Annotated in this window: 57 protein-coding genes and 2 tRNA genes; 37 read left to right on the forward strand and 22 right to left on the reverse strand. The window is 57.8% G+C overall.

The window, feature by feature from the left end:
- The 3 genes from L9059_RS22290 to L9059_RS22300 form a co-directional block, all read right to left on the reverse strand.
- Positions 1-238, reverse strand: a 238-nt coding sequence (locus L9059_RS22290) for an SOS response-associated peptidase family protein (protein ID WP_247293072.1), incomplete at its 3' end; no start/stop codon positions are given.
- A gap of 35 nt (positions 239-273) precedes the next feature.
- Positions 274-534: a putative signal transducing protein gene (locus L9059_RS22295; RefSeq protein ID WP_247293073.1), complete on the reverse strand. Its 261-nt coding sequence runs from the start codon at positions 532-534 to the stop codon at positions 274-276.
- Positions 535-546: 12 nt separating this feature from the next.
- Positions 547-729, reverse strand: a complete 183-nt coding sequence (locus L9059_RS22300) for a CPXCG motif-containing cysteine-rich protein (protein ID WP_247293074.1) — start codon at positions 727-729, stop codon at positions 547-549.
- A 138-nt stretch (positions 730-867) separates the two neighbouring features.
- Between L9059_RS22300 and L9059_RS22305 the strand changes: the two genes are divergently transcribed.
- On the forward strand, positions 868-2,034 hold the full coding sequence (locus L9059_RS22305; protein ID WP_247293075.1) for a 1-acyl-sn-glycerol-3-phosphate acyltransferase: 1,167 nt from the start codon (positions 868-870) through the stop codon (positions 2,032-2,034).
- 34 nt (positions 2,035-2,068) lie between these two features.
- Here L9059_RS22305 and L9059_RS22310 read toward each other — a convergent pair whose 3' ends face one another.
- Positions 2,069-2,347, reverse strand: coding sequence for a hypothetical protein (locus tag L9059_RS22310; protein WP_247293076.1), 279 nt, complete (start codon positions 2,345-2,347; stop codon positions 2,069-2,071).
- Between the two features lie 193 nt (positions 2,348-2,540).
- Between L9059_RS22310 and L9059_RS22315 the strand changes: the two genes are divergently transcribed.
- Positions 2,541-2,747 carry a hypothetical protein gene (locus L9059_RS22315; RefSeq protein WP_247293077.1) on the forward strand — a complete coding sequence of 69 codons (207 nt, stop codon included), beginning with the start codon at positions 2,541-2,543 and terminating at the stop codon, positions 2,745-2,747.
- Between the two features lie 125 nt (positions 2,748-2,872).
- On the opposite strand, the gene L9059_RS22320 is transcribed toward L9059_RS22315, so the two are convergent.
- Positions 2,873-3,457, reverse strand: coding sequence for a YajG family lipoprotein (locus L9059_RS22320; RefSeq protein ID WP_247293078.1), 585 nt, complete (start codon positions 3,455-3,457; stop codon positions 2,873-2,875).
- Between the two features lie 197 nt (positions 3,458-3,654).
- On the opposite strand from L9059_RS22320, the gene L9059_RS22325 reads away from it, so the two are divergent.
- The gene (locus L9059_RS22325; RefSeq protein ID WP_247293079.1) at positions 3,655-3,888 is read left to right on the forward strand and encodes a hypothetical protein; all 234 of its coding nucleotides are present in this window, start codon (positions 3,655-3,657) and stop codon (positions 3,886-3,888) included.
- Positions 3,889-4,625: 737 nt separating this feature from the next.
- Complete coding sequence (gene mqo, locus L9059_RS22330; RefSeq protein ID WP_247293080.1) at positions 4,626-6,134, forward strand: malate dehydrogenase (quinone); 1,509 nt, start codon at positions 4,626-4,628, stop codon at positions 6,132-6,134.
- A gap of 76 nt (positions 6,135-6,210) precedes the next feature.
- On the opposite strand, the gene L9059_RS22335 is transcribed toward mqo, so the two are convergent.
- The 4 genes from L9059_RS22335 to L9059_RS22350 all read right to left on the reverse strand — a co-directional run bounded on the left by L9059_RS22335 (position 6,211) and on the right by L9059_RS22350 (position 8,234).
- Positions 6,211-6,498 carry a PA4642 family protein gene (locus L9059_RS22335; RefSeq protein ID WP_247293081.1) on the reverse strand — a complete coding sequence of 96 codons (288 nt, stop codon included), beginning with the start codon at positions 6,496-6,498 and terminating at the stop codon, positions 6,211-6,213.
- Positions 6,499-6,561: 63 nt separating this feature from the next.
- Positions 6,562-7,047: a hypothetical protein gene (locus L9059_RS22340; RefSeq protein ID WP_247293082.1), complete on the reverse strand. Its 486-nt coding sequence runs from the start codon at positions 7,045-7,047 to the stop codon at positions 6,562-6,564.
- A gap of 152 nt (positions 7,048-7,199) precedes the next feature.
- Positions 7,200-7,673 (reverse strand): WbuC family cupin fold metalloprotein, encoded by a 474-nt coding sequence (locus L9059_RS22345; RefSeq protein ID WP_247293083.1) that lies wholly within the window; start codon positions 7,671-7,673, stop codon positions 7,200-7,202.
- A 3-nt stretch (positions 7,674-7,676) separates the two neighbouring features.
- On the reverse strand, positions 7,677-8,234 hold the full coding sequence (locus L9059_RS22350) for a hypoxanthine-guanine phosphoribosyltransferase (protein WP_017340733.1): 558 nt from the start codon (positions 8,232-8,234) through the stop codon (positions 7,677-7,679).
- 166 nt (positions 8,235-8,400) lie between these two features.
- Between L9059_RS22350 and upp the strand changes: the two genes are divergently transcribed.
- Positions 8,401-9,039 (forward strand): uracil phosphoribosyltransferase, encoded by a 639-nt coding sequence (gene upp / locus L9059_RS22355; protein ID WP_162437175.1) that lies wholly within the window; start codon positions 8,401-8,403, stop codon positions 9,037-9,039.
- A gap of 2 nt (positions 9,040-9,041) precedes the next feature.
- On the forward strand, positions 9,042-10,316 hold the full coding sequence (locus L9059_RS22360; protein ID WP_247293084.1) for a uracil-xanthine permease family protein: 1,275 nt from the start codon (positions 9,042-9,044) through the stop codon (positions 10,314-10,316).
- Between the two features lie 145 nt (positions 10,317-10,461).
- On the opposite strand, the gene hemH is transcribed toward L9059_RS22360, so the two are convergent.
- The gene (hemH, locus tag L9059_RS22365) at positions 10,462-11,487 is read right to left on the reverse strand and encodes a ferrochelatase (protein ID WP_247293085.1); all 1,026 of its coding nucleotides are present in this window, start codon (positions 11,485-11,487) and stop codon (positions 10,462-10,464) included.
- 13 nt (positions 11,488-11,500) lie between these two features.
- Positions 11,501-12,403: a TIGR01777 family oxidoreductase gene (locus tag L9059_RS22370; RefSeq protein ID WP_247293086.1), complete on the reverse strand. Its 903-nt coding sequence runs from the start codon at positions 12,401-12,403 to the stop codon at positions 11,501-11,503.
- A gap of 195 nt (positions 12,404-12,598) precedes the next feature.
- Here L9059_RS22370 and L9059_RS22375 point away from each other — a divergent pair, with 195 nt between their 5' ends.
- The 11 genes from L9059_RS22375 (at position 12,599) to L9059_RS22425 (ending at position 22,457) form a co-directional block, all read left to right on the forward strand.
- A complete protein-coding gene (locus tag L9059_RS22375) occupies positions 12,599-13,585 on the forward strand; it encodes an NAD(P)/FAD-dependent oxidoreductase (protein WP_247293087.1) in 987 nt (328 codons plus the stop codon).
- On the forward strand, positions 13,582-13,797 hold the full coding sequence (locus L9059_RS22380) for a TIGR02450 family Trp-rich protein (protein ID WP_247293088.1): 216 nt from the start codon (positions 13,582-13,584) through the stop codon (positions 13,795-13,797). The genes L9059_RS22375 and L9059_RS22380 overlap by 4 nt, the downstream gene beginning before the upstream one ends.
- Before the next feature lie 271 nt (positions 13,798-14,068).
- On the forward strand, positions 14,069-15,028 hold the full coding sequence (locus tag L9059_RS22385) for a YbgA family protein (protein WP_247293089.1): 960 nt from the start codon (positions 14,069-14,071) through the stop codon (positions 15,026-15,028).
- Positions 15,029-15,970, forward strand: coding sequence for a MerR family transcriptional regulator (locus L9059_RS22390; protein WP_247293090.1), 942 nt, complete (start codon positions 15,029-15,031; stop codon positions 15,968-15,970).
- A gap of 20 nt (positions 15,971-15,990) precedes the next feature.
- On the forward strand, positions 15,991-17,436 hold the full coding sequence (gene phrB / locus L9059_RS22395) for a deoxyribodipyrimidine photo-lyase (protein WP_247293134.1): 1,446 nt from the start codon (positions 15,991-15,993) through the stop codon (positions 17,434-17,436).
- A 69-nt stretch (positions 17,437-17,505) separates the two neighbouring features.
- Entirely contained in the window at positions 17,506-18,288 is a 783-nt protein-coding gene (locus tag L9059_RS22400) for an SDR family NAD(P)-dependent oxidoreductase (protein WP_247293091.1), read from the forward strand.
- A complete protein-coding gene (locus L9059_RS22405; protein ID WP_247293092.1) occupies positions 18,285-19,532 on the forward strand; it encodes an NAD(P)/FAD-dependent oxidoreductase in 1,248 nt (415 codons plus the stop codon). The genes L9059_RS22400 and L9059_RS22405 overlap by 4 nt, the downstream gene beginning before the upstream one ends.
- Entirely contained in the window at positions 19,529-20,344 is an 816-nt protein-coding gene (locus tag L9059_RS22410) for a DUF1365 domain-containing protein (RefSeq protein WP_247293093.1), read from the forward strand. The genes L9059_RS22405 and L9059_RS22410 overlap by 4 nt, the downstream gene beginning before the upstream one ends.
- Positions 20,331-21,602, forward strand: a complete 1,272-nt coding sequence (locus L9059_RS22415) for an SAM-dependent methyltransferase (protein WP_247293094.1) — start codon at positions 20,331-20,333, stop codon at positions 21,600-21,602. Before L9059_RS22410 ends, L9059_RS22415 begins: the two co-directional genes overlap by 14 nt.
- Positions 21,595-22,098, forward strand: a complete 504-nt coding sequence (locus L9059_RS22420; RefSeq protein ID WP_247293095.1) for a DUF2878 domain-containing protein — start codon at positions 21,595-21,597, stop codon at positions 22,096-22,098. The genes L9059_RS22415 and L9059_RS22420 overlap by 8 nt, the downstream gene beginning before the upstream one ends.
- 53 nt (positions 22,099-22,151) lie before the next feature.
- The gene (locus tag L9059_RS22425) at positions 22,152-22,457 is read left to right on the forward strand and encodes a YkgJ family cysteine cluster protein (protein WP_247293096.1); all 306 of its coding nucleotides are present in this window, start codon (positions 22,152-22,154) and stop codon (positions 22,455-22,457) included.
- Positions 22,458-22,535: 78 nt separating this feature from the next.
- Here L9059_RS22425 and L9059_RS22430 read toward each other — a convergent pair whose 3' ends face one another.
- From L9059_RS22430 to hemA, 6 genes are all read right to left on the reverse strand, one after another.
- Complete coding sequence (locus tag L9059_RS22430; RefSeq protein WP_247293097.1) at positions 22,536-23,054, reverse strand: acyloxyacyl hydrolase; 519 nt, start codon at positions 23,052-23,054, stop codon at positions 22,536-22,538.
- A gap of 119 nt (positions 23,055-23,173) precedes the next feature.
- On the reverse strand, positions 23,174-23,965 hold the full coding sequence (murI, locus tag L9059_RS22435) for a glutamate racemase (RefSeq protein ID WP_247293098.1): 792 nt from the start codon (positions 23,963-23,965) through the stop codon (positions 23,174-23,176).
- Positions 23,958-24,713 carry a molybdopterin-synthase adenylyltransferase MoeB gene (locus tag L9059_RS22440; RefSeq protein ID WP_247293099.1) on the reverse strand — a complete coding sequence of 252 codons (756 nt, stop codon included), beginning with the start codon at positions 24,711-24,713 and terminating at the stop codon, positions 23,958-23,960. The genes murI and L9059_RS22440 overlap by 8 nt, the downstream gene beginning before the upstream one ends.
- Positions 24,707-25,537 (reverse strand): peptide chain release factor N(5)-glutamine methyltransferase, encoded by an 831-nt coding sequence (gene prmC, locus L9059_RS22445; protein WP_247293100.1) that lies wholly within the window; start codon positions 25,535-25,537, stop codon positions 24,707-24,709. The genes L9059_RS22440 and prmC overlap by 7 nt, the downstream gene beginning before the upstream one ends.
- The gene (prfA, locus tag L9059_RS22450) at positions 25,538-26,620 is read right to left on the reverse strand and encodes a peptide chain release factor 1 (RefSeq protein WP_247293101.1); all 1,083 of its coding nucleotides are present in this window, start codon (positions 26,618-26,620) and stop codon (positions 25,538-25,540) included.
- On the reverse strand, positions 26,617-27,906 hold the full coding sequence (gene hemA / locus L9059_RS22455; protein ID WP_247293102.1) for a glutamyl-tRNA reductase: 1,290 nt from the start codon (positions 27,904-27,906) through the stop codon (positions 26,617-26,619). Before hemA ends, prfA begins: the two co-directional genes overlap by 4 nt.
- 326 nt (positions 27,907-28,232) lie before the next feature.
- Here hemA and L9059_RS22460 point away from each other — a divergent pair, with 326 nt between their 5' ends.
- The 8 genes from L9059_RS22460 to ychF all read left to right on the forward strand — a co-directional run bounded on the left by L9059_RS22460 (position 28,233) and on the right by ychF (position 35,143).
- Positions 28,233-29,957: a tetratricopeptide repeat protein gene (locus tag L9059_RS22460; protein WP_247293103.1), complete on the forward strand. Its 1,725-nt coding sequence runs from the start codon at positions 28,233-28,235 to the stop codon at positions 29,955-29,957.
- A gap of 4 nt (positions 29,958-29,961) precedes the next feature.
- Positions 29,962-30,579: a lipoprotein insertase outer membrane protein LolB gene (lolB, locus tag L9059_RS22465; RefSeq protein WP_247293104.1), complete on the forward strand. Its 618-nt coding sequence runs from the start codon at positions 29,962-29,964 to the stop codon at positions 30,577-30,579.
- 2 nt (positions 30,580-30,581) lie between these two features.
- Entirely contained in the window at positions 30,582-31,433 is an 852-nt protein-coding gene (ispE, locus tag L9059_RS22470) for a 4-(cytidine 5'-diphospho)-2-C-methyl-D-erythritol kinase (RefSeq protein WP_247293135.1), read from the forward strand.
- Between the two features lie 36 nt (positions 31,434-31,469).
- A tRNA-Gln gene (locus L9059_RS22475) sits at positions 31,470-31,544 on the forward strand.
- A gap of 45 nt (positions 31,545-31,589) precedes the next feature.
- Entirely contained in the window at positions 31,590-32,531 is a 942-nt protein-coding gene (locus L9059_RS22480) for a ribose-phosphate pyrophosphokinase (protein ID WP_003208392.1), read from the forward strand.
- Positions 32,532-32,672: 141 nt separating this feature from the next.
- On the forward strand, positions 32,673-33,275 hold the full coding sequence (locus L9059_RS22485) for a 50S ribosomal protein L25/general stress protein Ctc (RefSeq protein ID WP_247293105.1): 603 nt from the start codon (positions 32,673-32,675) through the stop codon (positions 33,273-33,275).
- A 160-nt stretch (positions 33,276-33,435) separates the two neighbouring features.
- On the forward strand, positions 33,436-34,020 hold the full coding sequence (gene pth, locus L9059_RS22490; protein WP_247293106.1) for an aminoacyl-tRNA hydrolase: 585 nt from the start codon (positions 33,436-33,438) through the stop codon (positions 34,018-34,020).
- Between the two features lie 22 nt (positions 34,021-34,042).
- Positions 34,043-35,143 (forward strand): redox-regulated ATPase YchF, encoded by a 1,101-nt coding sequence (gene ychF, locus L9059_RS22495; protein ID WP_092278051.1) that lies wholly within the window; start codon positions 34,043-34,045, stop codon positions 35,141-35,143.
- 65 nt (positions 35,144-35,208) lie between these two features.
- Here the strand turns inward: ychF and L9059_RS22500 are convergent, their stop codons facing one another.
- Positions 35,209-36,426, reverse strand: a complete 1,218-nt coding sequence (locus tag L9059_RS22500) for an MFS transporter (protein WP_247293107.1) — start codon at positions 36,424-36,426, stop codon at positions 35,209-35,211.
- 333 nt (positions 36,427-36,759) lie between these two features.
- Here L9059_RS22500 and L9059_RS22505 point away from each other — a divergent pair, with 333 nt between their 5' ends.
- The 11 genes from L9059_RS22505 to L9059_RS22555 all read left to right on the forward strand — a co-directional run bounded on the left by L9059_RS22505 (position 36,760) and on the right by L9059_RS22555 (position 46,764).
- On the forward strand, positions 36,760-38,817 hold the full coding sequence (locus tag L9059_RS22505) for a methyl-accepting chemotaxis protein (RefSeq protein WP_247293108.1): 2,058 nt from the start codon (positions 36,760-36,762) through the stop codon (positions 38,815-38,817).
- A gap of 116 nt (positions 38,818-38,933) precedes the next feature.
- Positions 38,934-39,010, forward strand: a tRNA-Met gene (locus L9059_RS22510).
- 166 nt (positions 39,011-39,176) lie between these two features.
- A complete protein-coding gene (locus tag L9059_RS22515) occupies positions 39,177-40,418 on the forward strand; it encodes a tyrosine-type recombinase/integrase (RefSeq protein ID WP_247293109.1) in 1,242 nt (413 codons plus the stop codon).
- Positions 40,419-40,974: 556 nt separating this feature from the next.
- Positions 40,975-41,292: a helix-turn-helix transcriptional regulator gene (locus L9059_RS22520; protein WP_247293110.1), complete on the forward strand. Its 318-nt coding sequence runs from the start codon at positions 40,975-40,977 to the stop codon at positions 41,290-41,292.
- Positions 41,289-41,594: a hypothetical protein gene (locus L9059_RS22525; RefSeq protein WP_247293111.1), complete on the forward strand. Its 306-nt coding sequence runs from the start codon at positions 41,289-41,291 to the stop codon at positions 41,592-41,594. Before L9059_RS22520 ends, L9059_RS22525 begins: the two co-directional genes overlap by 4 nt.
- Positions 41,595-41,970: 376 nt before the next feature.
- Complete coding sequence (locus L9059_RS22530) at positions 41,971-42,132, forward strand: hypothetical protein (RefSeq protein ID WP_010457911.1); 162 nt, start codon at positions 41,971-41,973, stop codon at positions 42,130-42,132.
- A complete protein-coding gene (locus L9059_RS22535) occupies positions 42,129-42,419 on the forward strand; it encodes a hypothetical protein (RefSeq protein ID WP_247293112.1) in 291 nt (96 codons plus the stop codon). Before L9059_RS22530 ends, L9059_RS22535 begins: the two co-directional genes overlap by 4 nt.
- Positions 42,416-42,685, forward strand: a complete 270-nt coding sequence (locus L9059_RS22540; protein WP_042956433.1) for a DUF3077 domain-containing protein — start codon at positions 42,416-42,418, stop codon at positions 42,683-42,685. Before L9059_RS22535 ends, L9059_RS22540 begins: the two co-directional genes overlap by 4 nt.
- Positions 42,682-45,576 carry a DUF927 domain-containing protein gene (locus tag L9059_RS22545; RefSeq protein WP_247293113.1) on the forward strand — a complete coding sequence of 965 codons (2,895 nt, stop codon included), beginning with the start codon at positions 42,682-42,684 and terminating at the stop codon, positions 45,574-45,576. The genes L9059_RS22540 and L9059_RS22545 overlap by 4 nt, the downstream gene beginning before the upstream one ends.
- A 90-nt stretch (positions 45,577-45,666) precedes the next feature.
- Positions 45,667-46,509 carry a coiled-coil domain-containing protein gene (locus L9059_RS22550; RefSeq protein WP_247293114.1) on the forward strand — a complete coding sequence of 281 codons (843 nt, stop codon included), beginning with the start codon at positions 45,667-45,669 and terminating at the stop codon, positions 46,507-46,509.
- 66 nt (positions 46,510-46,575) lie between these two features.
- Entirely contained in the window at positions 46,576-46,764 is a 189-nt protein-coding gene (locus tag L9059_RS22555) for a hypothetical protein (RefSeq protein WP_247293115.1), read from the forward strand.
- Between the two features lie 201 nt (positions 46,765-46,965).
- On the opposite strand, the gene L9059_RS22560 is transcribed toward L9059_RS22555, so the two are convergent.
- The 4 genes from L9059_RS22560 to L9059_RS22575 form a co-directional block, all read right to left on the reverse strand.
- Positions 46,966-47,913, reverse strand: coding sequence for a diguanylate cyclase domain-containing protein (locus L9059_RS22560; protein ID WP_247293116.1), 948 nt, complete (start codon positions 47,911-47,913; stop codon positions 46,966-46,968).
- Between the two features lie 9 nt (positions 47,914-47,922).
- Positions 47,923-52,434 (reverse strand): PAS domain-containing hybrid sensor histidine kinase/response regulator, encoded by a 4,512-nt coding sequence (locus L9059_RS22565; RefSeq protein WP_247293117.1) that lies wholly within the window; start codon positions 52,432-52,434, stop codon positions 47,923-47,925.
- Positions 52,435-52,571: 137 nt separating this feature from the next.
- Positions 52,572-54,284: a two-component system response regulator gene (locus tag L9059_RS22570; protein WP_345894380.1), complete on the reverse strand. Its 1,713-nt coding sequence runs from the start codon at positions 54,282-54,284 to the stop codon at positions 52,572-52,574.
- An 81-nt stretch (positions 54,285-54,365) separates the two neighbouring features.
- Positions 54,366-55,490 (reverse strand): response regulator, encoded by a 1,125-nt coding sequence (locus L9059_RS22575; protein WP_247293118.1) that lies wholly within the window; start codon positions 55,488-55,490, stop codon positions 54,366-54,368.
- 1,163 nt (positions 55,491-56,653) lie between these two features.
- Between L9059_RS22575 and L9059_RS22580 the strand changes: the two genes are divergently transcribed.
- Entirely contained in the window at positions 56,654-56,875 is a 222-nt protein-coding gene (locus L9059_RS22580) for a hypothetical protein (protein ID WP_042956428.1), read from the forward strand.
- Positions 56,876-57,002: the final 127 nt, after the last annotated feature.

The following is a 57,002-nucleotide window of genomic DNA, read 5'->3' on the forward strand; positions in this document are numbered from 1 at the left end:
GTTGTTCGGCCACGGTTTCGGCCCGGGCATGCGCTGGCGTGCGGGATAAATCGGTCAACCACGGCGGGGTCAGCCCCCAGCGCGCGCGCGCCAACTCGCGCTGGCCATCAGCGCCAACGCGCAGCATCAGCACCGAATCGGAGGGTGAAATGTTCCACTGGGCCTGCTGATCAGCGGGAAAACCAGGCAGGGCCGCGAAGGCAGGGTTCCAGCGAAACAGGGCATAACGTCCACACATGGGGCAGCACAACTCTTGATCAAACGAACGCCAGCCTAACAGACCAGCGTGCCGGGGAAACTCTCCGGCTCATCCCCGGGCAGCGGCAGCGCGGCATTGTAAGCGCTGATCAGCTCACGAGCGTATGCCGCCTGGTCGTTGTCAACCGACAGCCCGAGCAACCCGTAGATCGGCAGCTCCCCCGTACCACCGATCAGATCCCGCCCGACCAGATGGGCCTTAATGCCCTCACTGGCCAGCATGCCTTGCAGCAACTCTCCTTCCATCAGGTTTTCCGGTTCATAGATTCGCTGCATATCACGCACCTTTCACTCGTTTTCGCTATGGACTTCCAGCAACCATTCCTGACCGTCAGTCTGCAGTACAAAGGTTATCGGACGACAACACACCGGACAGTCCTCGATATAGGTCTGATCGCCACCAGACAAATCCAAGACGGCCTCGGCTTGCTCACCACAATAAGGACATTTGTAGGGCTCGGTTTCCAGCATCACGGTCTCCCAGGTGACTTGTGCGTATAATCGCCGGTCTATTTGCAGGGCTATTTTTGTCTGTCTATTTTTCAGACCGTGCCCCGTTGGTTTTCGATCAAAACCTTTACTTACCCTAGCCGTTTCCAACAAGAGAGCATGATGGGCGAATTCGATACCATCCGACCTTACAACGACAGCGAAGTCCCGGCGGTGCTGGCACGGCTGCTCAGCGACAAGGCGTTTCTAGATATCCTCACCCACTTTCGCTTCCCGCGTTTTGCCGGAGCCCTTGGCTGGGCCCTCAAACCTCTTATAGCGCATCGGCTACGGCGTGAGTTCGCCGGCGTAAATTCAGTGGCAAGCCTGCAGGATAAAGTTGAGGTCTATGTAGACCACACCATCGAACGTGCCACCGACGGCGTAACCTACAGCGGCGTCGAGCAATTCAAATCCGGCAGCGCCTACCTTTTCATCGCTAATCATCGCGACATCGTGATGGACCCGGCCTTCGTCAACTATGCCGTATACCATGCGGGCCTGCCGACTCCACGCATCGCGATTGGCGACAATCTGTTGCAGAAACCCTTTGTCAGCGACCTGATGCGCCTGAACAAGAGCTTCATCGTGCACCGCTCGATTTCCGGACGCCGGGAAAAGATGGCGGCGTACCAACTACTCTCGGCCTACATCAATCACTCGATCCGTAACGACTGCGCTTCGATCTGGATCGCACAGGCGGAAGGTCGGGCCAAGGATGGCGATGACCGGACCGAATCAGCGATCCTCAAGATGTTCCACATGAGCCGCAAGGACGAGCCGTTCGGCGAGGTCATTCGGTCATTGAACCTGACCCCGGTATCGATCAGTTACGAATACGACCCCTGCGACCAGGCCAAGGCCCGCGAACTGTTCATCCGCGCCACCACCGGCACCTACAGCAAAGTGCCGGGCGAGGACGATGTAAGCATTGCCAAGGGGATTACCGGCTACAAGGGTCGAGTACATGTGAACTTCGCGGCGCCGATCACCCAGATATTCGACGACACCAAGCAATTGGCGATCGAGATGGACAAGCAGATCCTGGGGGGGTATCGGCTGTTTCCGGTGCACTACCTGGCCTACGCCCAGTGGCAAGACGCCGATCCGCAACTGCAGGTGCCAGGCGCTGCCAAGGTGTTCACGGCAGATGAGTTGGCCAAGGCCCAGGAGGAATGGCAACGGCGCCTGGATGAATGCCCTGCGGAGCATCGGCCGTTCCTGGTGCAGCAATATGCGACGCCGGTGCGTAATCAGTATCGGGTGAAGGCCGGGCTGCCGCTTTAAGTCCGCTTACCCCGCTCCCACAGGAGCACGGTGTTCAAAACTGCGTGCTGATCCAAGACACAACCAGCGCCACCCCAAGGCACGCAAAGCCGAATCGATAGAAAAACCGGTTCATGCGCAAGGTCGCCCAATCCAGTGTCGGCTCGACGCTTGGCCGGCTCTGGCGCTGAGCCTCGATACTGGCCAGCGCGCGCTGCTCGCGGCGACGGGTGGCATGAAGCAGCCAGCTACCCGGAAAGGCAAGCAGCAGGGCCAGCAGGTTGATCAACTTGGCGGGATGGGCGGTAAACAGCGTCATCAAATGCAGCGACATCACGAACCTCTGGCGAATCTGGTATGGCAAGTCGCCAGATCGACGACTGCGGCGCGGATTCTACCGAAAGGCCGTCCACCTGCCCTACCTTTCCGACAAATAACGAAAAACTGACCAAATGCTGTTCTGTGTCACGGCGACGTCATCTGACTGGGTCAGTCTGGCGCCCCTCGAAATCGACACGGAATACGTCATGCTGCACGCCGAAAACCAGGATCGCCTTTACCTGATCGCACCGAGCGACGAACAACAGAACCTTGTGGGGAGTCTGTCCTTCAATGTCCAGGACCGCCGCTGGCTGGTGTATTGCGCATTGGGCGGGCATCAGCATGAGGACTTGCCGGAGATGGATCTGCTGACGGGGATCAGCGTGCTGGATTTCTACTCGCAAGCTGCCTAAGCGCAGATATCCCTGCAGGGGCTGCCGAAGGCCGCAATCGTTTGATTTTGCTTTTGCAGGATTCAGAGCTGCCGAAGAACAAGATCAAAAGATCGCGGCCTTCGGCAGCTCCTGCGGGGCTCGCGTTATTCGCTGAGAATCTGACCCACTGTCGGGTCCTTGAACAGGCGCGTCAAAGCATCGCTCAGCACGTCACTGACCAGCTTGGTATTGGTTTCCTGGTTGGGGGCCATGCCGAAACGCTGATCCAGGGAGGCGCCATAACGACCGCTATAGCGACGATTGGCATTCTGCACATCGGAACGGAAAGTGGCGCCGATGGTGGCTTCGGTGACGTACATGCCTTCCTTGGGCGACTGATACTTCAGATCGGCCAGGGTCACGGTCAATTGCGGCGCGTTCATGCCGCTGGCAACTGGAGTAAAGCCCAGCAAACGCACGGCTGCTTCAGCCTGGGCCTGCAACTTCGGCAGGATCTGAGCACCTTGCACGGTGATTGCGCTGGTCTCTGGGTACATGCCACCGCGAGTACCCAGGGTTGGCGAAGGACGACCATCCACTACCCGCACCACCACCTGCTGGCCATGGCCAACCGGCGCCAGCTGAGTAGTCAGCTTCGGCTCCGGGCTCAGTTGTTGCGGGCTGTGGGCGCAGCCGACGAGGGTCAAACTGGTCACAGTAATCAAACCGAACAACAAGCGTTGCAACATGCTCTTCTCTCCAGAATCAGGCACAGACAAGGTCGCAGTATAGCGGTGCGTAACAGCGGGGAACCAGCGCAACAATCAGGGAAAGGTCCCACAAGCATTTCAGACCGCTACGCCTGTCACACAGGTGTCATCGCCCATACACTTTCGCGTCACGGCCTGATGCCAACCTTCAGGCAGTCTCCAGGAGGAACCCTGCCATGCGCTTTCTCGTTTCGCTGTTCACCCCCCGCCCGTTGCATCGCTGCTTCGCCCTGCTCGACCGCCAGGGTCGCTGCCAGGCTTTCAAGCAGTGCAGCCTCCAGCCAATGGGGGACGGCTGGGTCGAAATCGACGAGATTCGCCTCAACTGGCTGCATCATCCACTGCCCCAAAGTGCCCGGGTGAACCAGCGCCAGCCACGTGCGCGGGCGCAGCGTATGTTGACCACCTGACCAGACGCCGAACAAAAGTCGTAAAACACGACCATTTCCCTGCGTTTCTTCGCTACAATCTCCCCCCGATTATAAGGACGTCTCCTGATCGGGCCCCGCAACATTGTCAATGCGCCTGTATTGACCCTCGACATCGCCCACAGAGAGCCGCCCACACAGATCGAGTGAAGCTGGCGTGCTTGCTGTTTCCTGAGCAGCCCCCCTACTTTTCTCGAATCTGCAGAGCTGTCATTACGCTCGGTCACTGAGCTATTTGCCCGTTTTGCCTGTCATGTATTACATGAAGGCAATCCATCCGGGCACAGTGCCAGGCTGAGACAGCCCTTTTTGAGGTTCACGTCTTCAAAAGAGCGTGAAAAAAACGGGTTTTCACAACTTCACAAGAGTGTGGCGAGCAAATGAATAGTTTTGCGTCTGAACATGCACCATTAGCGTCTGAAACAGCCCAACGACACAGGACCGAGTACTCCTTGAACACCGGAGCCTGAAGCCTGTCCGCTACGGATTTGGTTGCACAAACGGATGTATCGACCATAAGTCGAATTGCCTCCCGCGCGCTGAAATGAGTTCATGTAGCTCATAAGCCCGGCCGGTAGCGTCCGTCGAAGTTGCGATAAATTGCGAAGATTCGGACATGGCGATCCTGACCATGGGTACTTGGGGCATCACTGACACGCCCCGGAACGCCTGGCAGCCATGCCGACAATTTGGTGCTGCAGATTTTGGAGACGCGTTAAATGGCGCATAAAGAAGCAGTCGACGTAGTACTGGTTGGGGCCGGCATCATGAGTGCCACCCTTGCCGTACTGCTCAAAGAGCTCGACCCCGCGATCAAGCTGGAAGTCGTCGAGCTGATGGATTCCGGTGCCGCGGAGAGTTCCAACCCGTGGAACAACGCCGGTACCGGTCACGCCGGGCTGTGTGAGCTGAATTACACGCCGCAGGCCGCCGACGGCACCGTCGACATCAAGAAAGCCGTGCACATCAACACCCAGTTCGAAGTGTCGAAGCAGTTCTGGTCCTACCTGACCCGCAAAGGCACATTCGGCTCGTGCAAATCGTTCATCAGCCCGGTGCCTCACCTGAGCTTCGTGCAGGGTGACAGCGGCGTGTCTTTTCTCAAGGAGCGTTTCAGCGTCCTGAGCAAGCACCACGCGTTCTCGGACATGGAATACACCGAAGACAAGGCCACCATGGCCGAGTGGATGCCGCTGATGATGCCCGGCCGTCCAGCCGGCGAAGTGCTTGCCGCCACTCGCGTGATGAATGGTACCGACGTCAACTTCGGCGCCCTGACCAATCAATTGCTCAAGCACCTGACCAGCGCACCCGATGCCCAGGTCAAGTACTGCAAGCGCGTCACCGGTCTCAAGCGCAATAACAGCGGCTGGACCGTCAGCATCAAGGACGTCAACAGCGGCAGTACCCGTGAAGTCGACGCCAAATTCGTCTTCCTCGGCGCAGGCGGCGCAGCCCTGCCGTTGCTGCAGGCATCCGGCATCGAGGAAAGCAAAGGCTTCGGCGGTTTCCCGATCAGCGGCCAGTGGCTGCGTTGCGACAACCCGGAAGTGGTCAAGCACCACCAGGCCAAAGTCTATAGCCAAGCTGCCGTGGGTTCGCCGCCGATGTCCGTGCCGCACCTGGACACTCGCGTGGTCGACGGCAAGAAGTCGCTGCTGTTCGGACCTTACGCCGGTTTCACCACCAAGTTCCTCAAGCACGGTTCCTTCATGGACCTGCCGCTGTCGGTTCGCGCCGGCAACATCGGTCCGATGCTGGCAGTGGCGAAAAACAACATGGACCTGACCAAGTACTTGGTCAGCGAAGTGATGCAATCGATGGAACAGCGCCTGGAATCCCTGCGCCGCTTCTACCCTGAAGCGAAAGCCGAAGACTGGCGCCTGGAAGTGGCCGGCCAACGGGTGCAGATCATCAAGAAGGATCCGAAAAAAGGCGGCGTCCTACAGTTCGGTACCGAACTGGTCGCAGCCAAAGACGGTTCCCTGGCAGCACTGCTTGGTGCTTCGCCGGGTGCATCGGTGACTGTTTCGATCATGCTTGAGCTGATCGAGAAATGTTTCCCGAACAAGGCGTCCGGTGAATGGGCGGCCAAATTGGCGGAAATTTTCCCGGCTCGGGAAAAGGTCCTGGAAACCGACGCTGCGCTCTATCGCAAGATCAATGCACACAACAACGTTGCGCTGGAACTGGTTGAAGCCAGTAGCGAGACCGAAAGCTACGCTTGATTTGGTCGCATAAAAAACGCCCCGTTCTCATTGAGAGCGGGGCGTTTTTTTGTGCCGCTGAAAAGATTTAAGATCTTTAACCGCGAGCCTTTTCGATCAGCTCGATGTATTCCGCCGCACTGCGCTGATCCTTGATCACCGCAACAAAATCATTGCCCTGCTCATCCTTGCCATCCAGGTCATACCCGGCCTCGGCGAAAAACGTCAGGAAGCGCGCGAAATCATCGACCCGCAAACCGCGGTAGGCCTTGATCAGTTTGTGCAGCGACGGGGAAGTGGCGTCGACCGGCTCGAAATCGAGAAACAACTTGATCTGCTCATCGCCAATCTCGTCACCAATCACTTGCTTTTTATCTTTACGCATTGCCGACTCCAGCTCGCAGACATTTCACGGGGCGGGCAGTTTACCCCTCCCTTGGCGCCGTACTCAACGCGGACGAATGCTGCCTGTGTGCAGATCGGCCCAGACGTGGCCGTTGGCGTAGCTGAGAAACTGGCAATACACCGTGCCGTTACGCAGCAAGTCGATCAACACCCGATACTGAGCCATCGGGTAGAAGAGCGTCAGGGTCTTGCTCGAGCTGTCGTATGCCGGCTTCTTCAGGCTCTTGCTCTCGCCGTCGAAGTTGACCAGCACCTGACTGATGGTCGCGCCCTTGTTCAGGGACTTGCCCTTGAGGCGAATCATCAGTGGTGAGGTGACGGGAATAGGCTGCTGGTTCGACTGACGCTGACTGCCCACCACCACCGAGTAGTCGGTAACCTGGAGCAATTGTTGTTGCTCGGGCTCTTCGCCGCGCAGGGTCAGGTCATCGGGGGGCAGGAACTGCGCGTGCATTGGCGCAGGTGCTGCGGCAAGGGGCAGGCTTGCGGTCAGTAACAGGACGGCGCAGCTGCGGATCAAAAGGCTCATGACGGGCTCCGAAGAAGAGGCCAGCACTTTAGCATGAGCAGACATAATTCATGGTGGGAGCGAGCCTGCTCGCGATAGCGTCAGGCCAGGCGACATCGACGCGGCTGAAACACCGCTGTCGCGAGCAGGCTCGCTCCCACAGGGATTGAAGATCAATCGAACTGGGCGCGCATCCAGGCCTGATACTCGGCCACACCCGGTTCGCCTTCACGGGGTGCCCAGTCTGCCAACTCGCCCTCGCCTACCGGGCGATACGGCCCGGCCTTGCACTCGAACATCAGGCTGTCGGCTTCCAGCACCACCAGGCCATGAAACACACCCGTGGGCAGATCAACGCCAATGCTGTCGCCACCCGCCTGGAGGATGCGCTTGCTCACCACCGCTCCGGACTCATCAAAGATCAACAACCCAAGACGGCCCTTGAGCACCAGCAGGGTTTCCGCCTTGTTATCACCCAAATGCCGATGAGGCGCAATATAGGTATTGGGCTGCAAACCCACCGCCATGCGGTGGCAGGCATCTTCCATTTGATGAAAGTTGTGATGCTGACGCCCGCGCGGGTTGGCCGCCGCTTTCTCGGCCAGTTCAGCGAACAGCGTTTGATCAAGAAAGCTCGGCGTGGTCATTGCTTACATCCCTTTGACGGCAAAAATCCCGTTGGCGTTGCGCCAGTAACCCTTGTAGTCCATCCCGTAACCGAAGATGTAGCGGTCGATGCAGGGCAGGCCGACGAAATCGGCTTTAAGGTCCGGGCGAGCCTTGCGGTCGTGGTCCTTGTCGATCAGCACGGCGGTATGCACCTTGCGCGCGCCGGCGTGTTTGCAGAAGTCGATGATCGCGCCCAGGGTATGACCTTCGTCGAGGATGTCGTCGATGATCAGCACGTCACGATCGATGAACGACACTTCCGGCTTGGCTTTCCAAAACAGGTCACCACCGCTGGTTTCGTTGCGATAACGGGTGGCGTGCAGGTAGGACGCTTCCAGGGGGAATTGAAGGTGGGTGAGCAGCTTGCCGGCGAAAATCAGGCCGCCGTTCATCACGCAAAACACCACCGGATTGGTTTCAGCCAGTTGTTCGTTGATATGCGCACCGACGCGGGCGATGGCGGCCTCGACTTCAGCTTCGGTGTACAGGCAGTCAGCCTCTCGCATGATTTGACGGATATGCTCGAGATCAGCGGACATGGTGCTCTCCAGGGGGGTGACGGATTCGGGAAAAGCGGGCAAAGGTACGCATCAAGCGAGGTCAGATCAAGCGTTTGTGGACTAACGTACTCTATGTCTATAGGACAACACCCTCGGATAGATTAATCTAGGCCGCTTTTTTTTGCCCGCCGCCGGAGCTTTTCCCATGCCCATCCTCGAGATCCGCCATCCGCTGATCCGTCATAAACTTGGCCTAATGCGCCGTGCAGATATCAGCACCAAGAACTTTCGCGAGCTCGCTCAGGAAGTCGGTGCACTGCTGACTTATGAAGCCACCAAAGACCTGCCCCTGGAAGCCTACGATATTGAAGGTTGGTGCGGCACCGTGTCGGTCGAGAAAATCGCCGGCAAGAAAATCACCGTAGTGCCGATCCTGCGCGCCGGCATCGGCATGCTCGAAGGCGTGCTCAGTCTGATCCCGGGCGCCAAGGTCAGCGCCGTGGGCGTGGCCCGCAATGAAGAAACATTGCAGGCTCACACCTACCTGGAAAAACTGGTTCCGGAGATCAACGAGCGCCTGGCGATGATCATCGACCCGATGCTGGCCACCGGCAGCTCCATGGTTGCCACCATCGACCTGCTGAAGAAAGCCGGCTGCCGCGACATCCGCGCCATGGTGCTGGTTGCCGCGCCCGAAGGCATTGCCGCGGTGGAGAAGGCTCACCCGGATGTGACCATCTACACCGCGTCGATCGACGAAAGACTGAATGAACACGGTTACATCATTCCAGGCCTGGGCGATGCCGGTGACAAGATCTTCGGCACCAAGCAGAAGGACGCTTGAGCATGCAGGATGAGTTCAACGATCCGCTCTGGCGCACGGTCCTGTCCGGCGCGCAGATGCTGTTCGTGGCCTTCGGCGCCCTGGTACTAATGCCTTTGATTACCGGTCTGGACCCGAACGTGGCCCTGTTCACCGCAGGCCTGGGAACGATCCTGTTCCAGATCGTCACCGGCCGTCAGGTCCCGGTATTCCTGGCGTCGAGCTTCGCCTTCATCACTCCGATCATTCTCGCCAAGGGCCAGTTCGGCCTCGCGGCGACCATGGGCGGCGTGATGGCGGCAGGCTTCGTCTACACCTTCCTCGGCCTCGCCGTGAAGATCAAAGGCACCGGGTTCATTGACCGCCTGCTGCCCCCAGTGGTGATTGGCCCGGTGATCATCTCCATCGGCCTGGCCATGGCGCCGATTGCCGCCAACATGGCGATGGGCAAGGCCGACGACGGTACTGAGCTGATTCATTACCAGACGGCGATGCTGATCTCGATGCCCGCCCTGCTCACCACCCTGATTGTGGCGGTATTCGGCAAGGGCATTTTCCGCCTGGTACCGATCATCTCCGGGGTACTGGTGGGGTTCGCCATGGCGTTCTATTTCGGCGTGGTCGACACCGCGAAGATTGCAGCCGCCCCCTGGTTTGCCATTCCGCTCTTCACCGCACCGGAGTTCAACTGGCAGGCGATCCTGTTCATCGTGCCGGTGGCCCTGGCGCCTGCGATCGAACACATCGGTGGTGTGATTGCCGTCGGCAGCGTCACCGGGCGCGACTACCTGAAGAAGCCCGGCCTGCATCGCACCCTGCTGGGTGACGGCATTGCGACCACGGCAGCCGGGCTGCTCGGCGGCCCACCCAACACCACCTACGCCGAAGTGACGGGCGCGGTGATGCTGACCAAGAACTACAACCCGAAAATCATGACCTGGGCGGCGATCTTCGCGATCAGCCTGGCGTTCGTCGGCAAGTTCGGCGCCCTGCTGCAAAGCATCCCGGTGCCGGTTATGGGCGGGATTCTCTGCCTGCTGTTCGGCTCGATCGCGGCAGTGGGGATGAACACGTTGATTCGCCACAAGATCGATCTCGGCGAAGCGCGCAACCTGGTGATTGTATCGGTGACACTGGTGTTCGGGATTGGCGGGGTGCTGGTTGGCACTGGCACTGGACCGGACGATTTCGGCCTGAAGGGCATTGCGCTGTGCGCGGTGGTGGCCATTGCCCTGAACCTGCTGCTGCCAGGGAATGACAGCTGGAAGCACAAGAAAGCGGATGAGCCGCTGATTTAACCAGGCTCAAGGTTTTCGCAGGCTGACAGGAAGCCTTCGTCGGAATGCCGCCCAGACCAAGCCCGCTCCTACATTGGACTTTCAGTGTGCACAATGTTTTGTTCAGCACTTATCCAAAATGGGAGCGGGCTTGCTCGCGAAGCTTTTAGAGCGCCAAAGGCGCTCTCTCGCACAAGGTGCTCAACGCCTTCGCCCACTGCGGGTCATCATTCAGACAAGGCACCAGCACCAACTCCTCTCCCCCCGCTTCGCGGAACAGCTCCAACCCACGGTCGCCAATCTCTTCCAGGGTCTCGATGCAATCGGCAACAAACGCCGGACACATCACCAGCACTTTCTTCACCCCCATTCCGGCCAGCTCATCAAGGCGGGCTTCGGTGTAGGGTTCGATCCACTTCGCCCGCCCCAGGCGTGACTGGAATGACACCGACCATTTGCCATTCGCCAGCCCCATCCGTTTGGCAAACTCCGATGCGGTGCGCAGGCATTGGGCGCGATAGCAGGTGGCCAACACTTCTGGCGAAGCGTTCCTGCAGCACTCTTCATTCTTGAAACAATGCTGCCCCGTGGGGTCCAGCTTGGTCAGGTGCCGCTCGGGCAAGCCGTGAAAACTCAGCAACAGGTGATCGTAATCCTGCTCCAGGTACGGCTTCGCACTGGCAACCAGCGCGTCGAGGTACTCCGGCTGATCGTAAAACGGCTGCAGCACCGAGAACTGCACATCAAGCTTGCGCTCGCGCACGACCCGCCGCGCCTCTTCAATCACCGTAGTCACGGTGCTGTCGGCAAATTGCGGATAAAGCGGTGCGAGGGTAATTCGCTTATGGCCCTGGGCGACCAGTTCCAATAGCTTGGACTCGATCGACGGCTCGCCGTAACGCATGGCCAGCTCAACGGGCCCCTGGGTCCACTGCGAGATCATTGCCTGCTGCAGGCGACGGCTGAGCACCACCAGCGGCGAGCCCTCCTCCCACCAGATCGAGGCGTAGGCGTGAGCTGACTGTTCCGGGCGCTTGATCAGGATCAGCGACACCAGCAGGCGTCGCACCGGCCATGGCAAGTCGATCACATACGGGTCCATGAGAAATTGATTGAGGTAACTGCGCACATCCGCCACCGAAGTGGAGGCCGGGGAGCCCAGGTTGACCAGAAGCAATGCGTGATCGGTCATGCAATGTCCTATTTCAAAGGCGGCTGGACAAGTCGTCCAAAGCCGCACGCAAATCGGTGAACTGGAAGGTAAAACCCGCTTCCAGCAAGCGGACCGGCATGGCCTTCTGGCCACCCAGCAACAGCAGCGACATTTCCCCCAGACACACTTTCAACACCAGGGTCGGCATTGGCATGAACGCTGGACGATGCAAAACGGCACCCAGGGTTTTGGCGAATTCACTATTGCGCACCGGTTTCGGCGCACAGGCATTATAAGGACCGCTGGCAGTGTTCTGGTGCAGAAGAAAATCAATCAAGGCGATCTGATCCTTGATATGGATCCACGGCATCCATTGCCGACCATTGCCCAGAGGCCCGCCCATCGCGAGTTTGAAGGGCAGCAACAGGCGCGACAAAAAGCCGCCGTCGGCCGACAACACCAGCCCGGTGCGGATCAGGATGACACGGATGCCCAAGGCCTCCGCGCGCAGGGCGGTCTCTTCCCAGGCAATGCACAGCTGACTGGCAAAATCGTCAATCACTGGCGCCGACTCCTCGGTCAGCTCACGCTCGCCGCCGTCGCCGTACCAGCCGACCGCAGAACCGGAGATCAACACCGCTGGTTTCCGTTCGCGGGTGTCCAGCCAGGCCAGCAAGGTTTCGGTCAGCGCGATGCGGCTGCTCCACAACAGCGCCTTGCGTTTGGATGTCCAGGGTCGATCGGCAATCGGAGCGCCTGCAAGATTGACGATGGCATCGACAGGCGTCTGCCCCAGGTCTTCCAGCCGGGCAATTCCACGGACCTCGGTGCCGCAGATTTTCGCAACCTTTTCAGGTTGGCGGCTCCAGACGGTCAGCGTGTGTCCCTGGCTCAGCCAGTGTCGGCAAAGTTGGCGCCCTATCAAACCAGTACCGCCGGTCAGCAATATGTGCATGACTTCTTCCTCGCGTGGCCTTTTATCCTGCTCACTAGTCTATTTTTATAAGCAGGGATCTTTGGTGTCGGGCAGTGTCTGTTTAAACAATAGGCCAACCTGTCAGAACTAGAACGCTAAAAGTTATACCAAAAAACAATATTGTACAGGTTTAAACCACGGCGTAGTCTGTACAGAAAGGTAAACGAGGCCCCTATGACTGTACCTATCGCAATCATCGGCACCGGCATCGCCGGGCTCTCCGCCGCCCAAGCCCTCACGGAGCTCGGGCATGTTGTCCAACTTTTCGATAAAAGCCGCGGCAGTGGCGGTCGCATGTCGAGCAAGCGCAGCGATGCGGGGGCCCTGGACATGGGCGCGCAGTATTTCACTGCACGTGACCGTCGCTTCGTCAACGAAGTGCAGCGCTGGCAGGCCCAGGGCTGGGTCGCCGAATGGACGCCGCAGCTGTATACCTTCCAAGGTGGCCAGCTCAACCTGTCACCGGATGAACAGACCCGCTGGGTTGGCACGCCACGCATGAGCGCCATCACCCGCGGCCTGCTAGGCGACCTGCAGGCGCAATTCGGTTGCCGGATTACCGAGGTGTATCGCGGTGAGCAGCACTGGCACCTGCAAGATGCCGAAGGCTTTACCCATGGGCCATTCAGCCACGTGGTCATTGCCACACCCGCCCCACAGGCGACCGCCTTGCTCGCTTCAGCGCCGAAGCTCGCCGGTGCCGCCGCCGGGGTGAAAATGGACCCGACCTGGGCCATCGCATTGGCGTTCGACCAGCCGCTGGATACACCCATGGAAGGTTGCTTCGTACAAGACAGCCCGCTCGACTGGCTGGCCCGCAACCGCAGCAAACCGGGACGTGACACCACCCTGGACACTTGGGTGCTGCACGCGACCAGCGCCTGGAGCCGGCAACACATTGACCTGCCCAAGGAAGCTGTGATCGAACAATTGCACGGCGCCTTCGCGGAACTGTTGCACAGCGCCATGCCCGCTCCGACCTTCAGCCTGGCCCATCGCTGGCTCTACGCCCGGCCCGCCAGCAGCCATGAATGGGGCACCCTGGCTGACGCCGATCTGGGACTCTATGCTTGCGGCGACTGGTGCCTGTCAGGCCGCGTTGAAGGTGCCTGGCTCAGCGGCCAGGAAGCTGCCCGCCGTTTGCACGAGCACCTGCAATGAATAGTATCAACCCAGGTAAACTGCTGCTGTCAAAATGGACAGCAGCCCACCCGCAACACCGCGAAAAACATTTTATGGTGACCGAGCTGTTCCGTGACGAGGAAGGCGTGGTTTTGGAAATTGAATTGCAGGCAGTGTTGACCAAGCGCAGCCAGCGCCTGAGCTGGCAAACCCTGAAAAACAGCGACACCTGGATACTGGGCTGGAATTAACCCCTGTAGGAGCGAGCTTGCTCGCGAAGAAATCCCAGACGCCGCGTTCATCCAGGTTTCCCGCGTCATCGTTAACCACCATCGCGAGTAAGCTTGCCCCTGCAGAGTCATCGCGGCCAAACGCCGCCCGTGGCAACCCCCACCGACGGGGCATGCATAAGCCCTTCATAAAACCTGTACAAATCATTTGACTTGTACAGCTTCGAATCTATGATGAAGTCATGTTGTACAGATCTTCGGATTTGTACAGGTCTGGATTCGAGGTGCTCTGATGTCCAACTCCGCCGTGAAACCGAAAATTGCCATAAGCGCCTGCCTCATGGGCGCCGAAGTTCGCTTCAACGGCGGACACAAGGAATCGCGCCTGTGCAGTCGCACACTCACCGATTACTTTGATTTCGTGCCGGTTTGCCCTGAAGTGGCGATAGGCCTGGGCATTCCTCGCCAACCGATTCGCCTGGTTGGCGATGCTGAACATCCTCAAGCAGTCGGCACGGTCAACCCAGACCTTAACGTCACTGAACCTCTGGCTGCCTATGGCGAGAAAATGGCCACCGAACTGGGCGATATCTGCGGCTACATCTTTATGCAGAAATCACCCTCATGCGGCCTGGACCGGGTCAAGGTTTACCACGCCAACGGTGCACCGGTAGACGGTGGCGGTCGTGGCATCTACGCCCAGGCCTTCTGCGCGCGTCATCCGGATTTACCCGTGGAAGAAGACGGCAGACTCAATGACCCGGTACTGCGGGAAAACTTCCTGACTCGGGTATTCGCCTATAGCGCCTGGCAACAATTATTGCGAGAAGGCCTCAGCCGTCGCGGCCTCACCGAATTCCACTCCCGCTACAAATACCAACTGATGGCCCACAACCCGGTGCAATACAAAACCTTGGGCAACCTGTTGGGCACTATGGGTCAGACAGAGCCGGAAACAATCGGCCCGCGCTATTTCAGCGAGCTGATGGCAGCCTTGAAAAAGTGCGCCACGCGGCGCACCCATACCAATGTCCTGCAGCACATCAGCGGTTACCTCAAACAGGCGATCAGCGCCGAAGACAAAGAGGAAATGCAGCGCGTCATTGGCCAATATCGCCACGGCATCGTGCCACTGGTCGTGCCGATGACCCTGCTCAAGCACCACTTCCGCCAACACCCGGATCCTTACATCGCGCAGCAGGTTTACCTGCAACCGCACCCGGAAAACCTCAGCCTGCGAAATGCGATTTAAATGACTAACCAACTCGACACCAGCGCCGGCGAAGACCTCGGCGACGATTTCAAGAAAGCCCTGGACGAAGGCTGGCTGCCGATCCGTGAAGTGGCCCGGCAAACAGGAGTCAACGCCGTGACACTGCGCGCCTGGGAGCGGCGCTATGGTCTGATCGTGCCGCAACGTACACCCAAGGGGCACCGGCTGTTCTCGGCTGAACATGTGCAACGCATCCTGACCATTCTCACCTGGCTCAATCGCGGAGTAGCCGTCAGCCAGGTCAAGCAACTGCTCGACACCCCGCAGGTGATCATCGAACCGATCGAAAACGATTGGCATGTGCTGCGCCAGACCTTGCTGCTGGCAGTCACCGGCTTGAGCGAACGAGCCCTCGACGACACCGTCAATCAGGCGATGGCGCTGTATCCGCCGCGGACCTTGTGCGAACAACTGCTGCTGCCGCTGCTCAAGGAACTGGAGCAACGCTGGCAGGGCCAGTTTGGCGCGCAGATGGAGCGAGGATTCTTTTATTCCTGGTTGCGCAGCAAGTTTGGCGCGCGCATCTACCACAACAACCGGCAGTTACGCGGCGCGCCGCTACTGCTGGTCAATCAATCGGACCTGCCACTGGAACCCCACCTGTGGCTGACGGCCTGGCTGGTCAGCAGCGCCGACTGCCCCGTCGAGGTGTTCGACTGGCCGCTACCGACCGGGGAGCTGGCCCTGGCGGTTGAACACCTGCAAGCCCGCGGCGTGCTGCTGTACTCCAGCAAAGCGATGAATCTTGCGCAGCTGCCGAAACTTTTTAACGGTGTCGGTTGCCCAAAATTGATTGCCGGACCAACTGTCTGCATCCACCACGTCGAGTTGTCCGCAAAAACCTCCGGTATTCCAGAGCTGTTCCTGGCCGAAGATCCCCTGTCGGCACATCATGAACTGGTTCTGCGGGGAGTTATCTGATGAGCTCAGCGGACACCAGCATGCAATTGATCTGGCTGCGCAGTGACCTGCGCCTGCACGACAACACCGCACTCTCGGCCGCCGCTGCCCGTGGCCCGTGTGTGGCCGTCTACCTGTTGAGTCCGCAACAATGGCTGGAGCACGACGATGCCGCCTGCAAGGTGGATTTCTGGCTGCGCAATCTTACTGACCTGAGTCGCTCGCTGGGCGAACTGAACATCCCTCTGCTGATCCGCACCGCTGCCCGCTGGGATCAAGCGCCGCAAGTGCTAGTCGAGTTGTGCCAGCAATTGCAGATCGACGCGGTACACGTCAACGAGGAGTACGGCGTCAACGAAACCCATCGGGACGCTCAAGTGGCCGAGGCGCTCAGCGCTAAAGATGTCGGTTTTTACAGCTACCTCGACCAGCTGTTGTTCAAGCCAGGCAGCGTGCTGACCAGGACCGGTACTTATTTTCAGGTCTTCAGCCAGTTCCGCAAGGTGTGCTATGAACGCCTGCACCACTCGCTGCCGGCGCGGGTCCCGACACCCGCCCCACAGCCCCTGCTGAACATCAAAAGCGACAAGGTCCCAGCCCACGTCGAAGGCTTTGAAACGCCCGGCGAACACTTGCGTTCGTTTTGGGCCGCAGGTGAAGCCGAAGCGCGGCGCCGCCTGGACACCTTTGTCGACGCCCAAATCGACTACTACAAAAGCGAGCGAGACTTTCCTGCCAAACCGGGTACCAGCCAGCTTTCGGCCTACCTGGCAGCCGGGGTGATATCCCCTCGCCAATGCCTGCATGCGGCCTTGCAAAGTAATCAAGGCGAATTCGAAAGCGGGAAGGTCGGGGCGGTCACCTGGATCAATGAGCTGCTGTGGCGCGAATTCTACAAACACATTCTGGTCGGCTATCCGCGTGTCTCTCGCCACCGCGCGTTCCGCCCGGAAACCGAGGCCCTGGCCTGGCGCGATGCGCCTGAAGAGCTATTGGCCTGGCAGCAGGCGCGCACGGGTTTGCCGATCATCGATGCCGCCATGCGCCAACTGCTTGAAACCGGCTGGATGCACAACCGTCTGCGCATGGTGGTGGCCATGTTCCTGACCAAAAACCTGCTGATCGACTGGCGCGAAGGTGAGCGCTTTTTCATGCGTCATCTGATCGACGGCGACCTGGCAGCGAATAATGGTGGCTGGCAGTGGAGTTCTTCCACCGGTACCGACTCCGCACCCTACTTCCGCATCTTCAATCCGCTGAGCCAGTCGGAAAAATTCGACAGCGAAGGCGTGTTCATCAAGCAGTGGGTACCGGAGCTGCATGGATTGAATAAAAAGGAAGTTCACAACCCAGCCAATCTTGGCGGGCTGTTTGGTGTCGCCGACTATCCATCGCCGATCGTCAATTTGAGCACCTCGCGCCAACGGGCGCTGGCCGCATTCAAGAACCTGCCGTCAAGGCAGGATGCAGGAAGCCGCCATGAATGATTTCGCACGGCGCTTTGCCGAACAGTTTGCGATGTGCCCGGTGATCGCCGGGCTGCAAAGGAGAATTGGATGAGCCTTACACCTCCACGCCGTTACTGGTTGACCGGCGCCAGCAGCGGGATTGGTGCCGCATTGGCCGAAGAGATCCTCAAGACCGGCGCGCACCTGGCGGTTAGCTCGCGCTCGACAGCGCCGTTGAAAGTGCTGTCGCAACGTTATCCCGGACAAGTCCTGATGGTCGCGGGCGACCTGACCAACAGCCAGACGGTCCGCGAAATAGGCGAGCAGATCGCCCAGCAATGGGGGTCACTGGATACCGTGATCCTCAATGCCGGCACCTGCGAATACGTCGATGCCCAGCACTTCGATGCCTCGATCATCGAACACGTGGTGCGCACCAACCTGCTCGCCAGCGCCTACTGCGTCGAAGCCGCCCTGCCCCTGTTACGCGCCGGCATTGCGCCGCACCTGGTAGGAGTGGCTAGTTCGGTCACCTACCTGCCGTTGCCACGGGCCGAGGCCTACGGCGCGTCGAAGGCGGGCTTGCGCTACATGTTCGAATCCCTGCGCATCGACCTGGCCTGCGAAGGCATCGAAGTGACGGTGGTCAGTCCGGGCTTTGTCGATACCCCACTGACGGCAAAAAACGATTTTCCAATGCCCCTCAGCTGGCCTGTGGATAAAGCCGCCCGGCATATTTTCGCCAAACTCAACAATCGGCCACTGGAAATAGCCTTCCCGGCGCTGTTCATGGCGGCCCTCTGGCCACTGTCGAAGATGCCCAACAGCGTCAAGCTGGCGATAGGCAAGCGCATGGTGCGCAGCAATCCACCGATGCAGGACATCCCGTGAAAATCGCCATCATCGGCAGCGGCATTTCGGGGCTGACCAGCGCCTATATGCTTAACCGCAGCCACGAGATTACCCTGTTCGAAGCCAGCGACTGGATCGGCGGGCATACCCACACGGTCGATGTCACCGTGGACGGCCGCAATTACGCCGTGGACACCGGTTTCATCGTGTTCAACGACTGGACCTACCCGAATTTCATTCGCCTGCTCGGTCTCCTCGGTGTGCGCTTCAAACCAACGGCCATGAGCTTTTCAGTGACCGATCCGGACAGTGGCCTGGAATACAACGGCAACAATTTGAACAGCCTGTTCGCCCAGCGCCGCAACCTGCTGTCACCGGGATTTTGGGGCATGTTGCGCGACATCCTGCGCTTCAATAAAGAGGCGCTGCGCGACCTGGAAGAACAACGCATCAGTGCCGATACCACCTTGGATCAGTACCTCAAGGCAGGGGGCTACGGTGAACGTTTCATCTTGCATTACATAGTGCCCATGGGCTCAGCGATCTGGTCGATGTCCATGGCCGACATGCTGGGCTTCCCACTCCAGGCATTCGTGCGTTTTTTCAAGAACCACGGCCTGCTGTCCGTAAGTCATCGCCCTCAGTGGCAAGTCATTGAGGGCGGCTCCAGTGCCTATGTTGCACCCCTGATCGCGCCAATGGCCGAGCGGATTCGCGTCAACTGCCCGGTCACGCGGGTAGAGCGCGACGAGGACGGCGTTGTTATCCACAGTGCTGCCGGCATCGAGCGCTTCGATAAAGTGGTGTTCGCCTGCCACAGCGATCAGGCGCTGAAACTGCTCGCCGAGCCGAGCGCCGCCGAGCAATCGATCCTCGGCGCCTTGCCCTACGCCGATAATGAAGTGGTGTTACATACCGACACTCGCTTGCTGCCAGAATGCGAGCTCGCCCAGGCGGCCTGGAATTATCGGCTTGGGGGACCCGGCCGTACTTCAGCGGCCGTCACCTATGACATGAACCTGCTGCAAGGAATCGAAAGCACCACGCGGTTCTGCGTCAGCCTGAACCAGAGCGCCGGCATCAACCCTTTCAAAGTGCTGGCCAAATACACCTACGCCCATCCCCAGTTCAGCCTGTCCGCCGTCGCCGCCCAGGCTCGCTGGGAGGAGCTCAATGGCGTGCACCATACCTGGTACTGCGGGGCCTATTGGGGCAACGGGTTCCATGAAGATGGCGTGGTCAGCGCACTGCGCGTGGCTGGCGCGTTGGGTGAAATCCTGTGAACAGCGCCCTCTACAGCGGCTGGATTGCACACCGACGATTCAGTCCGCGGCAGCACCAATTTCGCTACAGGATCGGCTTGCTCTACCTGGATCTGGACGAACAGGACGAGGTACTCGCGCTGTCGCCATTGGCAGGTCGCAGCCGCCTGGCGCCGTTCTCGTTTCGTGAAGGTGATTACCTCAAGGCCTTCACGGGCAACGGCATGCGTTTGATCGACGCGGTTCGCCAACAGGTTGGCCAGGCCATCGGCCATGAACCACAAGGCTCGATCTGCCTGCTGACGCAAGTGCGCAGCTGGGGCCTGGCATTCAATCCAGTGAGTTTTTTCTACTGCCATGAAGCCGATGGCCAGCTGGCGGCGATTTTGTGCGAAATCACCAATACCCCCTGGCGTGAACGCTATCACTACGTTCTACCTGCCAGAACGCCGGAAAACCTCGGGGATTTCCATCAGCATTTCGCGGTGGCCAAGGCATTTCATGTGTCGCCTTTTTTACCCCGGGATCTTGAGTACCGGATGAGCTTCAGTCCTGCCGCGGCGAAGCTCGGCGTACATATGGCGGACTGGCAAGGCGAGCTGAAGTTGTTCGACGCCACGCTCAATCTGGAGCGCGAAGTCCTGGATCGCGCCAGCCTGCATCGCTACTTGCGCCGCTTCCCTTGGATGACCGGGAAAACCTGCCTGGCGATTTACTGGCAAGCCGTACGTCTGCTGTTCAAGGGTGCTCCCGTTTTTGCTCATCAACCTGCCGATGGCAGCGTTCAAACCGCCACTGTTGCCCCCAAGGACTGCCGCCATGAAATCCCCTAGCGTTTCGGCCAAGGCCTCGTTGTTCAATACCAATGGCATCACGGGCCTATTATTGCGTCGCGGGGTATTGCGGCAACTGGCGCACCTCAAACACGGACAGCTCGTGGTCGTCGAAGACGGCGAGCGCCAGGTGTTCGGCACTCCGGGCAGTCATTTGCTCGGTGAAATCCACATTCTCGACGCTGCGGCATGGGGCCTGGTGGCGAGCAATGGCTCGATCGGTGCCGGGGAAGCGTTCATCCATGGTTATTGGAGTTCGCCGGACCTGACCGCCGTGGTGCGGGTATTCGTGAGCAACCTCGAGGTGCTGGACGCACTGGAGGGTGGCCTGGCAAAACTGGGGCGGCCGCTGGTGCGTGGCCTGCACTGGATCAACCGCAATACACGCAAGGGCTCACAGAAGAACATCGCCGCTCACTACGACCTGGGCAATGATCTGTTCGAGCAGTTTCTTGACCCGACCATGATGTACTCGGCGGCACAGTTCCTCACGCCCGAGGACACCCTTGAGCAGGCACAGTTGAACAAGCTGGAGCGGATCTGCCAGAAGCTCGCGCTCAAGCCGACCGATCACCTGCTGGAAATTGGCACGGGCTGGGGCAGCATGGCGTTGTATGCGGCACAGCAATATGGCTGCAAGGTCACCACCACCACGCTGTCCAAAGAGCAGTTCGCGTTTACCGCGCAACGGATCGAGGCGCTCGGGCTGCAAGATCAGGTCACGCTACTGCTGTCCGACTACCGCGACCTCACCGGCCAGTACGACAAGCTGGTGTCGATAGAAATGATCGAAGCCGTCGGTCACCGTTTTCTACCGACTTACTTCAAGCAATGCGCGCAGTTGCTCAAGAGCAACGGACTGATGCTATTGCAGGCCATCACCATCCGCGAGCAGCGCTACGAGCAAGCCAAGGGTAATGTCGACTTCATCCAGCGTTACATTTTTCCCGGCGGCGCCCTGCCCTGCGTGCAGAAAATGCTCGAGATCGTCAGCCGCGACACCGACATGAACCTCCTGCACATGGAGGACTTCGGCCTCCACTACGCGAAGACCTTGCGCCTGTGGCATGAGAATTTTCGCCGAGCGCACAATCGCCTGAGTGAGCTGGGTTACGACGATCACTTCCTGCGTCTGTGGGAGTTTTATCTGTGTTACTGCGAAGGTGGCTTCCTGGAACGTACCATCGGTACCGCGCAAATGTTGTTGGCCAAACCGGCGGCAATCACTGCGCCGCTACTGGGTCGATTTGATGCTTGAGCGTCTTGCCAATGCCGTGTTGTTCCAGTTGGGCTGGTTCGCTTGCGTAGTGGGTGGCGACAGTTTGTGGTTACTGGTGCCCTTGGCAGCTCTGGTGATTCATCTGCTGTGGATAAGTAGCTGGAGCGATGAAGGTCGCTTGATTCTCAGTGTGGTCCTGGTGGGAACTACAGTGGACAGTACTTTGCGCTGGCTGGGGGTGTTCGCCTTCACCGATGTCGCGCCCTTGATTCCGCTGTGGCTAATGTTGCTATGGGCACTGCTGGCCACGACCTTGCGCCACTGCCTGGCCTGGAGCGCCAAGCCTTGGTGGCTCGCCAGCGTCCTGGGCGGCCTCGGCGGGCCGCTGTCGTATTACGCCGGCAGCCAGTTGGCGGGCGTGCAGTTTCCGTATGGACCCTGGCTAACGCTGGCGGGCATCGGCCTGCTCTGGGCTCTGCTGTTTCCGCTGCTGCATTTCATGGCAAGACGACTGGCGTCGAACACTCCACGCTAAACGTCTGTCAGGCCTTTCACACTCGCGGGGCCCACTGCCTTACACTGCGCACCATGAAAACCATTCCCCTCACCCCCATTGCCGAGCCTGCGGTCACCTGCTCGACCTGTGCGGCCTGCTGCTGCCAGCTCGAAGTCATGCTGATTACCGACACAGGTGTGCCCGAGCGTTTTATCGATACCGATGATTGGGGTGGGGAAGTCATGCTGCGTCTGGATGACGGCTGGTGTGCTGCGCTGGATCGCAACAGCATGATGTGCACAATCTACGAGAAGCGTCCGTTGATCTGCCGGGAATTCGAGATGGGGGCACCGGAGTGCATCGAGGAACGCCGGGGCATTACCACGGCGTATCGTTGAGTCTTGGGAAGTTGGCTGCCAGCGATACAGGTCAGGTGGGTAGGTGCAGTCTGACGTACATCGCTAGCAGGCTAGCTACTACAAAGGCATCGTGTAGTGCAGGGCGTAGCTTTCCACACCGTCGTTGCTGCTGCTCAGGCCGGCGTTGGAATAGTGCGATGCACGAATCCCGACCTCATGGCCGCCCGCGAAACGCAGACCGAAACCGAGGCGGTCTTCGAACTGGAAGGATTGGCCAATGTCGTTGTCTTCGAGCTGGGTATCAGAGAAGAACGCCACGCCTACCCCGGCTTCGATGTACGGTTTGACGTTCTGGCCGGCAAACTCATAGACGAACACGGGTGCGAACGACAGGCTGTTGTTACTGGACGTCTTGTCACCGTCCCAGTAGGTGTAGGCGCCGCTCCAGAAACCGGTGAGTCGACCGACGTCGGTCTGCCACCAGCTCTTGTCCCAATCAAACTGCATGCCCAGCCGGTAGGTCATGGTTGAATCGCTGGTCGCTCCGACCCCGAACTCCACGCCTGCCGCCTGCGCGGTAAAACTGTGCCCCATTAGTGTGGCCGCAAGCGCAGCCAAGCAGAATAGTCGCTTCACTAGAAACATCCTTTTCCGAACGAATTCGTATGGTTTTTTGGTGTAAGCCATCAATCACAGCTATAGAAGTCTGCGCTTAATCAGAAGTTCAGACTATTTCGGGACATTTCACATTTTTTTTACAAGTCGAAACTACGCACAACGCCGGCGGAATTCCAGAGTAATGGCAAGATATTACTGAAATGCTTTGGATCGGCGCTGCTCCAGAACTGCGCAGCCCGCGCCGGACCTGGGGCGAGCAACTCACGTTCGGCCAATAAACGCTGAAGCTGGCGTGCAACTGCAGCGCCCGTATCGATCAGGCTGATGTGCCCTGGGATCATCTGCTTGAGCAGCGGCTTGAGGAAGGGATAGTGAGTGCAGCCGAGAATGATCGTGTCGCAACCCGCGTCAAGCAAGGGTTGTACGTAGCCCTGCAGCAGCTTGCACAGCGCAGGGCTGTGTAAGTCGCCGCCTTCAATCAACTCCACCAGGCCCGGGCATGGCTGGGTAATCACTCGCACATCGGCGGCAAAGCGGTCGAGCAACGCGGCGAACTTGGCGCTTTGTAACGTACCGGTAGTGGCGAGTACACCGACCACACCACTGCGGGTCGCGGCAGCTGCAGGCTTTACCGCAGGCTCCATGCCGACGATAGGCCACTGTGGATAGTCGCGGCGCAGTTCGGCCACGCCTGCCACCGTTGCCGTGTTGCACGCCAGCACCAGCGCCTTGGCGCCCTGTCGCTGAAAAAAGCTGGCCATGACGCTGCAGCGTTGGCGGATGAACTCCGGCGTTTTCTCGCCATAGGGAACATTGCCGCAATCGGCGACGTACAGCAGAGTCTCGTCGGGCAACAAACGCTGGATCTCGGCCAGCACCGACAGCCCACCGACACCGGAGTCAAATACGCCAATCGGCGCCTCACGCACGGGCAGGACCACAGACCGCACAGCCCGGATCGCGCTTGACCCGCAGTTCCCGAAAGCGTGTGCCCAAGGCATCGATTAACAACAGGCGCCCCACCAGCGGCTCGCCAAACCCAGCCAGCAGCTTGAGCGCTTCGAGCGCTTGCAGGCTGCCGACCAGGCCCACCAACGGGCCAATGACCCCGGCTTCGCTGCAAGTCAGTTCAGCCTCACTGCCGTTGCCATACAAACAGTGGTAACAGGGGCTTTCCGGACGCCGTGGGTCGAACACCGACAATTGTCCTTCGAGGCGAATGGCGGCGCCACTGACCAGGGGTTTGCCGGCGAGCACGCAGGCGGCGTTGACGGCTTCACGGGTGGAGAAATTGTCCGAGCAGTCGAGCACCAGATCCACCGCAGCAACTGCGGCAGCCAGGGAATCCTCGTCCAGAGCGGTGCGCAGGGCGATGAGCTGAATTTCGGGATTGATCGCACTCAGTCGGCGGATCGCCGAGTCGACCTTGCTTACGCCGACGCTGTCGGTATCGTGAATGACCTGACGCTGCAGGTTGGTCAGGTCGACGCTGTCGAAGTCCGCCAAGTGCAGCTCGCCAACGCCGGCAGCCGCCAGGTAAAGGGCTACCGGTGAGCCAAGACCGCCAAGGCCGACGATCAGCACCCGGCTGGCTTTTAGCCGCAACTGGCCATCGATGTCGACGTGCTGCAGCAGAATCTGCCGACTGTAACGCAACAATTCCTGATCATTCAGCACGGCAGGCATCCAAGGCTGATACGTTCGTGGCCGCCCAGATCAGTACGGCTGTGGACTTCCTCAAAACCACGGGTCAACAGCAAATCACGCACGGCGATGGCTTGATCGTAACCGTGTTCAAGCATCAGCCAGCCGCCAGCGTCAAGATGGTTCGGGGCCTGGTCGACGATCAGGCGCAGGTCGTCGAGACCATCGATACCGGCGACCAACGCACTGGCAGGCTCAAAGCGCACATCGCCCTCGGCCAGGTGCGGATCAGCGCTCGCGATATAAGGCGGGTTGCTGATGATCAGCTCAAAGCGCTGACCTTCCAGGGCGCTGAACCAATGGCTGCTCAGTACTGTGGCATTGTTCAGATGCAGCCGCTGGCGATTGCGCTCGGCAAGCGCGACCGCTTCCTGCACGCGATCCACGGCGGTGACTTGCCACCCCGGACGCTCGCTGGCCAGGGCCAGGGCAATAGCGCCGCTGCCGGTGCCGAGGTCGAGCACCCTGGCAGGCGTGACAGGCAACAGCTCCAGCGCGGCCTCTACCAGCAGCTCGGTGTCCGGGCGCGGGATCAAGGTGTGCGGTGCGACTTCCAGGTCGAGTTTCCAGAAGCCCTGCTGGCCGAGAATATAGGCCACCGGCTCGCCGCCGCGACGACGCTGCAGGTACCCGGCAAACTTCAGCGCCGCCTCGCTCGGCACGATGCGCTCCGGCCAGGTGTGCAAAAAGCTCCGGGACTTGCCCAGTGCCGCAGCCAACAACAACTCGGCATCCAGGCGCGCGCTGGGCGAGTCCGGTAGATCAGCGGCGCGTAGCAGACTGGCAATGATCGTCATTTACTCACCTATCGCTGCCAATTGGTCAGCCTGATATTCGGCCAGCAACGGCTCGATCACCGCATCGACGCCCCCGGTGAGGATGTCATCGAGGGAATACAGCGTCAGGTTGACCCGGTGGTCGGTAACCCGGCCCTGGGCAAAATTGTATGTGCGAATCCGTTCTGAGCGATCGCCCGACCCTACCAGCAGCTTGCGTTCGCTAGCGATGGCATTGGCAGCGGCACTGGTCTGCTGATCGTTCAGCTTGGCGGACAGCCAGGACATGGCGCGCGCGCGGTTCTTGTGCTGGGAACGTTCTTCCTGGCACTCGACCACGATACCGGACGGCAAGTGAGTAATACGAATTGCCGAGTCAGTCTTGTTGACGTGCTGGCCACCGGCGCCGGAGGAGCGATAGGTATCGACCCGCAGGTCCGCCGGGTTAATCTCGATCGCTTCCTGCTCGTCGGGCTCGGGCAATACCGCAACCGTGCAGGCCGAAGTGTGGATACGGCCCTGGGATTCAGTGGCAGGAACACGCTGTACCCGGTGCACGCCCGATTCGAACTTGAGCTTGCCGTAGACGTTGTCGCCCTCGACCCGGGCGATCACTTCTTTATAGCCGCCGTGTTCGCCAATGTTCTCCGAGAGGATCTCCACCCGCCAGCCACGTCGCTCGGCGTAGCGCGAATACATGCGAAACAGGTCGCCGGAAAAAATCGCCGCCTCGTCACCGCCGGTGCCGGCACGAATTTCGAGAAACACGTTGCGGCCGTCGTTTGGATCCTTGGGCAGCAGCATACGCTGCAGGCTGGCTTCGATTTCGAGCAATTGCTCCTTGGCCTCGCGAACTTCTTCCACGGCCATTTCGCGCATGTCCGGGTCGCTGTCCTTGAGCAGCGCCTGGGCGCCTTCGAGATCACTCTGAACCTTGAGCAACTGTTTATAGGTTTGCACGATGGGTTCGACTTCCGCGTATTCCTTGGAATAAGTGCGGAATTTGGTCTGATCGGAAATGACTTCGCCGTCGCCAAGCAAGGCGGTCAGTTCCTCGAAACGGTCCTGGAGGATGTCCAGCTTATTGAGCAGTGAAGCTTTCATTGCGGTTTTTTATCCGAAAAGCTATCCGATGAGCCCTCACCGAGGGCAAAGAGTTCCTGGGCCATGGCCAGCGCATCGAGGCGACCTTCGGCAGAGAGCTTTTTCAACTGCACGCTCGGGGCGTGCAGGAGTTTGTTGGTCAGGCCGCGCGCCAGCTGTATCAACACATCTTCGGCGCTGATGCCATTGGCCAGCATGCGCTGGGCCTTCTGCAACTCTTCGTCGCGCAGACGTTCGCTTTGCTGGCGATAGGCCTTGAGCACGTCAACTGCTGCCAGTTCACGCAGGCGCACCATGAAGTCTTCGGCGCCGATCAAAACCATCTCTTCCGCCGCTTGCGCCGCACCTTGACGGCTCTTGAGGTTTTCCGCGACCACTTCGTGGAGGTCGTCGACGCTGTAGAGGTAGACGTCGTCGAGCTCGCCAACTTCCGGCTCGATATCCCGGGGAACAGCGATGTCCACCATGAAGATCGGCTTGTGTTTGCGCAACTTCAGGGCACTTTCCACCGCGCCCTTGCCGAGGATCGGCAACTGGCTGGCGGTGGAACTGATGACGATATCACTGCGCACCAGTTCGGCCGGGATGTCCGACAGCAGCACCGCATGGGCGCCAAACTGCTCGGCCAGGATGCTGGCGCGCTCCAGCGTGCGGTTGGCGACCACAATGCGTTTAACCCCCAGTTCATGCAGATGACGGGCGACCAGGGTGATGGTCTCGCCGGCGCCAATCAGCAAGGCCTGGCTGCGTTGCAAGTCGCTGAAGATCTGTTTTGCCAGGCTGACCGCAGCAAACGCCACCGACACCGGGTTTTCGCCAATGGCGGTATCGGTGCGGACCTGCTTGGCGGCATTGAACGTGGCCTGGAACAGTCGCCCGAGCAACGGCCCGATGGTCCCGGCTTCCCTGGCCACGGCGTAGGCCGATTTCATCTGGCCGAGAATCTGCGGCTCACCCAACACCAGTGAATCGAGCCCGGAGGCGACTCGCATCATGTGACGAACTGCCGCATCATCTTCGTGCACATAACTGCTGGCGCGCAGCTCTTCGAGGCTCAAATGGTGATAATCGGCCAGCCAGCGCAACACCATGTCAGCCGAAAGGTGATCCTGTTCTATATAGAGTTCACTGCGATTGCAGGTGGAGAGGATCGCAGCTTCGCGGCTGTCGGTCAGTCGGCAGAGCTGCTGCAAGGCCTCCACCAGTTGCTCAGGGGTAAAGGCCACGCGCTCGCGGACGTCTACTGAAGCAGTCTTGTGGTTAATACCGAGTGCAAGGAAGGCCATTCAAGGTCGCTGATAGTGACGTGAAGCCGGCAATTGTCCTACTTCGACAGATTCAGAACAACTACTCGATATCTATTGGTCTGGTAGGTCATGACCAGGCTTGCGAGCGGTTCTCGTTTACACGCCGTCCTTGTAGGAGCGAGCTCGCTCGCGATGGTCGTAAAAGATGACGCGGGTTGCCTGGATGGACACGGCGTCCTCGGGTTTTTCGCGAGCGAGATCGCTCCTACAAGGGAAGGTAGAAATGGAAAGTGGCCCGCCGGTTATGTTTGACCGAAGGCTTGTGTCATGATGATCCGACCGCAGGTTAGTCGTCCTCTTCCTATATGAATAGATCCTCCGCGTTGCTCCTTGCTTTTGTCTTTCTCAGCGGCTGCCAGGCCATGGCACCCGTCTCGCCGGGCGCTTCGTCGCCGGCCGAAGACAGCATTCCGGCCCCTGAAAAGCCCAAGGTCTACAGCTCGTTCAGCGAAGAAACCATCTTCAGCCTGTTGAGTGCGGAGCTGGCTGGCCAGCGCAATCGCTTCGACATTGCCCTGGACAACTACGTAACCCAGGCCATCAACACCCAGGACCCAGGCATCTCCGAGCGGGCATTCCGGATCGCCGAGTACCTGGGCGCCGACCAGGCCGCCCTGGACACCGCACTCATCTGGGCAAAAAACGCCCCGGACGATCTCGAGGCGCAACGGGCCGCTGCCGTACAGCTGGCTCGTGCCGGGCGTTATGACGAGTCCATGGTCTATATGGAGAAAGTCCTGCAGGGCAAAGGCGACACCCACTTCGACTTCCTCGCCCTGTCGGCTGCCGACACTGACCAGGACACGCGCAACGGTTTGATGCAAAGTTTCGACCGCTTACTGCAACGCCATCCCGACAACGGCCAGCTGATTTTCGGCAAGGCGCTATTGTTGCAACAGGACGGCGATGCCAAGGGCGCCTTGACCCTGCTTGAAGATCATCCGCCGGAAGATGGCGAAATAGCCCCAATCCTGCTGCAGGCGCGCCTGTTGCACTCCCTTGATCGCGGGGAAGAAGCCCTGCCGCTGCTGCGCAAAAGCATCAGGCAGTATCCGGACGACAAACGCTTGCGCCTGACCTACGCACGGATGCTGGTGGAACAGGACCGCATGGACGACGCCAAGGTCGAGTTCTCCAGCCTGGTCCAGCAATACCCGGAAGATGATGAACTGCGATATTCCCTGGCACTGGTTTGCCTGGAAGCCAAGGCCTGGGAAGAGGCCAAGGGTTACCTTGAAGACCTGATCGCCCGGGACAGTCACGTCGACTCGGCGCACCTGAACCTGGGGCGTATCGCTGAAGAGCGCAACGATCCACAGGGCGCCTTGGCAGAATATGCCCAAGTGGGGCCGGGCAATGATTACCTGCCGGCGCAATTGCGCCAGGCCGACATCCTGATGAACAACGGCAAGACCGCCGAGGCCCAGAGTCGCCTGGCGGCTCAGCGCGACGAGCAACCCGATTACGCAATCCAGTTGTACCTGATAGAAGCCGAAACCCTGTCCGCCAACAAGCAACCGGACAAGGCCTGGGCCCTGCTGGACAAAGCGTTGCAGCAATATCCGGACGATCTGAACCTGCTATATACCCGCGCCATGCAGGCGGAAAAACGCAATGACCTGGCGCAGATGGAAAAAGACCTGCGCCTGATCATCAAGCGCGACCCGGACAATGCGATGGCGTTGAACGCCCTCGGCTACACCCTGTCTGACCGTACAACGCGCTATGCCGAGGCCAAGGCCCTTATCGAACAGGCGCACCAGATCAATCCGGAAGACCCGGCGGTTCTCGACAGCCTCGGCTGGGTCAACTTCCGCCTGGGTAATCTCGATGAAGCCGAACGCTACTTGCGCAAAGCCCTCGAGCGTTTTCCCGATCAGGAAGTCGCCGCGCACCTGGGCGAAGTCCTGTGGGCCAACGGCAAACAGCGTGAAGCGAAACAAATCTGGGGCAAGTTCCTCAAGGACCAACCCGACAGCCCAATACTGCGCAGCACCATCAAGCGCCTGACCGGATCAGAGACTCTTTAAGACTATGTTTTTGCGCCATTTCATTGTTTTCAGTTTCATCGCCCTGCTCGCCGGTTGCGCGGGCTTCGGCGCTCGCGAATCAGTCGAAGGCCACGGTAATCCCGCCCAATGGCGTGAACACAAACAGCAGCTCACGGGCCTGGATGGCTGGCAAATCAACGGCAAGATCGGTATCCGCGCACCAAAGGATTCCGGCAGCGGCACCCTGTTCTGGCTACAACGTCAGGATTACTACGACATCCGCCTGTCCGGCCCCCTGGGTCGCGGCGCTGCACGCCTGACAGGCCGACCCGGCAAGGTGTCGCTGGAAGTTGCCAACCAGGGTCGTTATGACGCGCCGAACCCGGAAACGCTTCTCGAAGAACAGCTGGGCTGGAAACTGCCGGTGTCCAACCTGGCCTGGTGGGTGCGCGGACTCCCCGCCCCGGACAGCAAAAGCCGCCTGACCCTCGACGCCGATAGCCGTCTGGCCAATCTCGAACAGGATGGCTGGCAGGTTGAATATTTAAGCTATGCCGAGCAGAACGGTTTCTGGTTGCCCGAGCGCATCAAACTGCACGGTACCGACCTTGACGTCACGCTGGTGATCAAGGAATGGCAACCACGCAAATTGGGGCAGTGAACATGACTGCTCCGCGCCTGACCTTGCCCTCGCCGGCCAAGCTCAATCTGATGCTGCACATCCTCGGCCGCCGCGAAGACGGTTATCACGAGTTGCAGACGATTTTTCAGTTTCTTGATTACGGTGATGAAATCACTTTCGCCGTTCGCGATGACGGTGTGATCCGTTTGCACACCGAGTTCGATGGAGTCCCACACGACAGCAATCTGATCGTTCGCGCCGCAAGACAACTGCAGGAGCAATCCGGCTGCCCGCTTGGGATCGACATCTGGATCGATAAAGTCCTGCCCATGGGCGGTGGCATCGGTGGCGGCAGCTCCAATGCCGCGACCACCCTGCTCGGCCTGAACCATCTTTGGCAACTGGGATGGACCGAAGATCGCCTGGCCACACTTGGCCTGACACTGGGTGCCGACGTCCCGGTTTTCGTGCGCGGCCATGCGGCTTTTGCCGAAGGAGTCGGAGAGAAACTCACCCCTGTAGACCCCGAAGAACCGTGGTATTTGGTACTCGTGCCGCAAGTATCTGTAAGTACAGCAGAAATTTTTTCTGATCCGCTGTTGACACGTAACACTCCTCCCATTAAAGTGCGCCCCGTTCCCAAGGGAAACAGTCGAAACGACTGCTTACCGGTGGTAGCAAGGCGTTATCCAGAGGTATGTAACGCTTTGAATTTGTTAGGTAAATTTACCGAAGCAAAACTCACCGGAACTGGAAGTTGTGTGTTTGGGGGCTTCCCAAGCAAAGCTGAAGCTGATAAAGTCTCGGCCCTTCTTACAGAGACCCTTACAGGGTTTGTAGCAAAAGGAAGCAACATTTCGATGTTGCATCGCAAGCTGCATAGTCTGTTTTAAAGGAATCGAGTACTGGGTACTCGTTGCAACAGATACAGGGGCGTCGCCAAGCGGTAAGGCAGCAGGTTTTGATCCTGCCATGCGTTGGTTCGAATCCAGCCGCCCCTGCCATTTTCTATACTCATCCAGGTTACCCTCAGCCTCTAGGTACTGCGCGTGTCCAAGATGATGGTCTTTACGGGGAACGCTAACCCCGATCTGGCTCGGCGTGTCGTACGTCAGCTGCATATCCCTCTCGGTGACATCTCTGTCGGTAAGTTTTCCGACGGTGAAATTACAGCCGAGATCAATGAAAACGTCCGCGGTAAAGATGTCTTCATTATTCAGCCGACTTGCGCTCCGACCAACGATAACCTGATGGAACTGGTAGTGATGGCTGATGCCTTCCGCCGCTCCTCGGCTACTCGTATCACTGCTGTAATTCCTTACTTTGGTTATGCCCGTCAGGATCGCCGTCCGCGTTCCGCACGTGTGGCTATCAGCGCGAAAGTCGTCGCTGACATGCTTACCGTAGTCGGCATCGATCGTGTTCTCACGGTTGATCTGCATGCTGACCAAATCCAGGGTTTCTTCGATATTCCGGTAGATAACATCTACGGCTCCCCGGTTCTGGTGGATGACATTGAAGATCAGCGCTTCGAAAACCTGATGATCGTTTCCCCGGATATTGGTGGCGTCGTGCGTGCACGTGCTGTTGCCAAATCCTTGGGCGTGGATCTCGGGATCATCGACAAACGCCGTGAGAAAGCCAATCACTCTGAAGTGATGCATATCATCGGTGATGTCGAAGGGCGTACCTGTATTCTGGTCGATGACATGGTCGATACCGCCGGCACCCTGTGCCACGCGGCCAAGGCCTTGAAAGAGCATGGCGCTGCCAAAGTTTTCGCCTACTGCACACACCCTGTGCTGTCCGGTCGGGCGATCGAAAACATCGAAAATTCAATGCTGGACGAACTGGTGGTGACTAACACCATCCCGTTGTCCGCTGCTGCTCAAGCCTGCTCGCGTATCCGTCAACTGGATATCGCGCCGGTAGTTGCCGAGGCGGTCCGCCGCATCAGCAATGAAGAATCGATCAGCGCGATGTTCCGTTAAGGGTCCTGCCCTTCTCGACTATCTCGTTGACGAAAAGCGCCCCGCCCTGGCATTCCTGTCGGGGCGGGGCTTTTTTGCCCATATCGCCTTTAGCGCTGGTCGCAAACGCTGGGGCGAATGTGGTTATTTTGGAGATACAACATGAACGAATTTACTCTGAATGCTGAAGTGCGTTCCGACCTGGGGAAAGGTGCGAGCCGCCGCCTGCGTCGTCTCGCAAGCCTGGTTCCAGCTGTAGTTTACGGTGGCGAAAAAGCCCCTGAATCCATCAGCATGCTGGCTAAAGAAGTTGCCAAACTGCTCGAAAACGAAGCGGCTTACAGCCACATCATCGAGCTGAACGTTGGCGGCACCAAGCAAAACGTAATCATCAAAGCCCTGCAGCGCCACCCGGCCAAAGGCCACGTGCTGCACGCCGACTTCGTACGCGTTGTAGCGGGTCAGAAACTGACCGCTATCGTGCCTGTACACTTTGTTGGTGAAGAAGCTCCGATCAAGAAAGGCGGCGAAGTTTCGCACGTTGTTTCGGAAATCGAAGTGACCTGCCTGCCGAAGGACCTGCCTGAATTCATCGAAATCGACCTGTCCCAGGCTGAAATCGGCGACATCATTCACATGTCCGACCTCAAAGCCCCTAAAGGCGTTGAGTTTGTTGCTCTGGCACACGGTGACGACAAGGCTGTTGCCAACGTTCACGCTCCACGTGTTGCTCCAGAAGCTACTGAAGAAGGCGCAGCAGAGTAATTTCACTCTGTTCGCCGGAGTGACCGGTAACATCGCGGACTAGTACGTAGCGAGAAAGCGGGCGAGAACGCGGAGTTTACATAATGGTAAATGAGCACTTGTCGTCCACTTTCGCCGCACTCGGCGATGTTAACCACCACTCCAAGGAAGGGCCCCTATCGTGACTGCCATAAAACTGATCGTTGGCCTGGGAAATCCAGGCGCTGAATACGAACAGACCCGGCATAACGCAGGGGCCCTTTTTGTTGAGCGCATCGCGAACGCACAAGGCGTGAACCTTGTGGCGGACCGCAAATATTTCGGCCTGACCGGACGCTATTCGCATCTGGGTCAGGATGTTCGTCTGCTGATCCCCACCACCTACATGAACCGCAGCGGCCAGGCCGTGGCGGCACTCGCAGGATTCTTCCGCATCAAGCCCGAAGAAATCCTGGTGGCGCATGACGAACTCGACCTGCCTCCGGGCGTCGCCAAGCTCAAGCAGGGCGGTGGCCATGGTGGTCACAACGGGTTGCGCGACATTATTGCGCAACTGGGCAATCAGAATACCTTTCACCGCTTGCGGCTTGGCATTGGCCACCCGGGCGTTGCCAGTATGGTTTCAAACTTCGTCCTGGGTCGTGCGCCACGCGCCGAACAGGAAAAACTCGATGCCAGCATCGACTTTGCCCTCGGCGTGCTGCCGGATATCCTCGCCGGTGAATGGAACCGCGCGATGAAAAACCTGCACAGCCAGAAGGCCTGACTTTTACCCGAGGGGAAACACCATGGGATTCAATTGCGGCATCGTCGGCCTGCCTAACGTCGGCAAGTCCACCCTGTTCAACGCCCTGACCAAATCCGGGATCGCGGCCGAGAACTTCCCCTTCTGCACCATCGAACCGAACACCGGTATCGTGCCGATGCCGGATGCGCGCCTGGAAGCCCTCGCGGCCATCGTCAATCCAAAGCGTATCCTGCCGACCACCATGGAATTCGTCGACATCGCTGGCCTGGTTGCCGGCGCGTCGAAAGGTGAAGGCCTGGGCAACAAGTTCCTCGCTAACATCCGCGAGACCGATGCAATCGCCCACGTGGTCCGCTGCTTCGAAGACGAGAACGTGATTCACGTCTCCAACAGCGTCGACCCGAAACGCGACATCGAGATCATCGACCTGGAACTGATCTTCGCCGACCTCGACAGCTGCGAGAAGCAACTGCAGAAAGTCGCGCGCAACGCCAAGGGTGGCGACAAGGATGCCGTGGTCCAGAAGGCATTGCTTGAGCAACTGATCGCACACTTCACCCTGGGCAAGCCTGCGCGCACCCTGATGAAGACCATGGGTGCCGACGATAAAGCAGTGATCCGTGGCTTCCACCTGCTGACCACCAAGCCGGTCATGTACATCGCCAACGTCGCTGAAGACGGTTTCGAGAACAACCCGCTGCTGGACATCGTCAAGGCCATCGCCGAAGAAGAAGGCGCCATGGTGGTTCCGGTCTGCAACAAGATCGAAGCTGAAATCGCCGAGCTCGAAGACGGTGAAGAGAAAGACATGTTCCTCGAGGCCCTGGGCCTGGAAGAACCTGGCCTGAACCGCGTTATCCGCGCTGGCTACGAAATGCTGCACCTGCAGACCTACTTCACTGCCGGTGTCGAAGAAGTCCGAGCCTGGACCGTACGCGTCGGTGCTACCGCACCACAAGCCGCTGGCGTGATCCACACCGACTTCGAAAAAGGCTTCATCCGCGCCGAAGTAATCGCCTATGACGACTTCATCCAGTACAAGGGTGAAGCCGGTGCCAAGGAAGCTGGTAAATGGCGCCTGGAAGGCAAGGACTACATTGTTAAAGACGGCGACGTGATGCACTTCCGTTTTAACGTGTAAGCGTCACGCCCTTGAAAAGCCGCGTTTAATACGCGGCTTTTTTATGCATGCCAGATTATTAATCTTCAGGCCTTTTTGGTTCTCGGCAGGAAGATCGCCAACACCCCCAGCAATGGCAGGAACGAACACAGGAAATACACGTACTCAATCCCGCGGGCATCCGCCAGATACCCCAGCAACGCCGCGCCAATCCCGCCAAAACCGAACATCAAGCCAAAGAATATTCCGGCGATCATCCCGACATTGCCCGGCACCAGCTCCTGGGCGTACACCACGATGGCCGAGAATGCTGAAGCCAGGATAAACCCGATCACCACGCTCAAGACGCTGGTCCAGAACAGATCAACGTGAGGCAAGAGCAACGTGAACGGCGCAACGCCAAGGATCGAAAACCAGATGACGGCCTTGCGTCCAATCTTGTCGCCGATCGGGCCGCCAAAGAAGGTCCCGGCCGCCACCGCACCGAGGAACAGAAACAGGTACAGCTGCGAACTGGCCACCGAGAGGTCGAACTTCTCGATCAGGTAGAAGGTGTAGTAACTGGTGAGGCTGGACATGTAGAAGTACTTGGAGAACACCAGCAACCCGAGCACAACCAGTGCGCTGATCACCCTCCCCTTCGATAAACCATGGGTCGGCGCCTGACCTTGCTTGAGCTTGAACAGGTTCAGGTGATTGGCGTACCAGCGGCTGATCCGGTACAGCACAAACAGCGCGAACACCGCGAACAGCCCGAACCATGCGACATGACCCTGGCCGAATGGAATGATGATGGCGGCGGCCAGCAATGGACCCAATGCCGAGCCCGCATTCCCGCCGACCTGGAAAGTGGACTGCGCCAAGCCGAACCGACCGCCCGATGCCAGTCGTGCTACCCGGGAAGCCTCCGGGTGAAAGGTCGAAGAGCCGATACCGATCAGCGCGGCCGCCAGCAGGATCATGGGAAAACTGCCGACCACTGACATCATCAGGATGCCGATCAAAGTGCACACCGTCCCGGCGGGCAGCAGCCACGGCTTGGGATGACGATCGGTGTGGTAGCCGACCCATGGCTGCAATAGCGAAGCAGTCAGCTGAAAGGTCAGGGTAATCAGGCCGACCTGGGTAAAGGTCAGGCCGTAATTGGCCTTGAGCATCGGATAGATCGACGGCAAGACTGACTGGATCAGGTCGTTGATCAGATGCGCCAGTGCCACGGCGCCGATGATACGCATGACCAAGGGGCTGCTTTGTGAAGTCGCTGATGCCGGCGCGGCGCCGGTCTGGGCATTGCTGATAGCCATGAGATTTTCCGGACAACGGGTGGGTGCAAACGGGCAAGTGCATCAATGTGCCATTTTTCGGTGCGCCAGCGCCATCCCCTTAGCCTGCTAACGACATTTGCTTACGCACTATTTCAAAGTAATAGCGCATCGCCATGGTCTGAATCTTGCGTGACCACTCCCCTTGAACGCGGCCCCTTACAAAGGGGACCGAGAATGGGAAGTTTCGCTACGCAGTCGGCCTACAGAGCTGGCGAGGGTGAACTTTCGAGGCCTTTAAAAGGGGCACCAGTCGCGACCGCAAAGGTCTCGACGCACGCCGACGGTGCGTGGTGCCCAGGGGAGTCACGGGGTATGCAGGCTTTTTTATCACCGGGAATCCGATTGCTGGGACGCTTTGGCTTCGCACGCAAGTTTCAATTGTTGTTTTTGCTGTTCATTGTGCCGCTGGCGGGCAGCCTGTGGATGATTGGACAGGATTACCGCAGCAAATTGAACCTGATCTCCGAAGAGCGAGCCGGGGTTCGGCAACTGCTGTCGCTGGACGCACTCGACAATCTGCTCGGAGCCCAACGTGATCGAGCCGCTCGTTGGCGTGCCACTGAAACCAATCGTCAACCCACTCCCGCTACACTTGCCGCAATCGCCACGTTTGACCAGGCTCAACCAGCCATCGCCAAGGCGGCTCTGGACTTGGGTGATACGCTTACCGCCGAAGGTGCCAGAGACGAGACACTGGCTCGCTACCAGGCCCTGCAGGCGACACTAGATGGCCTGGATTCAAAAAGCCTCGGCAGCGTCGGCTGGTGGCCCGATGGTTATGATCGCTTCACCAATGCCCTGAGCGCCCTGCAAGCCCTGCGCGAGCAGATTGCCATGGACAACCGCCTGACCCTTGCGCCCTGGCTGGAAACCTATCTGCTGACGCAGATCTCCACCCAGCATGCGCCGGACCTGATCGAACGGGTCGGGCGCCTGGCCAGCATCGGCCAGGCCTCGGTAGTGTCAGGGCAATTCACCCTGCAAAGCCGCTTGCAACTGCGGGACTTGCGCAGTCGCATCGGCGACGCCCGGGAGCAACTTGCGAAAACGGCAGGCTTGCTGGAATCGCGCCTCCCCAGCGACTTGAAAGCCTGGTCAGAACGCTACCACGACAGCCTCAAGCACTTGGACGCCGAGCTGAAAGCTCTCGATGAGGGTGTGTTCGGCGGTAGCATCAACCTCAAGCCCGAAGACTTCGAACGTGGCCTGGATGCCTTGCTGGTCGACCTCGCCTCCCTGCGCCAACAATCGCTGGGATCGCTGGATGAACGCTTGGAGAACTATCATGGCTCGGCGATGCGCCAGGTTATCGGCGTGGCGACAATTTTCGGCTGCCTGCTGCTGGCGGCGCTGTATCTGTTCACCTGCCTGCAAGCGTCCATCCGTCGCAGCGCCAGCGGCATTACGGTGCTCGCCGAAGCGCTGCGCGACGGCAATCTCAGCCTGCAAGTGCCCGTACAGGGTCGCGACGAGCTGGCGGCCATCAGCACCGCGCTCAACGTCGCGGTGGTGCAGCTGCGTAACAGCTTGCTGGGCGTGGATCATGAGACCCTGCAGCTGAGCAACGCCGTGCGCGCGCTCAACCAGCACTCCAGCGGCGCATTGGGTGAAGTCGAGGCGCAACAACTGCAGATCAGCCAGATCGCCGCTGCGGCGACCCAACTGGCCGCCACTTCCCAAGGCGTGGCCCAGAGCTGCGAGCAGGCCTCGGGCAGCGCTCAACACACACGGCGCATTGCTGCCGACAGCAGTCGGGACAGCCAGCGCACCACGGCGAGTATCCAGCAGCTCAACCAGCGCCTTAACGAGACGGCTGCGGCACTCGGCCGGGTCAGCGCACAAGGACAGCAGATTCAGTTGGTAGTGGACACCATTCGCGCAGTGGCCGAGCAGACTAACCTCCTGGCCCTTAACGCCGCGATCGAAGCCGCACGCGCTGGCGATCAGGGCCGTGGCTTTGCCGTGGTCGCCGACGAAGTGCGCAGCCTGTCGAAACGCACGCAGTCCTCGACCGCGCAGATCGCCCATACCGTCGATAGCCTGCGGCAAACGGTGGATGAAGCAGTGAGCCTGATGGAGGCGGCCTGCAGCCAGGCGCAGACCGATGCGCAGTCGGTCACTGGGTTGGGCGAGCGACTTGGGGAAATTGCCAGCGCGGTGCAAAGCGTCACCGACACCCTGGCGCACATTGCGACGGCGGTAGAGGAGCAGGCCAGTACTGCCGATGAGGTCAGCGGCAATATCCAGCAGGTTGATCAGGCGGCAGTCCGGCTGCTCGAAGGCGCCAGGGCCGTGAACCTCGCGGCGGACACCTTGAGCCAGGGCAGCAAGGCATTGAGCGCCAATACCGGGAGATTTCAGCTCGGCTGACACCCTCCCCCGCTGCGTTTTATTGCCCAGGATGGATAAGCGGTTGAAAGCGTAGAGAAATATTTTGAATTTACGCTTGACGCATCCCCGTTACCGGTGAATAATGCGCGCCACTTGGCTACATAGCTCAGTTGGTTAGAGCATAGCATTCATAATGCTGGGGTCCGGGGTTCAAGTCCCTGTGTAGCCACCAAGTACCGATCCATAGATGTCTACAGCAGTCTATGAATCACCTCAAGAAGCCCGCCTAGTGCGGGTTTTCTTGTTTCTGGCTGTTCACCTCTATCTACCCCTATCCTTTCCCACCGTGTATGCCCACGTGTATGCTTCATAAATAATTGAACTGAAGGCATACAAGGATGAAACGCACCGATATCAAGCGGCGCCCTCTCGCTGACACTACACTTTCCAGCCTGGAGCCTGAGGCCGGGGCATACCGCGAACTAGACAGCCCAGGGCTGTATTTCAGGGTCAAGCCGAACGGCCAAAAGTCTTGGGAGTTACGTTACAAGAAGCCAGACGGCAAATGGTCGTGGCTTGGTCTTGGCGGCTACCCGGAAGTGGGCGGTGCTTTCGCTCGGCAGAAAGCGGCTGATCTACGCGCAGACGCATCGGAAGGTAAGAACCCGATCACATCCAAGAAAGCTCGCCAAGCCGCCAAGATCGATGCAGCCAACGACACCTTTGAAGCATTAGCAAGGGAGTGGCACATGTCTCGCCTGAGCGGCTGGGATGCTGGTACGGCCAAAAGGATACTTGGCGCACTCGAACGCCATGTATTTCCCTCGCTCGGTAAACGCCCCTACACCTCTATCATGTCGATGGAGTGGATGGAGCTATTGAGAGGGCTAGAGCGTCAGGGGATTCTGGAACAGATGAGCCGTGTGAGGGCCTACTGCAAAGATATCTATGACCTGGCTCGCGTGACGGGCAGAGCCGTCAACAACCCTTTGGAGGGTGTGCATAAATTTCTGTCCTCGGGAAAGGCAGAGAACTACGCCCACGTCTCCCCCGATGAGCTTCCAGGGTTACTCCGAGCGATACGCTCCTACCCCCACGCCAAAGATGTTCAGCTTGGCCTAAGGCTGTTGACCCTGATGGCTGTACGCCCCAGTGAACTCCGAGAGGCACAATGGGTAGAGTTCGATTTTGACAAGAAGCTGTGGACCGTACCAGTCGAGCGCAAGGGTCGTAAGAAAGGTCGTGAGCACCTGGTACCACTATGCACTCAAGCAATCGAAGCACTATTGGAACTTCGGCAATTCACCGGCACTTACCCACTCCTATTTCCCGGTAGAAGCGATCGCACTAAACCTCGCAGCGATACCGTATTCCTAATGGCTCTCAGACGCCTTGGTTATGAGGGGCGCCAGACAGGCCATGGCTTCCGCCACATCGCCAGCACGATCCTCAACGAGCGCGGATATCCAGCTGACCATATCGAGGCCCAACTCAGCCACAAGGCGCAAGGTGTTCGAGGGATTTACAACAAGGCTCAGTACCTTGAGCAACGCACACAGATGATGCAGTGGTATGCCGATCATCTTGATTCCCTAGAGGCCGGAAATGTAGTGCAAGGTCAATTTGGGAAAGCAGTGTGAGAGCACTTACCCTGCCCCCCTCTGAATCCGGTGTAACGCGTGTTACTCGTGTAACGCCACTCGCCAAGTGCCCGGATTCATTGGCTTTCACGCCCGTTACACAGTTGAGCGACATAGCGTACATCCGATGTAACGCTGCCCCTACGTGTAACGCAAAAGTCAGCGCTCAGGTGCTGGGGGCAGGCGTTTTTCGCCCGAGCCTACCAAGCGACCTTCGCTGGCTCCACCCTTCAAGCGCAGGGCGTGGGACTTTCGGTTACACAGCGCCTGAGACACTTGGCAATGACTGATCGCTAAACCGTATTGCATTCGGCGCTAAGCAGCGGCCTGCTCAAATCTCTCTCAGCGCAACCGCTCTATGATCTCTGCCGTGGACAGGTCGCTGACGCCTGCAACCTGATAGCCCAGTGCTAGCTGCGCAATTACTAAACCGCCGCGTTCACCCTGCGTTGCCCCCATATTGACCACACATTGACCGATCTAGGGAAAAAGTAGTTTTCTTCATCTAGATAAATGTATAGATAGATACCCCTGTATCCATAACCAGGGGTTATCCATGATTGATCATAACTGCAAATCCGCAAATCCCACCGAAATCCGCTTTTACGAAACAAGCGATCTGAACGCCAAGCGGACCAGTCATTTTGCCGCAGATCCTTCAGCAATTCTGATCCGAATGCCGGAAGTAATGGCCATAGTTGGGCTAGCGCGCCCAACGATTTACAAACTAATGCAGCAAGCGGATAGCGGCTTCCCACTTCCAGTAAAACTTAGCGCTAGTAACGCCCGTAGCGCTCCCGTCGCATGGGTACTTGCTGAAGTTTTAGATTGGACGCGTGCGCGCATTGCGGATCGCGACAGGGTGGCGGCATGAAAAATCGAGCCGCTAACAACGCCATCTTGCAGCCCTTTTCTGTTCTCAGAACAGTCGGATTCTCATCACGCGGCATGCAGCGTTTTGAACGTTACCGCACAGAGCAAAAACGCCTGAACCGGGACGTGATGGTGATGCGATGGAGAGATGGCATCTGGTGCGCATTGTCAGTTCCCTGCCAAGCCCCTCAAGCAATCATCGTCGACGAAGGCCAACAAATCGATGCCTACGAGGATGCACGCGCCTGCCTAGATGGCGACCTCTTGCCCTTTGTTTCCCTGCGCTGGGAAGTCAATGCCTGAAACGAAAACGCCTCCGGGGGCGATCCGGAGGCGTTGAGGTAAATCTACATGCCCGAACAATTTATGCCACACCCGAAAAATCCGCAAGACACCCCCATGGTTGCACTTTCGAAAAACGGACGTTACTCTCTGGCCGTCGCTGCAAAATCAGCGACCGGGTTTGACGGCCCGAGTACATACAGGCGCACAGGCGCCCCCATACCGATTGCAGGCGCTTTTTTTGTGCCCGCATTCTCGTTTCATGGTGGCTGTGCGTGGGAGACCTTCGGGTCTGCCGGGGTCCTGTATGCCCGGTCCGTCAACCTGCGCACAGCTGCCACCCTAATTCGTTTGACGGCGAACCGTGGCAGCTCCTCACATACAGGAGTTCCGCCAGATGAAGCACGCCCTCAATCCGTCCAAATTTCGCGCCGCTGCACACCGTGCAATGGCTCTCGCCGCTCTACACGCCAACTCCAGCCTCGCTACTCGTCTTGCCCGTTACAACGCCCATATGGTCAAAGCTCGCGCTCTCGAAGCCGCAGGCGGTGCCCAATGAATTCCTCCCTCAGCTTCGCCTTGCCCGAAGACCTGCTCTGCGTCAGCAATGACATCGAGAAGGGTGTCCCGGTTGATGCAATCACCTGTGCTATCAACCGCGCAGAGTCCGTGCTGATGTTGCTTGAGGACCATTTCGAAAGCGAAAGCGACAGACCACGCCTAGCCAATCACGTCCTGGCCGCTGTTATTTGGGATGTCCGGGGCACCCTGGGACTGATCAAAACCCTAACCCTGCACGGTGACACCACGTCTGTTCCGATGGATCAGAATGGCGGTGCCGTATGAGCGCTCCCACCACACTAGGCCGAGCGTCATTTTTCAATAAAACCTCCGGCCAGGGCGTGTTTCGGGTGAATGCGGGCATTCCTATTGAGGACGCGCTCGAAACGGTTTCGCTCCTTCAGCACTACGCCAATCAACTTTCCCTCGATGCCGCCATGAGCGATAAGGGCGAACGCTACAGCTGGTGCGCGCTCTACCTCGGCGAAATGGCAAAAGCCCTGATCGATGACGTGAACGATGCCATGTTTATGCCGGGGGCCGATACATGACCCAGCGCACGAACAAACCCACAAAACGCCCCAGCTTTGCCGACGTGAAAAGCGCCGCACTTAAGGACATTGACCGCGTGCTGTCTCACTGGCTCCCCAACGGCAAACGGGTCGATGGCGGCAAGGAATACACCGCCCCTAATCCGACCCGCACGGACAAACGTGCCGGGTCGCTCAAGGTCAACCTGAGCAAAGGCACCTGGGCTGACTTTGCTACAGGTGACAAGGGCGGCGACCTGATCGACCTGGTGCGCTACCTCGACGGCGGCACAGACGTCGAAGCCTGCAACAAGCTGGCGGACCTGCTGCACGTATCGGCAGGCGCCGCACGGTCCAAGCCAACACCGAGCAAAAGCAAAGCACCGGAATGGATCGCCATCCAACCAATCCCGGTCGAGGCCATGAACAAGTGCCCGACCAAGCACCGACAACACGGCGCGCCCTCTAAGGTATGGATTTATCGCGATGCGCAAGGCCAGCCCCTCATGGCGCTGTATCGGTTCGACCTGGGGCCGGACGAAGGCGGCAAGCCAAGGAAAGTCTTTGCACCGTTGACCTGGTGCCAACGCGCCGACGGCCAAATCACTCAATGGCGTTGGCAAGGTCTGGCCGATCCGCGCCCTCTTCTGCACCTGGACGAACTGTCGCAACGGCTCGATGCACCGGTCGTACTGTGCGAGGGCGAGAAAGCCGCCGACGCAGCCGCCGAACTGATGCCGGGCTACGTGGCGACCTGCTGGCCGAACGGTTCCAACTCCTGGCACAAGGCCGACCTGACACCGCTCAAAGGACGGTCGGTATTGTTGTGGCCGGACAACGACTCCAGTGGCCAGAGCTGCATGGAGGCCGTCGCGGAAAAGCTGCGTGAAATCGGCGCCGCCTCAGTGCAAGCCATCGCCCTGGATGTCTTCAAACGCAAGCCCACGCTAAGAAATGGCAAACCGACCTTTGCCAAGGGTGGTCAATGGGACGATGGCGATGATGCAGCCGACGCACTCGCCAAGGGCTGGACATGGGCCCACCTCGCCGAGCTGGAGCGCACCGGCGAGCTGCTCGGCTCGGCACCTGCCCCCGCTCCGGCCGGAGAAATAGAAACAAAGGCGCAGCCCAAAACCAAGCGCCCCGCCAAATCAAAAAATGACCTACTGCCCGGTGGTTTTCGCCTGACGCCGGAGGGCGTGTTTTATTCCGGCGACGACGGCGAAGCGCGGCCTGTATGTTCGCCTCTGGAGATCCTCGCACGTACCCGTGACGACAAGGGGCATAACTGGGGCTTGCTGGTCGAGTTCGACGACCCGGACGGCCAGAAGAAACGCTGGAACATTCCCGCCCGCACCATGACCGGCGACTTCGGCAAGGACGTACTCGGCCCGCTGGTGGACATGGGTCTACGTCTGGCGGGCAGCCGCTCAGGACGCAACGCACGCAACGACCTGCAAAGCTACTTGCAGGGCTTTGACAGCGCGCAAAGGGCTCGTCTGGTTACCCGGCTGGGCTGGCACGGAAACGCCTTCCTATTGCCCGAGCGGCAGATCGGGTCGCATGACGAACATCTGCACTTCTATGAAGCCGGTGCACAACTTCCACCTATCAGCGAGTCCGGCACGCTGGAACAGTGGCAAGAGCAAATCGGCGCATTGTGCGTTGGCAACCATCGTTTGGCGTTCGTTGTCAGCGTGGCGTTTGCTGGACCGCTGCTGAACATGCTCGGTCACGAGTCGGGCGGGTTTCACCTCTACGGCGACAGCTCCGGTGGCAAGACCACCCACCTGCAAGTAGCCGCCTCGATCTATGGCGGGCCGCGTGTAGTGCGTTCCTGGCGCTCGACAGACAATGCCCTGGAATCCATCGCTGCCGCGCATTCAGACGGGCTTCTGGTGCTGGATGAAATCGGCATGTGCGACCCGCGCATCATCGGTGAAACGGTGTACATGCTGGGTAATGGCACCGGCAAGGCTCGCGCCAATGATCGAGGACAAGCGGGCCGACAGGTACAGGAGTGGCGCTTGCTGTTTCTTTCGACGGGCGAGAAGACGCTGGCGCAGCACATGGCCGAGGCGAACAAGGAGCTGAAAGCCGGTATGGAAGTGCGCATGCTCGCCGTACCAGCGGACGCCAGTAAAGGCCTCGGCATGTTCGATGTGTTGAGTGGTTTCGATGACGCAGCGGCCCTCTCAGACGCGCTCAAGGCTCGGGTAGCCAAATACTACGGCACACCACTCACCGCGTTCCTGGCGGCTCTTTGCGAGCCCGGCAAGATGCACGGATGGTCAACCATCCTCCGTCGGACTCTAGAAGGTTTCGTCGCCAAGGCCCTTCCCGCCTCGGCTAGCGGACAAGCACATCGAGCCGCTGCACGCTTTGGCCTGGCCGCAGCAGCTGGAGAGCTAGCTACCGCTCTCGGCATTACCGGCTGGCCCGACGGCACCGCGACCACTGCAGCACGCGTGTGCCTGAGCGCATGGCTGAATGAGCGTGGCGGCGCCGGAAACCTTGAAGGCGATGCGATTTTGGCCCGTCTCCGGCAGATCATCGAGCGCTTTGGCGAAAGCCGCTTCACCCGCTGGGAGACCGCCGCTGCGAAGATCGATGAGCACGGGCCACGCACCATCGACCGCCTGGGCTTTCGCAAAACGCTAGAGCACGGCATGGGCGACACCATGCACACCACCCACACCTACTACGTGCTGCCCGAGGCATGGCGATCCGAGATATTTCGGGGCATGAACATCAATGCCGTGAACAAGGAGCTGCTGCACCGGGGTGTGCTGGAACCTGGTAGCGACGGCAAGGCATCGAGTTTGGTCCGGTTGCCCGGTCTAGGCCCGCAACGCTGCTACATCGTGAAGACGATACCGGGAACGGATGAGAGCGAGGCTCGGGCTGCCTGACGGCATCCCTCTAATCGAGGTAGCGCCGGCTGATTCCCGGCCTCGCCAGCCGCTCAACCCAACCCAATCGAATTACACAGAGACGAAACAATGAACGACATCCAAAAACTGAAAGACCGCCGTGAACGACTGACCTCCGAAGTGGAACGCCTGCGAGCCGAACTCTTGCACTATGAGACCGCTCTAGCCGCCCCCGAGTCTATCCAGCGAGGCCGGGAGCGGGACGTGCAGGATCAGTACGCCGACCGGAAAAGAAAATGTGATTCACTGGACTTTGAAATCAATCAGTTAAATCAAAAAATTGTTCGACGCGAAAACATCGCCAATCATGAAGCCCTGATGGCGGGCTACCGCGACGCCATGGCAACGTGGAAAGCCGACGAGCACGAGCTCAACGAAAAGCGCCAGAGTGTCAGCACCCGCCTGAATGAAATCCGTCAGCAAGCCACAGACGAAATGGCGAAGGCACGTCAGGCTGAGACCGAAGCGGCCACAGCCTACGCTCAGGCTGTTGCATGGGGCGACACCGAAGGCGAGAAGACGGCTAATGCTGACGCCCAAAAAGCCGCGAAAAACCTCGCGACGGTAGCCGAGCACAACCGTCGTCAGCAGTTGATCATCAGCGCTCTGGAACAAGAGCTGGCCACCATCGATCAGCACATCGCTGAAGCGCAGCAAGAACACCAAAAAATCGAGAACAAGGCGCTGCACCTCGCCAACGCGGTGCTTGAAGAGAAGTGGAATGAGGCGGCTCAAGCGTTGCTTGATGTGGGCGGACAACTTTGCGCGGCGCGTCGGATGATCGACCGGGATCCTGTTGCGCTGCTCAAGCTCAACGTTCCAGAGCAAGGCGAAAATTTTAGCAGTTGGGACTGGAGTGACCTGTCGGAGCGCTCAGTGCGGTACAAGGTGCAAGACGTGCTGGCTTTGTAACGCACTGCCCCACCCGAAACAGCCCACGTGTGTGGGCTGTTTAAACAATGCCCAAGGATCAGCACTATGAACACTGCCATGCAGAACCGCCCCAGTCGTACCGAAACGCTGAAGGCAAGGAAAACCCATCTGAGCGCCCTGCTCAAGCTCATGGGCTCTCGCTGGGGGAAAAGCACGGCGATACAGAACCTCACCGCAAACGCGATCAAAGCAGAGCTGAGTCTCATCGATCAGCAATTGAAGCGCCGGAGTTAACGCACGTGGAAGCCTATCCGGCTTCCGCTGCCTGCTCTATAGGTAGTTGGCTGAGCCGACAGGTTTAACTATTCAGTCCCACCCTCACATTGATTTAAAGGGCAGCTTTCGGCCATTAGCGGTCCTTCAATAAACGTTAGAATCGAATTAACACCACGCACTCACGCACGCACGGTTCTCAATTTGATAACATTGAAACAATTACTCTGCCGGCAAGGACGTAGCTAAATTACCAAAGCACACTTGGGCACGTCCGGCGTGCTTAGCTTGGTAAAGTCGCCTATCTGCTTCCTGCACCAAAGCCTGCGGCGCAATAGAGTGATTGGCAGTTACAGCAGCAACGCCTAATGACACTGTAACGAACTGTCCAATTTCAGAGCCCAGGTGCTCAAGCTGGAGCGCTTGCACGTTAGCGCTCATTCTCTCGGCAACCATTACCGCACCGTTCAGCTGGGTATTGGGCAACAGGCAGGCAAACTCCTCGCCGCCATAGCGCGCTAGTAAATCGTATGGTCGGTTGATAGCCTGCTCCAAGGCACCTGCAACAGCCTGCAAGCATGAATCACCATTCAAATGTCCGTAATGATCGTTATAGCGCTTGAAATAATCGATATCGATCATAATCACAGAGAGTTGCGCTTGCTCACGTACACTTTGCAGCCAGCTTCTTGCCAACTCCTCATCAAATTTGCGGCGATTAGCCACCCCCGTCAGCCCATCAAGCATTGCAAGCGACCGTAGGATGTCATTCTGGCGTTTAAGGGTCAGGTGGGTATTGACTCGTGCCCTGACAATAGCCGGGTTGATCGGTTTGACAATGAAATCAACTGCGCCAAGATCCAGGCCGCGCACTTCATCCTCTTCAGACCCTCTACCGGTGACAAAAATGATGGGGATGTTCTGGGTTTGCGGGTCTGCTTTAAGGCGACGACAAACTTCATGACCGTCAAGCCCGTCCATGCAAACATCAAGTAGCACCAGATCTGGCGACACTGTTCGACATAGTTGCAGCGCTTGCTCGCCGTCCATGGCCATGAAAATTTCACAGTCCACACGAAATAGTTCATATAGCACCAGGATATTCACACGCTGATCATCAACCAGAAGCAGTTTAGGCTTTGTCTGTGAGACGGTTAGCCAATGTTGCATAATAAATCCTCAGACCGACTTCAGCAGTTCCTGCCCGGTTAGCAAAGACCCAGAAAAATCCAAGGATTTCACCTGATCAACAAATAGGTCGAACTTTGCATGGAGCTCTTGGGGTGTCAGTGCCTGAAGCGCTTCACTTCGCTCCATCGCCTGCATATTACCAGCTTGCAGCAACTGTAAAATATCCTGCAACGCTTCACGCCATTGCGCTTTAGATAGAGCATCGGAGCTCGTACTGGTCGGTAGTGCATTATGGGAGGGTAGCTCAAACGCGGCTCTCAACAACTCATCACTTTCAATAAATATGCTATGCAGCGCTTCAAGCCAAGAGCCGTCCGCCAGCAACTGAGCTGCGCTTGCTTCATCTTCGTGAAGCAAGCGCTGTTCGAGTTCACCTGCCAACAGTGAAAGCGCGCGTGCCCCCATTGTGCCGCTGCTGCCTTTGATGGCATGCAGTACAGCAGCGGCACCAGCCACATTGCCCTGTTTAACTTGTTCCTGCAGCCGAGCAAGCTGTTTCGCCTGCTCGGCGCCAAAACTGCCGAGCACATTACGAATCAACGGATGGTTACCACCAAAACGCTGAAGAATTAACGCGGTGGGCTCTACTGCCGAAACCTGCGAATTTGCAGGTTCGAGGGCAACGATCTCAACACCGGTGCGGCCAGTGTGGCGCAGAATTGCGGCAACCATTTTTTCCAGATCAATGGGTTTTCCCAGGTGGTCATCCATGCCTGCGGCCATGCATGCCTGTTCATCCGAACGCGATACATTGGCGGTCATGGCAATGATCTTAACGCCCCCTCGATGGGCATCCATGCGAATTCGGCGGGTCGCTTCCAGGCCGTCAATATCGGGCATCTGGATATCCATCAGCACCACATCAAAGACCTCTGTAGTGCTTGTGGCTCGATCCACACCCTCAAGACCACATTCGGCGAGAGCAACGTGCGCACCTTCGCCCTGTAATAACTCATAGGCCACCTGACGATTGAGCATGTTATCTTCCACTACCAGCAACCGCAGACCGGCCAATCGCTGGGGCTGAGCGGCGCGCAGGCTCGCGACCGAAGGTTTGGAGGGGGCGTCACCAACAAGTACGCTCTGGATAGTATCGGCCAACTGCTGAAGAGTCATCGGCTTACTCAGGAAGCCTGCAAATGGCACATCGTCCTCTTGCTGAACATCCGCCAACACCTCGCGCCCATAGGCCGTAACCATTATGATCATTGGCCCATGCTGCCCCCGGCAGTGCTTACGGATCAGATGTGCGGCACTGAGCCCGTCCATGCCAGGCATGCGCCAGTCCATCAAAATCACGTCATAACCCTGGCCTGCAACCTGCATCTGTTGCGCACGCGCCACCGCCTGCGGGCCATCCGAAACTAAGTCAGCCTTCCAGCCTAACCCCTCTGCCATGCGCACCATCAGAAACCCGGCCACTTCGTTATCATCCGCCACCAGCAGGCGCAACTGGTGATCCGCGCCGGGGCATAACGCACGTAGTGGCTCGGGTTCATAAATTCCCAGGTCGATGTCAAACCAGAAACGGCTACCGACACCAACCTCACTGCTGACCTGCAAATCGCTGCCCATCAGTTTGATCAAACGCTTGGAAATCACTAATCCAAGCCCCGTGCCGCCGAAACGCCGGGTCGTGGAGGCCTCGGCCTGGGTGAACCCCTCAAAGATAAGCTGCATCTGCTCAAGGCTGATACCGATGCCGGTATCAATGACTTCAATTCGAACCTGCACCTCATCGGAGCGTCGCAACAGTTGAGCAACCCTGACAATCACCTGCCCTTGCTGGGTAAATTTGAGTGCATTACCGGCGAGGTTAATCAGCACCTGCTGCAAACGCTGACCGTCTCCATACAGAGCATTGGGCAGCTGCGGATCGATGTCGAACATAACTTCTACATCCTTGCCACCCTGATTACCTGACAGCACCACGGCCAGATCACGCATAAGCTGCTCTAGCCTAAAAGCATGTGCATCCAGTAGCAGTTTGCCGGCCTCAATCTTGGAGTAATCGAGAATATCGTTAAGCAACCCAAGCAAAGATTTGGCAGCACTTTCAGCTTTGCTGATGTAATCCAGTTGACGGGTGTTCAATTCGGTGTTCTGGATGAGATGCAGCATCCCCAGCACTGCATTCATGGGGGTGCGGATTTCGTGGCTCATATTGGCCAGGAAGGACGACTTAGCGGCACTCGCGGCATCTGCCTTCTCCTTGGCCTCCAGCAAGCGTGACTCCAATTCACGTTGCGCGGTGATATCGCGGTTGATGCCAGTCACCCGTGCCGCTGCACCCTGGCTATCACGCTCAACCTGAGCGCCGGCCTGCACGATGCGCTGGCTACCGTCGGGACGCACGACTCGGAAGATAGGGGCATACACGGCCTCTCCTGCCACGGCCTGATTCAGTAGGTTCGCAGCCCCCTCGACATCGTCAGGATGCACGCGGGAACGCCAGTGCTCATAATTCAGCCCTGTAGCACGCAGGCTTTTAGGCTGACCGTATATCTCATACATACGGTCGTTCCAACTCAGTGAGTTATCCGCCAAATCCCATGACCATATCCCCAACTCAGCCACCTCCGCGGCCATCAACAGCTGGTCACGTCCTGAGGCAACGGCCATTTCAGAGAACTTCTGCTCCGTCAGGTTTATGGCAATACCCAGGTAACCGATGCATTTACCTTGATCATCGCGCATGGCCGTTACCGCCAGGGATACCGGCAGCTGCGAGCCATCTTTGCGCACATACGTCCACTCGCGGGTTTCCGCTCCTTCCAACTCGGCCTTGTGTACAAATACCCGAAAGCCCTCAATCGGCTGGCCGGGCGGCGACGACAACTCTGCGGAACGGGCAGCCATCTCATCCGCCAGATGGAAGCTGGCTGGGGTGCTTCTGTCGACCAATTCCGCTGCGCTGTAACCCAGCATGCGCTCTGCACCGGTATTGAAAATACGAATTGTGCCATCAAGCCCAGTGGCAATAATCGCCACTTCGGAGGCCGACCGCAGAACATTAGCCAGCAGCGTGTTGAGTTCATGTAGTTCGGTGGTACGTTCAGCCACCTGTGCTTCCAGGGTGGTATTGAGTTCGATAATCCTCGACTCATCCGCGACTTGTCGTGAAATGTCGCGTACCGTTTTTGAAGCTCCTATAACCTTACCGCTAGAGTCATGAATTGGTGACACCGTAATGGCAACGGGGATCAGCTGTTGATTTTTATGCTTGCGCAGGGTTGTGAAGCTGGAAACGGGTTTGCCCTCGCGAATAGAAGCTAGTAGCGCAATTTCCTCCATCTGCAAATCTGCAGGCACTAAAAAATCAACAATACGCTGACCGACAGTTTCCTCAGCACTAAAGCCAAACACTGCTTCAGCGCCTTTATTCCAGCTTGTTACCGTACCATTAAGGTCCTTGCCGATGATGCCATCAGCCGAGCTTTCAACAATGGCCGCCAGTTTTAGCTGCTCAGCGATAATTTGTGATTGTCGTGCACGACTCTGGCTTATCACACCAACCAAACTGGCCAATAACACAGACAATAGCGAGCCAGCGCCGAGCACCAGCCACGGCGTGACGAACAAAAGCTTACTGATAAAGAGAGGATGCACCGTGAAATGCAACTGCCAACGCCGGCCATACACATCGCGCTCGACGGTGTGAGAAAACACGGTTTCCTGAGTACCTTCATCGAGAGATTTGTAAAAAACCACACGTTGGTCAGGGTCCGTCACATCTGCCAGCTCAAGGCTTACAGCATCTTCCGGTGGGCGTATGCCATTGAGAACATCATCGGTAATCAGTGGTGCGTAGCTCCAACCTAACGCTTGCGTTTCTCGCGCTTCGACCGTATCTGGCGTGACTACATCCCGGTAGATGGGCAAGAAAATGAGAAAGGACTGCAGCGGCTGGCCAACGTTCTGTACCAGTGTAATAGGGCCTGAAAGGCGCACCTCGCCGCTGCGCATGGCAGCCAATGCAGCTTGCCGTCGGTTGGTTTCAGAAGCGATATCCAGACCGATAGCCGGCTTGTTGACTTCAAGGTTACTGATGTACTGAATGACAAAGCGTTCGTTCTCATGGGGTGCTAGTTCGCGGATCGCAAAATCAGGCCAGCCGTCTGAACGAGCCATGACAAGAAACTGCGCCTCATCCTGCCGTGCAACACGACGAATAAAGCCAAAACCTCGGGCCCCAGGAAATTCCACAGTTACACTGCGCGAACGGCTGTAGCGGTCAAAAGCTTCACGGCTAATGGATTTTTCACCCATTGTTTGAATTGCCCCCCGCGCACCGCGCAACCCATACTGGTAAAGCTTTATCCGGTTGACTACAGCATCAGCTGTGGCTTCTGTAGCTTCTAACGCGGCCTGCTTGGCGTGCTGATGGTTGAAGTAGCTGACACCGAAGTAGGCAGTGATGCTGATAACCATACCGACTATGAAGCTGATGATCGTCCAGCGACTGGTGGGCACGTGCGGGCGTATTTTATTTGTCAGCATGGCATCCCTTCTCAAAAAACCGACAGGCGTGATGTAACCACAGAGCAAAGCCTTCTTTGGCTGTCACCAAAATTAATCATCCACTATCACGTTCACGGCGGTTAACTCTAGATAGGCGAAGAATCATACGGCAGTCACTATTTTATTTTCATAGCCCCGGAATCAAGCAAAGCACATAATTGGCTAAAAGGGACAGGGCGAGCATAAAAATAGCCTTGCATGATCTCGCAGCCATTGCGTTGCAACACATCTGCTTGTTCTTGAGTTTCAACGCCCTCCGCCACTAGTTCAAGGTCAAGGGCCTGGGCCAGTTTAATAATGGCTTCAATAATGGCCGCATCGCTTTTATCGAGCAGCATATCACGCACAAAGCTCTGGTCTATCTTCAACACATCCACCGGAAACCGTTTGAGATACGCCAAGCTGGAGTAGCCTGTACCAAAATCATCAATCGCAATCCGTATGCCCTGCTTATGCAGGACAGCGAGTACGTGTTGCGTATTTTGCACATTCTTTGCCAGCACCCCTTCGGTGATTTCCAGCTCTAAAAACTTTGGTTGCAGCTTCGACTCGCGCAAGGTCTCTTGCACCATCGATAAGAATGACTCCTCGACAAACTGCACCGCTGAAATATTCACACTCACCACCACAGGCATACCCTGTTCAATCAGCATTTGAGCATCCAAACAAGCTCGGCGAAGAACGTATTTACCAATCGGAATAATCAGCCCGGTTTGCTCGGCCAGTGGAATAAATTCGGCAGGTGAAACCAGATCGCCATCTCTATTACGCCAGCGGATAAGGGCCTCCATGCCTACCATTAGCGCCCCGGTGGCTCTCACCTTGGGTTGGTAGAACACCTCAAAGACACCATCTTCCAGTGCACTGCGCATGTTTTGTTCAAGCATGTGCCGCCCGCGGGCCCCGCTTTCAATATCTGTGGAGAAAAAACGAAAGCGATTACGGCCATCGAGTTTCGCTTGATACATGGCTGCATCCGCATGGCGGTAAAGCGACTCCACATCTTCGCTGTCGTCTGGAAATACGCTGATGCCAAGGCTCGCGCTAAGTTCATAGCGATTGCCTTGGAGAACAAAAGGCATCGCAATACAGGCAAGCAGCCGCTCGGCAAAGTCGCCCAAACCGTCAAAGGCGCCCACTTCCGGTGACAGGATAATGAACTCATCACCGCCCTGGCGGCTAACCGTATCCAATGCGCGTACAGCTTGCTCCAAGCGCACAGCAACCTCTTGGAGAAGGGCATCGCCAATAGAGTGACCGCCAAAATCATTAATGCTTTTGAAGTTATCCAGATCCAGTAGCAGCATCGCCACCCGCACGTCGCTGCGGCGAGCTTTCTGCAAGGCCTGATCAGTGCGGTCCTTAAGTAAGGTGCGATTTGGCAGCCCCGTCAGCGCATCATGGTTGGCGAGTTTTTTTGCCTCCCGGCGCAAAGCCAGATGGGCCTTGATGTGCGCTCTGGCGACTGGAAGGTTTAGCGGTTTACGAATGAAAACAATACCGCCATATTCAAGCGCAAGCAGTTCATTGTCCGTTTGAACGTGCGAAGTCACGAAGATAACTGCCGCATCACACAATTCGGGGTCAGCTTTCAGTGCTTTGCACACTGAAAAACCGTTCATGCCGTTCATTTCGATATCAAGCAGCACAAGATCCGGCTTGTACTGACGAGCAAGTGCCAGTGCTGTGAAACCATCGCTGGCCATGTGCACATCACCTAAGCCACTCACCGCCGCACTAAGGACCTGAGCATCCGTGGCTTGATCTTCCACGATCAAGATGACCGAGTCGACGTCTATCCCTTTACAAATTCGCATACGTACACCCAAGACGACTCTATTACGCCCCAAGCCAATTGGGCCTAGCTCAACCTTAGCATCGGATGAGGCCTACGTTCGCTCGCCAAAGCCTCATGACATACCGGCCAGCCGCATAAGTCGATCAATGACGGCAGGCGGTTCGCTATTGTTTAGGGCTGCAGCTAAACGCATCAAAACCTGATCACGACGCACTTGGGTCGGCGGAAGTGCATAAACAGCACCTATTAATTCTCGCAAGCTTCTTGGTACGCCCCAGCAGGCTTTCATTTTGATTGCTAGTGGAGCTGCAAAATCGTTGACGGCCTGAATCAATGATGGTTCATCCAACTTGTTGCCCTCGCTCTCCCACTTATGCACTTGATAGATAACGCAAAGCTCACCCATGCGATGCAGCAAGGCGGCCGTCTGCAGCTGGCCTGATTCGACACCACACTGCTTGGCTAATGCGACCACACGCTCGGCCAAACGGACAGCAGTGTCGACATGTTCTTGCATCAAAACCGTTAGAATAAAATTGTCTTCTATGCGGCGCTGCTTTAGAGCAAAACCCAACGCTAGGTTGACGCTGGTGCGCGCTCCTAATCGCCGAAGCGCATCATTCAAACTAGTGCACTGAGTTGCTATGCCGATATAGGCTGGACTGTTTGATACAGTAATGAGATGGGCACACAAGGCAGGATCACCCTGCCAATCGCCGACTAACTCGCGCAGATCAAGAGCTTCGCCGCTATAGCCGAGCTGAAGTTTTTCCTTGACCTTCGCTAACATAGGTAAGTCGAGATCAGAATCTGCAAGCCCATTAAGATATGAGCTGAACGCTTCTCGGCAAACAGCCGAAGTGGGGACGTAGTCCAGGGCAGGTAGTAACCCCTCAATACACTTCACAACATGTGGCACATCAAATGGCTTGGTAATAAAAGCACTTATGCCGAGTGGCCTAATTTCCATCACGCTTTGCCTATCTGCGCGCCCAGTAATCATCACAAGCGGAGTCGTATTGTCGTGCTCACGAATTTTCTGCAACATGCGTATGCCTGAATCATCAGGCAAGTTCCAATCAGCCAGCACCAGTGAATAGCTCACTTCTTGCCAAGCAGCCAAAGCGCTCCGAACATCGCTAAAACAATTGACTTGAACGCCTGGACGCATGGTCATGACAATCTGCTTCAACAATTCGGCCATCCATGGATCATCGTCAACAACCATTACATTCATTTGTTGCCTCCCAAGACACTTGAACCTATTAAAGCTTGATTCGGAGCAGAGGGCTCGTTTTTTCGTTGCGAATTCAACCACATTCAATGTATAGATATTAAGGTTTTTGATCATCTGCGGTTTGACAGATCAAACGCCCACCCGCCGTGAAACCACCTCAAGGCTACAGCCAAACACGCCAGTCCTCAAAGATATGAATGTAGATCCTGTCCGTCGTCTAGGCAGTGGGGCAAATAGGATTTTACATAAGGTCAATGACCGCTCCTGGCCGGTAGCGGCCAGTCACACCAGCGGCCTAATGCTGATAGCTTACTGACGCCTAGCAAAGTGCTCATACCTGACTGCCAATCGCGGCTGATGGACGGCGAGAGTTCAACGAGAGCTTCTTTCCTGTTTTAGGGGTCTACTTCAGACCTTGGAAGCGTTACACCAGTTGGCTTAGTAACACTCCTAAAAACCCCATGCTCAAACACAGTGTTACGCCGATAATATCCAATAAATACAGTCAGTTATCGACAATCGTTACACCAGTAACGTTCGTAACACTGCTTTTCAGAAGGATGCGTATTCCCCCGCTCCCCGGAACCATCAATGCCACCAGCGACGTCAGGGGCAGTTCCAAATTTTGCCGGGGCCCCTGAGGTTTTTTTAAGACACGGGGTCGGAAACCCGCGTGATCGTGTTAGCGAAAAAGTGCACAGCTTAGTGAACAGGTGAACCTGGTGAACTGGTGATTCACCTGAGCATTTGCCCTATCGCTTGGTAGCTCCGCCGGGGACCCTGGGCATCTCGAATGGATACGGGGCAAAGAACCCGCAGCATCTTGTTAGCGACTGAGTTTTCTACGTCGGTTGACAGGTTGACACTATCCCCAAGGTTGACCGGGTTCAACCGTTCGCTATCAGCAACACAATGGCTCACCGTTACTGTTGCGGTAACGATGCCCTTTTTTCATCAGGATCCTTTCAATTTCAACGTTGAAATTTCAGTAAGGTGCAATCTCTGTCGCTACCAAGATCCCGCGGGTTTCCGACCCCGTGTGCAGCGAAATCTCCCAGGGTCCCCGGCGCAATTTTGCCCACCTGGTAAACAGGGCTACTGATATGCAATGCCACTGGCTCGATGTAGATTGGCTACATGGTCAACACGGGAGGGAGAACAGCATGGAAGACCCATCTCTGCTTGCGTCTGTGCTCAAACGAATGAATGAAAATCAGCTTGCCCTGGGAGCAGCTATCGAGGAGCTCTCAAACTGGGTTGAGCAACGAGGATCTACAGAGGTCGCGCAGAACATCAGGGGGGCACTGGAAACGCTGGATAGAAACTCAGGATTTCTCACCCTGGCCCTCGCCTCCCTGGCGGCAGAAGGACGGGCCAAGGAATAACAATCTTGGCATCGGCCCTGCTTGATCGAGGTACGCCATGTCTGGTGGCGTTTTGACAGGCGGAGGGTACATGGGAAAACAGTAGCCAGAAAAAGGCAGCGTGTATGCCTACATGTATGCCTAACCG

The sequence above is a fragment of the Pseudomonas violetae genome, from assembly GCF_023072615.1.
In the GTDB taxonomy this organism is placed as follows: Bacteria; Pseudomonadota; Gammaproteobacteria; order Pseudomonadales; family Pseudomonadaceae; genus Aquipseudomonas; species Aquipseudomonas violetae.

Excerpts from the sequence above, each read along its gene's own strand:
- L9059_RS22565 (WP_247293117.1), bottom strand. The coding sequence starts at position 52,434 with ATGCTGACAAATAAAATACGCCCGCACGTGCCCACCAGTCGCTGGACG.
- L9059_RS22340 (WP_247293082.1), bottom strand. The coding sequence starts at position 7,047 with ATGAGCCTTTTGATCCGCAGCTGCGCCGTCCTGTTACTGACCGCAAGC.
- L9059_RS22580 (WP_042956428.1), top strand. The coding sequence starts at position 56,654 with ATGGAAGACCCATCTCTGCTTGCGTCTGTGCTCAAACGAATGAATGAA.
- L9059_RS22305 (WP_247293075.1), top strand. The coding sequence starts at position 868 with ATGATGGGCGAATTCGATACCATCCGACCTTACAACGACAGCGAAGTC.
- L9059_RS22315 (WP_247293077.1), top strand. The coding sequence starts at position 2,541 with ATGCTGCACGCCGAAAACCAGGATCGCCTTTACCTGATCGCACCGAGC.
- L9059_RS22535 (WP_247293112.1), top strand. The coding sequence starts at position 42,129 with ATGAATTCCTCCCTCAGCTTCGCCTTGCCCGAAGACCTGCTCTGCGTC.
- L9059_RS22375 (WP_247293087.1), top strand. The coding sequence starts at position 12,599 with ATGACTGTACCTATCGCAATCATCGGCACCGGCATCGCCGGGCTCTCC.
- L9059_RS22350 (WP_017340733.1), bottom strand. The coding sequence starts at position 8,234 with ATGTCCGCTGATCTCGAGCATATCCGTCAAATCATGCGAGAGGCTGAC.
- prmC (WP_247293100.1), bottom strand. The coding sequence starts at position 25,537 with ATGACGATCATTGCCAGTCTGCTACGCGCCGCTGATCTACCGGACTCG.
- L9059_RS22520 (WP_247293110.1), top strand. The coding sequence starts at position 40,975 with ATGATTGATCATAACTGCAAATCCGCAAATCCCACCGAAATCCGCTTT.
- L9059_RS22515 (WP_247293109.1), top strand. The coding sequence starts at position 39,177 with ATGAAACGCACCGATATCAAGCGGCGCCCTCTCGCTGACACTACACTT.
- L9059_RS22575 (WP_247293118.1), bottom strand. The coding sequence starts at position 55,490 with ATGAATGTAATGGTTGTTGACGATGATCCATGGATGGCCGAATTGTTG.
- L9059_RS22555 (WP_247293115.1), top strand. The coding sequence starts at position 46,576 with ATGAACACTGCCATGCAGAACCGCCCCAGTCGTACCGAAACGCTGAAG.
- hemH (WP_247293085.1), bottom strand. The coding sequence starts at position 11,487 with ATGACCGATCACGCATTGCTTCTGGTCAACCTGGGCTCCCCGGCCTCC.
- mqo (WP_247293080.1), top strand. The coding sequence starts at position 4,626 with ATGGCGCATAAAGAAGCAGTCGACGTAGTACTGGTTGGGGCCGGCATC.
- L9059_RS22335 (WP_247293081.1), bottom strand. The coding sequence starts at position 6,498 with ATGCGTAAAGATAAAAAGCAAGTGATTGGTGACGAGATTGGCGATGAG.
- L9059_RS22525 (WP_247293111.1), top strand. The coding sequence starts at position 41,289 with ATGAAAAATCGAGCCGCTAACAACGCCATCTTGCAGCCCTTTTCTGTT.
- L9059_RS22425 (WP_247293096.1), top strand. The coding sequence starts at position 22,152 with ATGAAAACCATTCCCCTCACCCCCATTGCCGAGCCTGCGGTCACCTGC.
- L9059_RS22370 (WP_247293086.1), bottom strand. The coding sequence starts at position 12,403 with ATGCACATATTGCTGACCGGCGGTACTGGTTTGATAGGGCGCCAACTT.
- L9059_RS22380 (WP_247293088.1), top strand. The coding sequence starts at position 13,582 with ATGAATAGTATCAACCCAGGTAAACTGCTGCTGTCAAAATGGACAGCA.
- prfA (WP_247293101.1), bottom strand. The coding sequence starts at position 26,620 with ATGAAAGCTTCACTGCTCAATAAGCTGGACATCCTCCAGGACCGTTTC.
- L9059_RS22345 (WP_247293083.1), bottom strand. The coding sequence starts at position 7,673 with ATGACCACGCCGAGCTTTCTTGATCAAACGCTGTTCGCTGAACTGGCC.
- L9059_RS22420 (WP_247293095.1), top strand. The coding sequence starts at position 21,595 with ATGCTTGAGCGTCTTGCCAATGCCGTGTTGTTCCAGTTGGGCTGGTTC.
- L9059_RS22310 (WP_247293076.1), bottom strand. The coding sequence starts at position 2,347 with ATGTCGCTGCATTTGATGACGCTGTTTACCGCCCATCCCGCCAAGTTG.
- L9059_RS22320 (WP_247293078.1), bottom strand. The coding sequence starts at position 3,457 with ATGTTGCAACGCTTGTTGTTCGGTTTGATTACTGTGACCAGTTTGACC.
- L9059_RS22500 (WP_247293107.1), bottom strand. The coding sequence starts at position 36,426 with ATGGCTATCAGCAATGCCCAGACCGGCGCCGCGCCGGCATCAGCGACT.
- L9059_RS22300 (WP_247293074.1), bottom strand. The coding sequence starts at position 729 with ATGCTGGAAACCGAGCCCTACAAATGTCCTTATTGTGGTGAGCAAGCC.
- L9059_RS22400 (WP_247293091.1), top strand. The coding sequence starts at position 17,506 with ATGAGCCTTACACCTCCACGCCGTTACTGGTTGACCGGCGCCAGCAGC.
- L9059_RS22530 (WP_010457911.1), top strand. The coding sequence starts at position 41,971 with ATGAAGCACGCCCTCAATCCGTCCAAATTTCGCGCCGCTGCACACCGT.
- hemA (WP_247293102.1), bottom strand. The coding sequence starts at position 27,906 with ATGGCCTTCCTTGCACTCGGTATTAACCACAAGACTGCTTCAGTAGAC.
- L9059_RS22385 (WP_247293089.1), top strand. The coding sequence starts at position 14,069 with ATGTCCAACTCCGCCGTGAAACCGAAAATTGCCATAAGCGCCTGCCTC.
- L9059_RS22415 (WP_247293094.1), top strand. The coding sequence starts at position 20,331 with ATGAAATCCCCTAGCGTTTCGGCCAAGGCCTCGTTGTTCAATACCAAT.
- upp (WP_162437175.1), top strand. The coding sequence starts at position 8,401 with ATGCCCATCCTCGAGATCCGCCATCCGCTGATCCGTCATAAACTTGGC.
- L9059_RS22550 (WP_247293114.1), top strand. The coding sequence starts at position 45,667 with ATGAACGACATCCAAAAACTGAAAGACCGCCGTGAACGACTGACCTCC.
- ispE (WP_247293135.1), top strand. The coding sequence starts at position 30,582 with ATGACTGCTCCGCGCCTGACCTTGCCCTCGCCGGCCAAGCTCAATCTG.
- L9059_RS22545 (WP_247293113.1), top strand. The coding sequence starts at position 42,682 with ATGACCCAGCGCACGAACAAACCCACAAAACGCCCCAGCTTTGCCGAC.
- L9059_RS22505 (WP_247293108.1), top strand. The coding sequence starts at position 36,760 with ATGCAGGCTTTTTTATCACCGGGAATCCGATTGCTGGGACGCTTTGGC.
- lolB (WP_247293104.1), top strand. The coding sequence starts at position 29,962 with ATGTTTTTGCGCCATTTCATTGTTTTCAGTTTCATCGCCCTGCTCGCC.
- L9059_RS22540 (WP_042956433.1), top strand. The coding sequence starts at position 42,416 with ATGAGCGCTCCCACCACACTAGGCCGAGCGTCATTTTTCAATAAAACC.
- L9059_RS22295 (WP_247293073.1), bottom strand. The coding sequence starts at position 534 with ATGCAGCGAATCTATGAACCGGAAAACCTGATGGAAGGAGAGTTGCTG.
- L9059_RS22325 (WP_247293079.1), top strand. The coding sequence starts at position 3,655 with ATGCGCTTTCTCGTTTCGCTGTTCACCCCCCGCCCGTTGCATCGCTGC.
- L9059_RS22460 (WP_247293103.1), top strand. The coding sequence starts at position 28,233 with ATGAATAGATCCTCCGCGTTGCTCCTTGCTTTTGTCTTTCTCAGCGGC.
- ychF (WP_092278051.1), top strand. The coding sequence starts at position 34,043 with ATGGGATTCAATTGCGGCATCGTCGGCCTGCCTAACGTCGGCAAGTCC.
- L9059_RS22560 (WP_247293116.1), bottom strand. The coding sequence starts at position 47,913 with ATGCAACATTGGCTAACCGTCTCACAGACAAAGCCTAAACTGCTTCTG.
- L9059_RS22485 (WP_247293105.1), top strand. The coding sequence starts at position 32,673 with ATGAACGAATTTACTCTGAATGCTGAAGTGCGTTCCGACCTGGGGAAA.
- L9059_RS22360 (WP_247293084.1), top strand. The coding sequence starts at position 9,042 with ATGCAGGATGAGTTCAACGATCCGCTCTGGCGCACGGTCCTGTCCGGC.
- L9059_RS22390 (WP_247293090.1), top strand. The coding sequence starts at position 15,029 with ATGACTAACCAACTCGACACCAGCGCCGGCGAAGACCTCGGCGACGAT.
- phrB (WP_247293134.1), top strand. The coding sequence starts at position 15,991 with ATGCAATTGATCTGGCTGCGCAGTGACCTGCGCCTGCACGACAACACC.